Source organism: Parerythrobacter lacustris (assembly GCF_024626475.1).
In the GTDB taxonomy this organism is placed as follows: domain Bacteria; phylum Pseudomonadota; class Alphaproteobacteria; order Sphingomonadales; family Sphingomonadaceae; genus Parerythrobacter_A; species Parerythrobacter_A lacustris.
The window spans coordinates 56289-113157 of record NZ_JANKHH010000008.1; the positions used below are offsets into that span (position 1 = coordinate 56289).

Annotated in this window: 50 protein-coding genes, 2 tRNA genes and 1 pseudogene (2 of these 53 only partly in view); 32 read left to right on the forward strand and 21 right to left on the reverse strand. The window is 64.2% G+C overall.

Annotation, left to right across the window (positions count from 1 at the left end; translation table 11 throughout):
- A protein-coding gene (gene hflK, locus NSO95_RS14825) for a protease modulator HflK (protein WP_257597110.1) crosses the window boundary here: on the reverse strand, positions 1-1078 show its 5' portion. 44 nt of this gene lie to the left of the window's left edge; 1078 of the gene's 1122 nt are visible here — the first part of the coding sequence; it begins with the start codon at positions 1076-1078; its stop codon lies off the left edge, out of view.
- A gap of 311 nt (positions 1079-1389) precedes the next feature.
- On the opposite strand from hflK, the gene NSO95_RS14830 reads away from it, so the two are divergent.
- The 4 genes from NSO95_RS14830 to NSO95_RS14845 are packed head-to-tail and all read left to right on the forward strand — an operon-like array spanning position 1390 to position 6930.
- Positions 1390-2169 carry an Mrp/NBP35 family ATP-binding protein gene (locus tag NSO95_RS14830; RefSeq protein WP_436278049.1) on the forward strand — a complete coding sequence of 260 codons (780 nt, stop codon included), beginning with the start codon at positions 1390-1392 and terminating at the stop codon, positions 2167-2169.
- Positions 2170-2171: 2 nt separating this feature from the next.
- A complete protein-coding gene (locus NSO95_RS14835) occupies positions 2172-4460 on the forward strand; it encodes a molybdopterin cofactor-binding domain-containing protein (protein ID WP_257597112.1) in 2289 nt (762 codons plus the stop codon).
- Entirely contained in the window at positions 4457-5479 is a 1023-nt protein-coding gene (gene hemH / locus NSO95_RS14840) for a ferrochelatase (protein WP_257597113.1), read from the forward strand. The genes NSO95_RS14835 and hemH overlap by 4 nt, the downstream gene beginning before the upstream one ends.
- A 41-nt stretch (positions 5480-5520) precedes the next feature.
- The gene (locus tag NSO95_RS14845; protein ID WP_257597114.1) at positions 5521-6930 is read left to right on the forward strand and encodes a cytochrome P450; all 1410 of its coding nucleotides are present in this window, start codon (positions 5521-5523) and stop codon (positions 6928-6930) included.
- A 73-nt stretch (positions 6931-7003) separates the two neighbouring features.
- On the opposite strand, the gene NSO95_RS14850 is transcribed toward NSO95_RS14845, so the two are convergent.
- Positions 7004-7162: a DUF1674 domain-containing protein gene (locus NSO95_RS14850; RefSeq protein ID WP_257597115.1), complete on the reverse strand. Its 159-nt coding sequence runs from the start codon at positions 7160-7162 to the stop codon at positions 7004-7006.
- Between the two features lie 55 nt (positions 7163-7217).
- On the opposite strand from NSO95_RS14850, the gene NSO95_RS14855 reads away from it, so the two are divergent.
- Positions 7218-8453 carry an RsmB/NOP family class I SAM-dependent RNA methyltransferase gene (locus NSO95_RS14855; RefSeq protein ID WP_257597116.1) on the forward strand — a complete coding sequence of 412 codons (1236 nt, stop codon included), beginning with the start codon at positions 7218-7220 and terminating at the stop codon, positions 8451-8453.
- 170 nt (positions 8454-8623) lie between these two features.
- Positions 8624-9829: a hypothetical protein gene (locus NSO95_RS14860; protein ID WP_257597117.1), complete on the forward strand. Its 1206-nt coding sequence runs from the start codon at positions 8624-8626 to the stop codon at positions 9827-9829.
- A gap of 115 nt (positions 9830-9944) precedes the next feature.
- On the opposite strand, the gene NSO95_RS14865 is transcribed toward NSO95_RS14860, so the two are convergent.
- Together NSO95_RS14865 and msrA are read right to left on the reverse strand one after the other, a co-directional pair.
- Entirely contained in the window at positions 9945-10766 is an 822-nt protein-coding gene (locus NSO95_RS14865; RefSeq protein ID WP_257597119.1) for a hypothetical protein, read from the reverse strand.
- A gap of 7 nt (positions 10767-10773) precedes the next feature.
- Positions 10774-11310, reverse strand: coding sequence for a peptide-methionine (S)-S-oxide reductase MsrA (msrA, locus tag NSO95_RS14870; protein WP_257597120.1), 537 nt, complete (start codon positions 11308-11310; stop codon positions 10774-10776).
- A gap of 105 nt (positions 11311-11415) precedes the next feature.
- On the opposite strand from msrA, the gene NSO95_RS14875 reads away from it, so the two are divergent.
- From NSO95_RS14875 to NSO95_RS14905, 7 genes are all read left to right on the forward strand, one after another.
- Complete coding sequence (locus NSO95_RS14875; protein WP_257597121.1) at positions 11416-12306, forward strand: class I SAM-dependent methyltransferase; 891 nt, start codon at positions 11416-11418, stop codon at positions 12304-12306.
- A gap of 146 nt (positions 12307-12452) precedes the next feature.
- Positions 12453-13196, forward strand: a complete 744-nt coding sequence (locus NSO95_RS14880; protein ID WP_257597123.1) for an SIMPL domain-containing protein — start codon at positions 12453-12455, stop codon at positions 13194-13196.
- A 10-nt stretch (positions 13197-13206) separates the two neighbouring features.
- Entirely contained in the window at positions 13207-14070 is an 864-nt protein-coding gene (gene aguB, locus NSO95_RS14885; RefSeq protein ID WP_257597124.1) for an N-carbamoylputrescine amidase, read from the forward strand.
- Positions 14067-14558, forward strand: coding sequence for a 2-amino-4-hydroxy-6-hydroxymethyldihydropteridine diphosphokinase (gene folK / locus NSO95_RS14890; RefSeq protein ID WP_257597193.1), 492 nt, complete (start codon positions 14067-14069; stop codon positions 14556-14558). The genes aguB and folK overlap by 4 nt, the downstream gene beginning before the upstream one ends.
- A gap of 47 nt (positions 14559-14605) precedes the next feature.
- A tRNA-Lys gene (locus NSO95_RS14895) sits at positions 14606-14681 on the forward strand.
- A 251-nt stretch (positions 14682-14932) separates the two neighbouring features.
- Entirely contained in the window at positions 14933-15382 is a 450-nt protein-coding gene (locus NSO95_RS14900; protein WP_257597125.1) for a hypothetical protein, read from the forward strand.
- Between the two features lie 30 nt (positions 15383-15412).
- Positions 15413-15754, forward strand: coding sequence for a hypothetical protein (locus tag NSO95_RS14905; protein WP_257597126.1), 342 nt, complete (start codon positions 15413-15415; stop codon positions 15752-15754).
- Positions 15755-16216: 462 nt separating this feature from the next.
- On the opposite strand, the gene NSO95_RS14910 is transcribed toward NSO95_RS14905, so the two are convergent.
- Positions 16217-16900 (reverse strand): queuosine precursor transporter, encoded by a 684-nt coding sequence (locus NSO95_RS14910; RefSeq protein ID WP_436278048.1) that lies wholly within the window; start codon positions 16898-16900, stop codon positions 16217-16219.
- 143 nt (positions 16901-17043) lie between these two features.
- On the opposite strand from NSO95_RS14910, the gene NSO95_RS14915 reads away from it, so the two are divergent.
- The 8 genes from NSO95_RS14915 (at position 17044) to NSO95_RS14950 (ending at position 28133) form a co-directional block, all read left to right on the forward strand.
- Positions 17044-18357: a NupC/NupG family nucleoside CNT transporter gene (locus NSO95_RS14915; protein ID WP_257597127.1), complete on the forward strand. Its 1314-nt coding sequence runs from the start codon at positions 17044-17046 to the stop codon at positions 18355-18357.
- Positions 18358-18367: 10 nt separating this feature from the next.
- The gene (locus NSO95_RS14920; protein WP_257597128.1) at positions 18368-19285 is read left to right on the forward strand and encodes an isopenicillin N synthase family dioxygenase; all 918 of its coding nucleotides are present in this window, start codon (positions 18368-18370) and stop codon (positions 19283-19285) included.
- A gap of 276 nt (positions 19286-19561) precedes the next feature.
- Positions 19562-23032, forward strand: coding sequence for a TonB-dependent receptor (locus NSO95_RS14925; RefSeq protein WP_257597129.1), 3471 nt, complete (start codon positions 19562-19564; stop codon positions 23030-23032).
- A 177-nt stretch (positions 23033-23209) separates the two neighbouring features.
- Entirely contained in the window at positions 23210-23944 is a 735-nt protein-coding gene (locus NSO95_RS14930; RefSeq protein ID WP_257597130.1) for a hypothetical protein, read from the forward strand.
- 51 nt (positions 23945-23995) lie between these two features.
- The gene (locus NSO95_RS14935) at positions 23996-25030 is read left to right on the forward strand and encodes a mannose-1-phosphate guanylyltransferase (protein WP_257597131.1); all 1035 of its coding nucleotides are present in this window, start codon (positions 23996-23998) and stop codon (positions 25028-25030) included.
- Positions 25027-25821, forward strand: coding sequence for a class I mannose-6-phosphate isomerase (locus NSO95_RS14940; protein ID WP_257597132.1), 795 nt, complete (start codon positions 25027-25029; stop codon positions 25819-25821). The genes NSO95_RS14935 and NSO95_RS14940 overlap by 4 nt, the downstream gene beginning before the upstream one ends.
- A gap of 81 nt (positions 25822-25902) precedes the next feature.
- On the forward strand, positions 25903-26343 hold the full coding sequence (locus tag NSO95_RS14945; RefSeq protein ID WP_257597133.1) for a DUF2721 domain-containing protein: 441 nt from the start codon (positions 25903-25905) through the stop codon (positions 26341-26343).
- An 857-nt stretch (positions 26344-27200) separates the two neighbouring features.
- Complete coding sequence (locus NSO95_RS14950) at positions 27201-28133, forward strand: cobaltochelatase CobT-related protein (protein WP_257597134.1); 933 nt, start codon at positions 27201-27203, stop codon at positions 28131-28133.
- 44 nt (positions 28134-28177) lie between these two features.
- On the opposite strand, the gene NSO95_RS14955 is transcribed toward NSO95_RS14950, so the two are convergent.
- The 3 genes from NSO95_RS14955 to NSO95_RS14965 are packed head-to-tail and all read right to left on the reverse strand — an operon-like array spanning position 28178 to position 30472.
- Positions 28178-28498 (reverse strand): polyhydroxyalkanoic acid system family protein, encoded by a 321-nt coding sequence (locus NSO95_RS14955; protein ID WP_257597135.1) that lies wholly within the window; start codon positions 28496-28498, stop codon positions 28178-28180.
- The gene (locus NSO95_RS14960; protein WP_257597136.1) at positions 28498-29247 is read right to left on the reverse strand and encodes a hypothetical protein; all 750 of its coding nucleotides are present in this window, start codon (positions 29245-29247) and stop codon (positions 28498-28500) included. The genes NSO95_RS14955 and NSO95_RS14960 overlap by 1 nt, the downstream gene beginning before the upstream one ends.
- Before the next feature lie 4 nt (positions 29248-29251).
- Positions 29252-30472, reverse strand: coding sequence for a toxic anion resistance protein (locus tag NSO95_RS14965; protein WP_257597137.1), 1221 nt, complete (start codon positions 30470-30472; stop codon positions 29252-29254).
- A 149-nt stretch (positions 30473-30621) separates the two neighbouring features.
- On the opposite strand from NSO95_RS14965, the gene NSO95_RS14970 reads away from it, so the two are divergent.
- The gene (locus NSO95_RS14970; protein ID WP_257597138.1) at positions 30622-32160 is read left to right on the forward strand and encodes a TIGR00341 family protein; all 1539 of its coding nucleotides are present in this window, start codon (positions 30622-30624) and stop codon (positions 32158-32160) included.
- A 50-nt stretch (positions 32161-32210) separates the two neighbouring features.
- On the opposite strand, the gene NSO95_RS14975 is transcribed toward NSO95_RS14970, so the two are convergent.
- Together NSO95_RS14975 and NSO95_RS14980 are read right to left on the reverse strand one after the other, a co-directional pair.
- Entirely contained in the window at positions 32211-32957 is a 747-nt protein-coding gene (locus NSO95_RS14975; RefSeq protein WP_257597139.1) for a hypothetical protein, read from the reverse strand.
- A gap of 122 nt (positions 32958-33079) precedes the next feature.
- Complete coding sequence (locus tag NSO95_RS14980) at positions 33080-34819, reverse strand: fatty acyl-AMP ligase (protein WP_257597195.1); 1740 nt, start codon at positions 34817-34819, stop codon at positions 33080-33082.
- Between the two features lie 147 nt (positions 34820-34966).
- Here NSO95_RS14980 and NSO95_RS14985 point away from each other — a divergent pair, with 147 nt between their 5' ends.
- The 4 genes and pseudogenes from NSO95_RS14985 to NSO95_RS15000 all read left to right on the forward strand — a co-directional run.
- Complete coding sequence (locus tag NSO95_RS14985; RefSeq protein ID WP_257597140.1) at positions 34967-35536, forward strand: regulatory protein RecX; 570 nt, start codon at positions 34967-34969, stop codon at positions 35534-35536.
- A 4-nt stretch (positions 35537-35540) separates the two neighbouring features.
- On the forward strand, positions 35541-36029 hold the full coding sequence (locus NSO95_RS14990) for a DUF192 domain-containing protein (protein ID WP_257597141.1): 489 nt from the start codon (positions 35541-35543) through the stop codon (positions 36027-36029).
- 62 nt (positions 36030-36091) lie between these two features.
- Entirely contained in the window at positions 36092-36490 is a 399-nt protein-coding gene (locus NSO95_RS14995) for an NADH:ubiquinone oxidoreductase subunit NDUFA12 (RefSeq protein ID WP_257597142.1), read from the forward strand.
- A 233-nt stretch (positions 36491-36723) separates the two neighbouring features.
- Positions 36724-36894, forward strand: a pseudogene (locus NSO95_RS15000) (DUF2155 domain-containing protein); the annotation flags it as partial.
- Between the two features lie 35 nt (positions 36895-36929).
- Here NSO95_RS15000 and aat read toward each other — a convergent pair.
- Complete coding sequence (gene aat, locus NSO95_RS15005; RefSeq protein WP_257597143.1) at positions 36930-37697, reverse strand: leucyl/phenylalanyl-tRNA--protein transferase; 768 nt, start codon at positions 37695-37697, stop codon at positions 36930-36932.
- 115 nt (positions 37698-37812) lie between these two features.
- Here aat and NSO95_RS15010 point away from each other — a divergent pair.
- Positions 37813-37888, forward strand: a tRNA-Trp gene (locus tag NSO95_RS15010).
- A gap of 262 nt (positions 37889-38150) precedes the next feature.
- Here the strand turns inward: NSO95_RS15010 and NSO95_RS15015 are convergent.
- Together NSO95_RS15015 and NSO95_RS15020 are read right to left on the reverse strand one after the other, a co-directional pair.
- Positions 38151-39134 carry an HNH endonuclease gene (locus NSO95_RS15015; protein WP_494546240.1) on the reverse strand — a complete coding sequence of 328 codons (984 nt, stop codon included), beginning with the start codon at positions 39132-39134 and terminating at the stop codon, positions 38151-38153.
- Positions 39135-40205, reverse strand: a complete 1071-nt coding sequence (locus NSO95_RS15020) for a DNA cytosine methyltransferase (protein WP_257597145.1) — start codon at positions 40203-40205, stop codon at positions 39135-39137.
- Positions 40206-40832: 627 nt separating this feature from the next.
- On the opposite strand from NSO95_RS15020, the gene NSO95_RS15025 reads away from it, so the two are divergent.
- The 5 genes from NSO95_RS15025 (at position 40833) to rplA (ending at position 43260) form a co-directional block, all read left to right on the forward strand.
- On the forward strand, positions 40833-40982 hold the full coding sequence (locus NSO95_RS15025) for a hypothetical protein (RefSeq protein WP_257597146.1): 150 nt from the start codon (positions 40833-40835) through the stop codon (positions 40980-40982).
- Positions 40983-41187: 205 nt separating this feature from the next.
- Complete coding sequence (secE, locus tag NSO95_RS15030; RefSeq protein ID WP_257597147.1) at positions 41188-41397, forward strand: preprotein translocase subunit SecE; 210 nt, start codon at positions 41188-41190, stop codon at positions 41395-41397.
- Between the two features lie 40 nt (positions 41398-41437).
- Positions 41438-41974 (forward strand): transcription termination/antitermination protein NusG, encoded by a 537-nt coding sequence (gene nusG, locus NSO95_RS15035; protein WP_257597148.1) that lies wholly within the window; start codon positions 41438-41440, stop codon positions 41972-41974.
- A gap of 157 nt (positions 41975-42131) precedes the next feature.
- Complete coding sequence (gene rplK, locus NSO95_RS15040) at positions 42132-42563, forward strand: 50S ribosomal protein L11 (RefSeq protein ID WP_257597149.1); 432 nt, start codon at positions 42132-42134, stop codon at positions 42561-42563.
- 4 nt (positions 42564-42567) lie between these two features.
- Positions 42568-43260: a 50S ribosomal protein L1 gene (gene rplA / locus NSO95_RS15045; RefSeq protein ID WP_257597150.1), complete on the forward strand. Its 693-nt coding sequence runs from the start codon at positions 42568-42570 to the stop codon at positions 43258-43260.
- Between the two features lie 63 nt (positions 43261-43323).
- On the opposite strand, the gene NSO95_RS15050 is transcribed toward rplA, so the two are convergent.
- From NSO95_RS15050 to NSO95_RS15375, 8 genes are all read right to left on the reverse strand, one after another.
- Complete coding sequence (locus NSO95_RS15050) at positions 43324-44289, reverse strand: GNAT family N-acetyltransferase (RefSeq protein WP_257597151.1); 966 nt, start codon at positions 44287-44289, stop codon at positions 43324-43326.
- A 90-nt stretch (positions 44290-44379) separates the two neighbouring features.
- Positions 44380-45135: a competence/damage-inducible protein A gene (locus tag NSO95_RS15055; protein WP_257597152.1), complete on the reverse strand. Its 756-nt coding sequence runs from the start codon at positions 45133-45135 to the stop codon at positions 44380-44382.
- A 45-nt stretch (positions 45136-45180) separates the two neighbouring features.
- Positions 45181-46683 carry a flavin-containing monooxygenase gene (locus tag NSO95_RS15060; protein WP_257597153.1) on the reverse strand — a complete coding sequence of 501 codons (1503 nt, stop codon included), beginning with the start codon at positions 46681-46683 and terminating at the stop codon, positions 45181-45183.
- Positions 46684-46754: 71 nt separating this feature from the next.
- Positions 46755-47789, reverse strand: coding sequence for an ACP S-malonyltransferase (locus NSO95_RS15065; RefSeq protein WP_257597154.1), 1035 nt, complete (start codon positions 47787-47789; stop codon positions 46755-46757).
- Positions 47786-49975: a thiamine pyrophosphate-dependent enzyme gene (locus tag NSO95_RS15070; protein WP_257597155.1), complete on the reverse strand. Its 2190-nt coding sequence runs from the start codon at positions 49973-49975 to the stop codon at positions 47786-47788. Before NSO95_RS15070 ends, NSO95_RS15065 begins: the two co-directional genes overlap by 4 nt.
- Positions 49976-50241: 266 nt before the next feature.
- Positions 50242-53943: a DUF6519 domain-containing protein gene (locus tag NSO95_RS15075; protein WP_257597156.1), complete on the reverse strand. Its 3702-nt coding sequence runs from the start codon at positions 53941-53943 to the stop codon at positions 50242-50244.
- A gap of 8 nt (positions 53944-53951) precedes the next feature.
- Positions 53952-56156, reverse strand: coding sequence for a phage tail protein (locus NSO95_RS15080; RefSeq protein ID WP_257597157.1), 2205 nt, complete (start codon positions 56154-56156; stop codon positions 53952-53954).
- Positions 56149-56869, reverse strand: partial view of a putative baseplate assembly protein gene (locus NSO95_RS15375; protein ID WP_257597158.1) — the end only. The gene runs 2342 nt beyond the window's last position; the window shows 721 of its 3063 coding nt (coding positions 2343-3063); its start codon lies beyond the right edge, outside the window; its stop codon occupies positions 56149-56151. The genes NSO95_RS15080 and NSO95_RS15375 overlap by 8 nt, the downstream gene beginning before the upstream one ends.

A 56869-nucleotide genomic window follows, 5' to 3' on the forward strand; every position in this document is an offset into this window, starting at 1 on the left:
GCTGTTCCGCCCGCCGCCGCAGTTCGGGCAGCGGCAGATAGGGGGTAACCCCGGTGGCCTCGATGATCGTCTTGTCGTTCTGGCTCAGCACGCGCTCCATGGTTTCGTAATAGAGCCGCTGGCGGGTCACTTCGGGTGCCAGGCGATATTGCTCGTAGACCTTGTCGAAGGCTTCGGCTTCGCCCTCGGCATTGGCGAGCACCTGCTGGGCATAGCCGCGCGCGGTGTTGCGCGCCGCATCGGCATTCTGTTCCGCCACCGAGACGTCGCGGAATGCATCAACCACTTTCTCCGGTGGGTCGGCCTTGGCGATTTCCACCCCGATAACCTGGATCCCGGCCTGGTAGGCGTCGAGGGTGCGCTGCATGCGCTCGCGCACGCGCTGTTCGATTTCGGCGCGGCCCTGGCCCGAGAAAGTCTGGTCGAGCGTCTTTTCCGCCACCGATGCGCGCATCGCGGCTTCGGCCACTTCGTTGACCGTCTCCGCCGGATCGGCGAGCCGGAACATGTAGTCTTCGAGGTCCTTGATGTTCCAGCGGACGATGTAGCTCAGGTCGACCAGATTCTGGTCGCCGGTCAGGATCAGCTTGGCGGTCTCGCCCTCGGCGGGAATGCGCACTGCGCGGACCCCCTGGACGTCGAGCACATCGACCGTCTCGATCGGCCACGGCAGGCTGACCTTGAGGCCGGGCGAAAGCGTGCGGGTATAGTTGCCCAGCGTCTTGACCACCGCCTGTTCCTTGGGGCCGACCAGATGGACCGAGGTCATGAGCAGCCCGACCGAGACCAGCAGCACCAGCACCACCGGGAACCAGCTCTTGCCGCCGGGGCGTTCGGGCAGGCGGAAGTTGCCGCCGCTGCCCCCGCCGCGGCGCGGGCCACCGGGGCCGCGATTGCGGAAAATATCCTCGATATTGGGCGCGCGCCGTTCCCCGTCCCCGCCGCGCGGCGGAAGCCACGGGTTCTTCGGGCCTTTCGACGTATCGGGCGCAGACGTATCATCCCCGCCATCGCCGGGCTCGCCGCCACCTGAGCCACTGCCCCCGGATCCGCCGCCCCACGGGTTCTTGCCAGCCATGGCCAACCCGAATTTCTCTCTCAACGCACGCATTGTGTCCATGGCCCCTGTTATAGGTGTCGATTGCAGGAAAAACAGGGGTTGCGGGCGGGAATTTGCTGCTAGGAACCCCCGCGATGGATGAACAGGGACTTCTTACGCGCCTGCCGGCTTCGATCGCCGGTCGGGTGCAATCGATCAGGCAGGCAGAAGGCACCGTTACGCTGGTGATCGATGCCACCGGGCTCGACGCGGCGACGCGCGAGGCTTTTCAGACCGCCTGCCGCGATATCCTGGGCGAAGCCGAAGGCGTCGAAACCGTGCGGGTCGCGATGATGGCGGACAAGGCCAGGCGGCGGATCATCGCGATCGGATCGGGCAAGGGCGGGGTGGGCAAATCGACCCTGACCGCCAACCTCGCCGCCGCGCTGCACAAGATGGGCCGCAAGGTCGGGCTGGTCGATGCCGATATCTACGGTCCCTCGCAGCCCATGCTTATGTCCACCGGGGGCGCGAAGCCGCAGGCCAAGGACGAACAACTGCTGCCGGTGATCAGCCCGCTTGGCATCCCGATGCTGTCGATGGGGCACCTGGTCGAACCGGGCAAAGCGCTCGCCTGGCGCGGGCCGATGGCGGGCAACGCCTTCGGCCAGCTGGTCGATGCCGACTGGGGCGACACCGAAATCCTGCTGCTCGACCTGCCGCCGGGGACAGGCGACGTGCAGCTCTCGATGCTGCAGAAGCACAAGCCCGACGGCGCGATCATCGTCTCGACCCCGCAGGATCTGGCGCTGATCGATGCGCAGCGTGCGGCCAATCTGTTCGACAGCGGCAAGGTGCCGATCATCGGGCTGGTGGAGAATATGGCGGGCTACGCCTGCCCGCATTGCGGCGAGGTAAGCGATCCGTTCGGCCGGGGCGGGGTCGAAGCGGCAGCGGAAGGCACGGGCATCCCCTTCCTCGGGCGCATCCCGCTCGCGCTGGCGATCCGCGCGGCAAGCGATGCGGGCGAGCCGCCGGCTGCAGGCGATGCGCCGGAGGGCGAAGCCTTCACCGCGATCGCGCGCCAGCTCGCCGAATGGCTCGACACGCCGCAGGGGGCCGGAGCCTGACCATGCGGGTCAGCCGTCGCGGAGTGCTTGCCGGGGGCGCGCTGGGCGGCGGATTGCTGGTCGCATGGTACCTTATGCCGCGCGCATTTGCCGATGCGATGCAGGCGGTCGAAGGTGAATACAAGTTCGGCGCGTGGCTCCGTATCGCCGAGGACGGGGTGGTCACGGTGGCCGTGCCGCAGCTCGAAATGGGGCAGGGGGTGACGACGATCCTGCCGCAAATCGTCGCCTTCGAACTGGGTGCGGACTGGCGGCAGGTCGCGGTCGAGCCGGTGCCGGTCAGCGGGGCCTATGCCAATGTGCCGCTGGCGGCGAAATGGGCCCCGCTGTGGGTGCCGTTCCTGCCCGGAGTGGCCGAGCCGAAGGACAGCCTCATCGCCGAGCGTTTCGCGCAGTCGAACCGCTTTACCGCTACCGCCGACGGCACGACGCTTGCAGCCTATGAGGCCGGGTGCCGCGAGGCCGCCGCCACCGCGCGCGCTATGCTGGCGATGGAAGCGGCAGACCGGTGGGATATTGCGTGGGAAGAATGCTCGGTCGAAAGCGGCCTTGTCTCCCATGGCAAGAAGGTGCTCACCTTTGCCGAGCTTGCCGCTGATGCGGCCGCGCAGGATCCGCCCGATCCGCCGCCGCTGCGCCCCGAATTCGCCGCCGAGCGACCGCTGCCCGGGCAGGCCGACGCACCGATTGTCTGGCCCCGCCTCGACCTGCCGTCGAAAGTCGACGGCAGTCACCTGTTTGCGGGCGATGTGCGGCTGCCCGACATGGTCTATGCCGCGATCAAGCACGGGCCGGTTGCGCGCGAGTGCGAGCTGACCGCGTTCAACCCTGCCGCAGGCTACGCCATCCGCGAGGTGGTGAAGGTGGTGAAAGGCAAGCGCTGGCTCGCCGCCGTGGCGACCGACTGGTGGAGCGCCAATCGCGCGGTCGAGGCGATGGAACCGCGCTTCACCGTCACCGGAGCGGTTGGGGGCCATGCCATCGAGGAGAAGCTGTCGCGCCTGCTGAAGAAGGGCACGACCCACCGCATCGGCGAGATCGGCGAGGTCGGCAATCCGATCGCCAACCCCGAAATCGCGGTGCGATACGATGTTGCGCCCGCGCTCCATGCCACGATCGAGACCGCGACGGTCACCGCGCGGTTTGTCGGCGGCAGGCTGGAACTGTGGATGGCGACCCAGGCACCCGAACAGGCGCGCATCGCGGCAGCGCGTGCGATCGGCATCGCGCTGGGCGACGTGGTGCTCTACCCCTCGCCCGCAGGGGGCAGCTTCGACCGGCGGCTGGAGCACGACCACGCGATCGAGGCCGCGCTGATAGCACGCGAAGTGGGGCAGGATGGCGGACGCCCGGTCCAGCTCGTCTGGTCGCGCTGGCAGGAACATTTGGCCGGCATCCCGCGCCCGCCGGTTGCCGCGATGCTGAGCGCGCGCGTGCCCAAGGGCGGCGGCGGGATCATCGACACGCTCCACGCGCGCATCGCCGCGCCGTCGACCCATTTCGAATTCGGCGCGCGGCTGTTCGACAACGCCACCCGGCTGGCTGCGTTCGATGCCGCAGAGGGCAAGGCCGATGCCATGGTGGTCGAAGGCGCGATGCCGCGCTACGGCATTCCCAACATGGCGGTCGACCACGTCCCGGTCGCTCTGCCACTCGCCACCGGGCGGATGCGCGGCAATGCGCATGGCTACACCGCCTTCTTCATCGAGAGCTTCATCGACGAGATCGCGCACAAGCACAGCCGCGAGCCGCTGTCGTTCCGCATCGGCATGCTGGGCGGCGACCCACGCATGGTCCTGTGCCTGCAACAGGCGGCGCGGCTGGCCGAATGGGACGGCGGGGTCGACCAGAGCGGGCAGGGGATCGCGTGCCACTGGATGGGGCCGGCGGTGGGCGGCGGGCGGATCGCCTGCGTCGCCACCGCGCGGCGCGACAGCGGCGGGGTGCGGGTGACCAAGCTGTCTGCCGCGGTCGATATCGGGCGGATCGTCAATCTCGACATCGCGCGCCAGCAGATCGAGGGCGGGCTGGTCTACGGAATGGGCCTCGCGCTCGGTTCGGGCACAAGCTACTTCGGCGGACTGCCGAGCGCCCAGCGTCTGTCGGACCTCGATTTGCCGCTGCTTGCCGACTGCCCCGAGATCGCGGTCGAGTTCATCGCCGGGGAAGAAGACCCCTTCGATCCGGGCGAGCTGGGCGTCGCGGTCGCCGCGCCCGCCATCGCCAACGCACTTTTTTCCGCGACAGGGCTTCGCTTTCGCCGGCTTCCGCTTATTTCCGAGGGCCTATGACCCTCACGCCGCAAAACCTCCCCGCCGATCATCCGCCCGTGCTCAGCTGCAGGATCGGCGTGCTGCTGGTCAATCTGGGCACGCCCGACGCGCCCGACGCGAAATCGGTCAAGACCTATCTGCGCGAGTTCCTGTCGGACAAACGGGTGGTCGAAATCCCCTCGCTGATCTGGCAGCCGATCCTGCGCGGGATCATCCTCAACACACGGCCCAAGCGCTCGGCCGAAGCCTATGCCAAGGTGTGGGGCGAGAAGGGCTCGCCGCTCGCGGTCATTACCTCGCAGCAAGCGGAGGCATTGCAGGCGCGGCTGGGCGATCAGGCGATTGTGCGATGGGCGATGCGTTACGGCGAGCCTTCGATCGCGCGCGAAATGCAGGCGCTGATGGTAGCCGGCTGCGACCGTATCCTGTTCGCGCCGCTCTATCCGCAATACTCGGGCGCGACCAACGCGACGGCTGTGGACAGGCTTGGGGACTGGCTGCGGGAAACCCGTTGGCAACCCGCCGTCCGCACGCTGCCGCCCTATTACGACGACCCGGTGCATATCGCTGCGCTGGCCGAAGACACCGCGCGCCAGCTCGACGCGCTCGATTTCGATCCCGAAGTGCTGTTGCTGAGCTTCCACGGGATGCCGCTGCGCACGCTCGAACTGGGCGATCCCTACCATTGCCACTGCCGCAAGACCGCGCGGCTGCTCGAGGAAGCGCTTGCCCGGCCCGGCCTGCGGGTGGTGACCAGCTTCCAGTCGCGCTTCGGCCGCGCCAAGTGGCTCGAGCCCGCAACCGACGCGACGATCGAGCTGGAAGCTGCCAACGGAACCAAGCGTATGGCGGTGGCGATGCCGGGCTTTTCCGCCGACTGCCTCGAGACGCTGGAAGAGATCGCGATGGAGGGCCGCGAGACCTTACTTGAGGCGGGTGGCGAGCATTACGCCGCGCTCGCCTGCCTCAATACCGGCGAGCCGGGAATGGCAATGCTCGAACAAATTATCCGCCGCGAATTGTCGGGCTGGATTTGACGTAGGAATTTACTTACACTGGTGTAGGTAAGGAGCATTCCATGGCTACTCTCGCTGAACCCGCACCGCCGATTTCCACTCCCGCACCGACGCATTGGGAGGAGGGCAACCCCACCCCGACGGATCTTTCGCACATCCCCGGCGATGGCGGACTGCCGGTGATCGGCAACACCTTCAAGATGCTGGCCGACCCGCATGCCTTCACCAAGGCGATGGTCGAGAAGTATGGTCCGGTGTACAAGAACCGCGCCTTTGGCGGCTGGGTTATCTCGCTGGTCGGGGCAGAGGCCAACGAGCTGGTGCTGTTCGACCGCGAGAAGATCTTCTCCAGCGAACAGGGCTGGGGGCCGATCCTCGACAAGCTCTTCCCGCGCGGGCTGATGCTGATGGACTTCGACCATCACCGCGCCGATCGCCGGGCGCTGTCGATCGCGTTCAAGCCCGAACCGATGCGTCATTACTCCGGCAGCCTCAACCGCGGCATCGGCGAAACCGTCAAGAACTGGGGCGACAAGCCGATGCAGTTCTATCCGGCGATCAAGCAGCTGACGCTCGACCTCGCGGCGGACAGCTTCATCGGCCTGCCGTGGGGCCCGGAGGCGGACAAGATCAACGAAGCCTTCGTGTATATGGTGCAGGCGGCGGTCGCGCCGATCCGCCAGCCGCTGCCGTTCACCCTGATGCGCAAGGGGGTGAAGGGGCGGGAGTTCCTCGTCGAATATTTCACCGCCGAAACCCATCGCCGTCGTGCCGAAGGCGGCGGGCAGGACATGTTCAGCCAGTTCGCCACCGCGACGCGCGAGGACGGCAGCCTGCTGCCGGTCGACGAGGTGGTCGATCACATGAACTTCCTGATGATGGCGGCACACGACACCATCACCTCCAGCGCAACCTCGCTGATCTACCTGCTCGCCAAAAATCCCGCATGGCAGGAGAAACTGCGGCAGGAGATCGTCGCGGTGACCGGCGGGCTCGATGCGCAGGGGCAGGCACGCCCGCTCGCCTACGAGGACCTCGGCAAGCTCGATTTGTGCGAGATGGCGTTCAAGGAAGCGCTGCGGATGATCCCGCCGGTCCCCTCGACCCCGCGCCGCGCGCTGCGCGAATTCACCTTCGGCGGATACCGCATCCCGATGGGCACCCATGTCGGGATCAACACGCAATATGTACATCACATGGAAGAGCACTGGCCCGAACCCGCAAAGTTCGACCCGATGCGCTTTACCCCGGAAGCGGTGAAGGCGCGGCACAAATATGCCTGGGTTCCGTTCGGCGGCGGCGCGCATATGTGCCTCGGCCTGCACTTCGCCTATATGCAGGTGAAGATCCTGCTGGCGCAAATCCTCCCGCGCTACGAGATCGCGATCGCCGAGGGCTACGATCCCGAATGGCAGGCCTGGCCGATCCCCAAGCCGAAGGACGGGCTGAAGGTCGAATTCCGCAGCTTGTGAGTCCCCGCGAAGGCGGGGACCTCGATAGGGCAGGTGGGACCAAGCGGCCTGAGACCCCCGCCTGCGCGGGGGCTCAAAAATCCACTGCAATCCCGTCTTTCTCCCAGTCGCCGTAGCGGGTGGGGGAGAGCTTTTCGTCCTGCTTGACCGCCTTGGGTGCGGGGGGCGGGTCGTTGGACCAATGCGCCGGTTTGGTGAAACGCTTGGCTGCCGGGGATTTCTCTTTTGTCATCCTCCCAAGGTGCGCGCACTGGCGGGAAGTTTCAACCACCGCTAGGGCAGGCGCCATGGCCCATACCCCCGGACTCCCCGCGCGCCGCGCGGCGCTGCAAATGCTCGACGCCGTGCTCAATCGGGGCGAGACGCTCGAGGTCGCCGGGCGCAATGCCATCCGCAGCATCAGGGACGGGCCGGACAAGGCGCTCGCGCTCGCCATCGCCAACGAGGGCCTGCGCTGGCTGACCGACCTCGATGCGCTGATCGACAGCGCGACGAAGCAGGTCCTCCCGCCGGACGCCAAGGCGCGCAGCGTGCTGCGGCTGATGCTGGCGCAATGGCTGCGGCTCGATACCCCGCCGCACGCGGTGATCGCCACCGGGCTACCTTTGCTTGCCGGCGGCCCGCGGCGGCTGGCGCATGGCGTGTTCTCGACCCTGGTGAAGCGCGAGGCAACTCTCCCCCCTGCGCCGACCTTGCCCGAAGCGGTGCAGACCCGTTGGGGCGAATGCGCCGATGCCATCGCGGCCGGGCTGGTCGAGCCGCCGCCGCTCGACCTCGCTCTGAAGAGCCCTGGCAATACTGCCGAATGGGCCAACCGCCTCGCGGCAGACAGCTACGCCCCCGGCCACCTGCGCCTGCCGCGCGGCGAGGCCGTCGAGAAGATCGAAGGCTACCGGGACGGCGCATGGTGGGTGCAGGACCTCGCCGCCTCGATCCCCGCGCGGCTGCTCGGGGAGGGGGAGGGCCGCCACGCGCTCGACCTGTGCGCCGCACCCGGCGGCAAGACGATGCAGCTCGCGGCGGCGGGGTGGAACGTCACCGCGCTCGACCTCAGCAAGCGGCGGCTCGATGTGCTGCGCGAGAACCTCAAGCGCACCGGCCTCAAGGCGTCGCCCGTGCGCGCCGATGCGCTGGCGTGGGAGCCGAAGCACCGCTTCGATGCGATCCTGCTCGACGCGCCCTGCACCGCCACCGGCACCGCCCGCCGCCATCCCGATGTGCTCCACCGCATCGGCGCGCGCCAGATCGCCGAGATGGCGGAATTGCAGGCGGCGCTGCTGGCTCGCGCGGCAGGCTGGCTCAAGCCCGGCGGGGTGCTGGTCTACGCGGTGTGCTCGCTCGAGCGCGAGGAGGGGGAGGACCAGGCTGCAAGCGTGGCGCTGGAGCCGCTCCCCATTACCGCCGAGGAACTTCCCGCCGGGCTGCTGCCGACTGCCGAAGGCTGGCTCCGCACCGATCCGGGAATGCTGCGTGCAGAAGGCGGGCTGGACGGGTTTTTCGTTTGCAGGGTGAAGGCTTCGTAGTAAAATTCGCATTCGGGATAAGATTAAATCGGCAAAATTCAATGCTTGATCGATTTGCTTCAGCGTTGAGTCGCATTCCTACAAGATCAGAACTCGGCATAAAATAAACCGGCGTACGGCGATTCTTATTTCGCGGAAACAATAATGCCGATTTTCGGCAAGGAGGACGTATGCCTGATCCAATCGATCCATTGGCCAATCTTACGGCGCAGATCTACAATTCCATGACCACGGGTCTCGGGATTTCGCGCGACGATTTCCAGATCGCTCAGGGCGACCTGATCGCGCCGGATACGACGCAGTTGCTGTGGACCATGATGAACCAGATCCCGAACGATTCGATCGCACAGGTCTACGACTCGTCGACCATTTCGAATCTGTCGGGCGAATACGAGACCGTGCTGTCCAACCTGACCGTGGCGGGCAGCGCCGATTTCAAGACTACCCTCGGCGACCAATACAGCATCTGGCTGGCCGACTGGCGGGCGTATGCACACAGGAACCTGACCATTTCCAGCCAGCTTCCGACGGAACAGGCAAAGTTCTTTAACGAGTGGGCGACCATGAACCTCGATCCGGGAACGGCTGCGACGGCAGCAAACGCCCTGTCGCGGATTCTGACGAATCCCGTCGGGATCGCACAGCAACTGATGCTCAACGCACCGCCGGGTGCCACCATTCCGTTCACGGTCACGCATGGGGAAATGTTGAAGCAGCTGAACCACGGTCAGACTCGCGGCTTCAGCATGGATTCGTCGACCGCAAGCGGCGACCTGTCCGGCGCATGGTCGAGCGAAAGCGGTTCCAAGGGCGGAACCTATTTCTACACCACGTCGGAAAGCTCGGAATCGTCCAGCTTCACCAGTACCTTTGCGTCATCGAACGTTACCGTCCAGACAAACTTCGAGAAGGTCGTGACGGTTCCGTTCACCGCACTGGCAACCGGGTCGTTGCAGGATGGCGGACAGACATACCTGCCGTGGTTCTATGGCGCGGCGCTGGTCGAGGCCTATCAGGACGATACGTCGGACCTGTGGTCCGATCCGACCAAATGGACCGAGTTTTTCGGGTCGGACGGGTCGCTCCAGTACGTGACCACAGCGCTGGTCATCGCCGACGGCATCAGCCAAACGACCACCTCCGATGCCAGCTTCAGCTCGGACCAGCAGACCTATGCGCACTCGGAAAGCCATGCTGGCTACGGCTGCTGGCCCTATTATGTGAAGTCGGACAGTTCATCGACGACCTCGACCAATGTGTCGTTCGACTCGAGCGGACACATGACCACCACCGTCTCTTCAGCAACCAACAACCCGATTGTCATTGGGGTGCTGGTTTCGAGCGTGAAGAGCCTTATCCAGAGCCACGCATTTTAGGCTGACGCGCTGCCCCGGGGCGGTGCCGCACAGTGCGCGGCAACGCCCCGGCACTGCCCGCGGGTCATTCCCCAACCTGGAAATGCTATGCGCAGAGAGCGGCCTGTTCGTCGCTCTAAGCGAAGCGCAGCTGTGCCTCGCTGCACTCCCGGTCTGCCTGGCTGAAGCGCAGCCGCAATCCGATGTCGCTCCGCTCGGCGCATACGATGCGGAAGGGCACTTCCATCTCGATGTAACGGTCGAAACGGATTTGGCCCGCGCTGAAGGCCACGCGCGGATCGCCGGTCAGCAAGGCTGCGAACTGGCGGGCGCATTCGCCGATATGGGTTGCGTTGACGTGGTCGCCTGAGCCGGAGAGTTGGCGGCTGGCGGGCGGCATCCCGTTGGCGGCGGTGACCAGTGCCGTAACCGCTTCCCCATCGGGTTCGAGCGGAGAGATCAGCGCAAACTCGCCCGTCGCGACGCCGACCGCCCCCGCTGGCGCGTATTCGAAGTCATGCTCCGGTCTCGCAGGCGCCAGCGCACCTTTCGACTCCGCACGCCAGCCTTCGAAGTTGCGGTTGCGAAACACCACGCCCTTGCCGCGCATGCGATAGACCAGCCGCTCCTGCGCATCGCGCAGCGTAATCGCAAAGCCCGGCGCGCCGCCGATCGCGGTGTCTTCCATGATCCCGTGCGCGCCATGCCCGGCGGCGGGGTCGCCGATTGCCCAGTCGACCCAGGTCAGCGCGGACCATTTGGAGGGGTCGAGCGTCCCGCGCGCCATCGCACCGCCGACGCTGATCCAGAAGCTTTGGGTCATCAGCACCAGCGGATGCTGCGGCGGCAGCTCGAGCCACGGCCACTCGGCGCGGTCGTTCGAGCAGGTGAAAGCGACCGAATTGTCCGCGCCGACGACATGATCCGCAGTATAGGCCTTGTCGATCGGCGCGGGCATCGTGCGGTCAGCTCTTGGCCTTGTCGGCAAAGCTCTTGCGCAGCTTCATGATCTTGGGCGGGATCACCGCGAGGCAGTAGGGGTTGCGCTGGCCTTCGCCGTCCCAGTAGTCCTGGTGGTAATCCTCCGCCGGGTACCACTCGCCGCTTTCGATAGTGGTGACGGCGGCTTCGCCCGGATGGTCGACGTTCCACCGCGCAATCGCAGCTTCGGCTTCGGCGCGCTGTGCATCGTCCAGCGGAAAGATCGCGCTGCGGTACTGCGTGCCGACATCGTTGCCCTGCCGGTTGAGCTGGGTTGGATCATGGGTGCCGAGAAACACGTCGTAGATCTCGGGCAGGGTGATGGTGGCGGGGTCGAAGGTGACGCGGATCCCCTCGGCGTGGCCGGTGGTGCCGCTGCACACCGCCTTGTAGGTCGGATGGGGGACGGTGCCGCCGATATAGCCGCTCTCGACCTCGCTCACCCCGATCACGTCCTTGAACACCGCTTCGGTGCACCAGAAACAGCCGCCGGCGATGATCGCTTGCTGGAATTCGCTCATGTTTGCTCCTTCGTTCGGGAACGGATGTAGGTTGCACGGGTTCGCTTGTCATCGCCCGCTGTTGCCCTAAACACGGGGGCTATCAGTTTACCGGGAGAAAATTCGATGCGTTTCCTGCTTGCCGCCGCCGCTTCCGCCCTTGCCCTTGCCGCCACGCCTGCACTGGCCGACGGCCACATGGATGCCACCAGCGATCATCATCACGGCGAAAAGCATTCGGTGCTCGATACCGCAACCTTCATGAAGCACCACGGCGAGGCGCTGTCAGGGGCGATCAACCACCCGACCCGCAAGGAAGACAGCGCGCGCGACCAGCACCGCCACCCGGCCGAAACGCTCGCCTTCTTCCACGTCGGCCCGCATATGAAGGTTGGCGAATACGCCCCCGGCGGCGGCTGGTACTCGCGCCTGCTTGGCCACTATCTCGGCGGCGAAGGCCAGCTGGTCGGCCTCTACGCCAACCCCATTACCGCAACGCAGGACGAAACGCGCCGCCAGCGCACGCGCGATGCGGCGGCGGGCTTCCCGGCCGAGGTCGCGGGCTTCACCGGGCTCCCGGCGGAGAAATTCGCCGGCATGACGCTCGAGACGATCCCCGACGACCAGAAGGGCACCTTCGACCGCATCCTGGTGATCCGCATGATGCACAACATGATGCGCTCCAACGTCGCCGACAGCGAGTTCACCGCGATGCGCGCGCTGCTCAAGGACGACGGGCTGATCGGTATCGTCCAGCACCGCGCCAAGCCGGATGCGCCCTACAGCTACACCGATGGCAGCAAGGGTTATCTGCGGCAGGACGACGTGGTGAGCTTCATGGAGCTGCAGGGCTTCGAACTGGTCGCCGCGAGCGAGATCAACGCCAACCCGATGGACACCGCCGACCATCCCGAAGGCGTGTGGGAAATGCCCCCGATCCAGCGCACCAAGCGCGCCGACCTCGCCGAAAAGGGCGAGAGCGACCGGATGACATTGTTGTTCAAGAAGCGCCCCTGACGGGCCGCAGGGCTGTCCAAAAAGCGCATGTAAGCCGGGCAGGTCATGGCTAGATGTGATAGTGTATCATTCACCTCGGGTTCACATTGTGGTGAAAATAAGGCAACCCTGAGCGGGGCCACTCTGGCCCTGCCGGGAGAGCCCCTATGAACGCCCGATCGCTTGCCCTTGCCGCCATCCTGCCCCTCGGCCTCGCCGCCTGCGGCGATGCCCCGTTCGACCCGCGCGGGGTCGAGCATGACGAAACCCTGCTCTCGGTCAGCGCCACCGGGGAGGCCGAGACGAAGCCCGACATGGCGGTCTTTCAGGCGGGGATCGAGACCTTCGGTTCCACCGGAAAGGCGGCGAGCACCGCCAATGCCGAGAAGATCGGCGAGCTGGTCGACGCGCTTAAGGCGGCAGGCGTCCCTGCGAAGGACATTCAGACGCGCTCGGTCGGGATCACCAGCATCGATTGGGGACCGCGCAAGGGCCAGTACCAGGCGAACAACATCGTTGCCGTCACCGTGCGCGACATTGCCAAGGCCGATGCCGCCGTCACCGCCGCGACCGAGGCCGGGGCAAATATCATGAGCGGTCCCGAACTGCGCATGTCGGACCCCGAAGCCGCTGCCAACACCGCCTATGGCAACGCCTTCAAGGCCGCCGAGGCGCGCGCCAAGGCCTATGCCGACGCGGCGGGGATGGAGATCAGCCGCGTGCTGACCATTCGCGATGGCGGCGGCGCGCAAGGCGATCGCTACCTGCCGGGTGCGGTGGCCCCGGTCTCGCGCATGCCCTATCCCGAGGAAATGGCCGAAGCCGCGATGGATTCCGCCAGCGTCATTCAGCCCGGCCAGACGCGCAGCACCGTGGCGGTGCAAGTGGACTTCGCGCTGCGGGAGAAGTAAGCGCGCTCGCATGACGAAGATCACCGTTGCCGCCCTCCAGCTCGCCCTCGGCTCAAGCGACGAGGGGGAGAATATCGACGCGGTCGCGCAGCTGGTCGAGCGCGCGGCGGGGGAGGGGGCGCAGATCGTGCTCCCGCCCGAGCTGTTCTCCGGCCCTTATTTCTGCCGCGAGGAAGACGAGGCGCTGTTCGCGCTTGCGCGGCCTACGCTGGAGCATCCCTCGGTGATCGCGATGCGCAAGCTGGCGAAAGGGCTGGAAGTCGCCATCCCGACCAGCTTTTTCGAGCGCGACGGGCACCATTACTACAACACGCTGGCGATGATCGGGCCGGACGGCGAGGTGATGGGCACCTATCGCAAGAGCCATATCCCCGACGGACCGGGCTACGAAGAGAAGTTCTATTTCCGCCCCGGGAATGACGGGTTCAAGGTGTGGAACGTGTGCGGCACAACCATCGGCGTCGGCATCTGCTGGGACCAGTGGTATCCCGAATGTGCGCGGGTGATGGCGCTCAAGGGCGCCGAACTGCTGTTCTACCCCACCGCGATCGGCAGCGAACCCTACGATGCCGATCTCGACACCAGCCGGATGTGGCGGCGCGCGATGCAGGGGCATGCGGTATCGAACTGCATGCCGGTGGTCGCCGCCAACCGCATCGGCCACGAAGGCACGCAGGACGCGGGGCAGAGCTTCTACGGCCACAGCTTCATCGCCAACGAATGGGCCGACCTGGTGTGCGAATACGGCAAAGAGGAGACGGGCGTGCTGGTGGCGACGCTCGACCTCGCGCTCGCGGCCAAGCACCGTGCGGGCATGGGCTTCTTCCGCGACCGCCGCCCGCAGCTCTACGGGCGGATCGCCGAGGATATCTGAGGCAGGCGCGCTACCTTCTGGCGCTCGGTTCGAACATGCGCCACGCCGCGCTCGGCAGCCCGCGCGAGGTGGTGGCGACTGCCATCGCCGCGCTGGCGGAAATCGGCCCGGTCACCGCCCGCTCGCGCATCATCGAGAGTGCGCCGCTCGGCCCCTCGCTGCGGCGCTACGCCAATGCGGCGGCATTGGTGGAGAGCGAGCTCGAACCTGCGCACATGCTCGCGCTGCTCAAGCGGATCGAGCGCCGCTTCGGCCGGCGGCGCGGGCAGCGGTGGAGTGCGCGGGTGCTCGACCTCGATATCGTGCTGTGGAGCGGCGGCGCGTGGAGCAGTCCGGAACTGTCAGTTCCCCACCGCGAATTCCGGCGGCGCAGCTTCGTCCTCGGCCCGGCGGCGCAGATCGCGGGCGACTGGCGCGATCCGCTGAGCGGACTTTCGCTCCGCCAGCTCAATGCCCGCTTGACCAAGCCAAGCCCCCTGCCTAGGTGAGCGCCCGGACTGTGCGGCCCCACGCGGCCCCGCGTCCGACCCCGTGGGGGCCGTTAGCTCAGTCGGTAGAGCAACTGACTTTTAATCAGTAGGTCGCTGGTTCGAACCCAGCACGGCTCACCACACAGTCCCAGATTTCCCTCAAATGCGCAGTCTCTGTCAGATTGGCCAAAATACCCCCGCTTTTCCGGGTCTTTGCCGCAGGTGATTTTGCGAAGCAGAACGGACGAGTTTCTGTCTGGGCGTTTTCGGGAGATTCCGGCCATTCATAACCCGTTCGCTTCGCGGCCCCTTGGGTTAATTTCGATTCCGCTCGTCGATCGCCATATCGGCAACTTCGCCCGCTGAACTGCCTTGGCCAATGGCAGAGCTTCATGGCATGGCCTGCATGCAAGAAGCCTATAGCAGTACCGTTCAAGTATATTGAGTTCTTTACCGATATTTGTTGCCACTGTATCCTCGGCACTCAAGGGGCTGCACGGGCGAGCCTTCACATTCGGCAAAGGAATCTCGTCATCGAAATGTCTTCGCTCCGTGATTCTGTATTCGTAGCCGACAACCTCCTGCCGCAGCAGGATCACGCGGCATTGTGGGAATTCTTCAGCGCGCAAAGCTTCAACCGCGTGCATGACGGCGGACTGACGCGAGTCTACCGCCTGACCGACGGCGAAAGCTGGATTTCGAGCGGCCATTACCTCCGCATTCACGAGGAGCCGGCGTCGGAACCTGTTGCCCTGATTTCCCAGCGGGTAAGGGATGGCTCCGCCAACCGGCAAAGTGCAATTGCTTTGCCAACACTCAGGTGCGAGGAGAATGCGTCGTGAATTCACGAAAGAATGGACGGAGAAATCTGCATGCTATTTGATCTGGAAGCTTACGCAATCAAAAGGGCCGGGTTCCCTCTCGCAGTCTGCGCAAAGGCCGAGCTGAGCAACAGTTGCTACGAAGCCCGCATCGCCGACAAGTTCCCTGGCGGCGATGTGGAATACTCGGCGGATCCGGCGGTGGCGCAGGTGATCATCGAGGTCGTCCGCTATGATCGCCTGTGCTTCCAATCTGTTGTGCCATGGGCAGAGGCGGTGATGATCTGGAACGCCGAGAGGTACGATGCCGTGGATCTGATCCTTCGATTCACGCGCGAAAATGAAGAGGGAGTTGAGGAGGAAACCCTTCGCGTCCCGATCGAACGTATCTAGTGGGACCGAGTGTCCAGCGGGCACGAGCATGATGGTGTCCCTCAATGCCACTTGCGGTTCGGTCCCCGGTTGCCAGTTTCCCGAAGATCAATTTATGGATTTCCCTCGATCTCAGAGTGCTACTACCCGACGCTAGCGTTTTCCCTGTTCCGGCGATCAAATCCCCTGATACCGCCGAAAGATTACCCTGTTACGGCGAAAAAATACCCTGTTCGGGCGAATAGCAGGAAACGCCCTTTTGCGCGATTAAAGTACCGGAATTGTACAGGAATTGCCGAACCGACTGCGCGAATTGGCGCCGAAATTCCCTGTTTCGGGCCTCAAAAAAGGCAGTTTCCCCTGTTGATTCCCTGTTTAGCAGGGAAACTGGAGAGAGACGCGTTAGGTCGGGACTGCGTCATTTACCACCCGCGTGGTATTTCTCAATTTCGTCGACAATACGCGGCTGCTCGCTGATGCTGCTTATGCCCGATCCCGGTCCAGCCAGCGGGCCAGGGCGACGCCACCGGTAATCAGGAACGGCACCAGCACGAAGCTGAGCGCGACCTTGGCCAGCACCTGCCCGATCAGGAGGTCGGTGATGTCGAACTCGCCGTAGAAGGCGAGGGTGATGAAGATCACCGAATCGATCGCCTGGCTGAGCGCCGAGGCGACCGCGCCGCGCAGCATCAGCCCCACCGTGCTGCCCTCTCCGCTCCCGCGCAGCTTGTTGAAGATCCAGATGTTGAGCAGCAGCGAGACGAGATAGGCCGCCGGGCCTGCCAGCCACACCCGCCACAGTTGCGAATGCACCCGCTCGAACGCGGTCAGGTCCTCGGGACGGAACTGGATCATTTCGGGTGAGGCGGGCAGCGCCAGCACCAGCGTCATCAGGAGCGACGACACGCCGAGCGGGACGAAGCCCCAGAACACGATGCGGTTGGCGAGCTGCTGGCCGAACAGCTGGGTCACCGTGCTGGAGATCACCACGAGGATGAGGAAGGCGAAAATGCCCGCCTCCACCGCGAGCTCGGTCGGGTAAAGCTGCACCTGCTTGTAGGCCAGCACGCCCGCCACCACGGTCATCCCGCCATACAGCAGCAACATGAAGAGCAGCGAGCGATGGATGTGCAGGCCCTTGGCCGCGGCGGTTTCGGTTCCGGTCATGCGGCCGGGATTATGGCCTTGCGCGCGAAAAGGGAAGCGCGCGCGATCAACCGTCCTGTGGGCATCGTGTTTGACTGGCGCGCGACAAAAGGCGAAGGCGGGACACGACAGAATCGCCAACCGGAACGGGCGCCGACCGACCTATGCATCCCATTGTTGCCAGCCTGCTCGGCATTCTCGCCATCCTCGCCATCGCCTTCCTGCTGTCTACGGGCAAGAAGCGGATCAGGCTCCGCGTGGTCGGCGCGGCATTCGCGCTGCAGGCGGTGGTCGCTTTGCTGGTGCTGCGCACGCCGTGGGGCGTGAAGGCGATCGAGAGTATGTCCAACGGGGTGATCGCGCTGCTCGACTACTCCAAGATCGGGATCGCTGCGGTGTTCGGCCCGATGGACGCCAACCCGTTCACCAACACCTTCGTCATCGCCGCGCTGCCGGTGATCGTGTTTTTCGCCGCGCTGGTCTCGATCCTCTATCACTGGGGCATCATGCAGCGGCTGGTGCGCTGGGTCGGCGGGGCGATCGGCTGGCTGACCGGGATCAGCCGGGTCGAGGCGCTGGGCAGCGCCGCGAACATCTTCGTCGGCCAGTCGGAAAGCCCGTTGGTGGTCCGGCCCTATCTCGCCGCGCTGCCGCCCGCGCAGCTGTTCACCCTGATGACGGTGGGCATGGCGGGCGTCGCCGGCACGATCCTCGCCGCCTATGCCAGCTTCATCGGAGCCGAAGCGGTGCCGTTCCTGCTCGCCGCCGCCTTCATGTCCGCCCCCGGCGGGATCCTGATGGCGAAGATCATCATGCCCGACGACGGCGACTATGCCGACATCGCCGGCAAGATGGAGCTGCCCGACGCGCGGATCAGTGCCGAGGGGCCTGCCGCCATCACCGAGGGCGGCAAGGCGCACGAGGTCGAGGTGGCCGAGACCTTCGAGGAAGGGCACAAGCCGGCCAATGTGATCGAAGCCGCCGCGCAGGGCGCGCAGACCGGGGTCAAGCTCGCGGTCGCGGTCGGCGCGATGGTGATGGTGTTCGTCGCGCTGGTTGCGCTGGCCAATGGCATTCTCGGCGGGATCGGCGGGCTGTTCGGCTTCCCCGATATCTCGTTCCAGCAGATCCTCGGCTATGTGTTCGCGCCGGTGATGTACTTGATCGGCATCGCCGACTGGAACCAGGCGCAGGTCGCAGGCGGCCTGTTCGGCACCAAGATCGTGCTCAACGAATTCGTCGCCTTCATCGAACTGGGCCAGATCGAGGGGCTGACCGACCGCAGCCGGGCGATCGTCACCTTCGCGCTGTGCGGTTTCGCCAATTTCTCCTCGATCGCCATCCAGATGGCGGTAACCGGCGGGCTTGCGCCAAATCAAAGACCGGTTATCGCCAAACTGGGATTGCGGGCACTCGCCGCCGGCTCGCTCGCCAACCTCATGAGCGCCGCGCTCGCCGGACTGTTCCTGCCGCTGTAAGACAACCGATATGACCGACATCGCATCCGTTTCCATCGCCCGCCCGCTCGCCGATGTCGCCGACGAGCTCGGCCGCAGCTTCTCCGAGTACGGCTTCGCCATCATTCGCGACCACGGCATCCCCGCCGATCTGATTGCGCGTGCCGAGGAAATGTCGAAGCAATTCTTTGCTTTGCCAGACGAGGTGAAGCGCAATTACCACATCCCCGGCGGCGGCGGCGCGCGCGGCTATACCCCGTTCGGGACCGAGAAGGCGAAGGACGCGCGGGTCCACGACCTCAAGGAATTCTGGCACGTCGGGCGCAGCCTGCCCGACGGCCACACCTTGTCCGAATTCATGCAGCCCAATATCTGGCCGGAGGAAATCCCCGGCTTCCGGGAAACCTTCGAAGAGCTTTATGCTGCCTTCGAGCAAGCAGGAGACCGAGTGCTGCGCGCAATCGCGATCCATCTCGGGCTGGCGGAGGACTTCTTCGTCCCGACGGTCGCCGATGGCAATTCGGTGATGCGCCTCCTGCGCTATCCGCCGCTGGAAGGCGCGGAAGCCGAAGGCGCGATCCGCGCGGCGGCGCATGGCGACATCAACACCATCACCCTGCTGCTGGGGGCCGAGGAGGCCGGCCTCGAGCTGCTGACGAAGCAGGGCGAATGGCTGCCGGTAAATCCACCGCCAGGCGCGCTGGCGGTTAACATCGGCGACATGCTCGACCGGCTGACCAACAGCAGGCTGGTGTCGACCACCCACCGGGTGGTCAATCCGCGCGGCGAGGCCGCCTACCGCGCGCGCTATTCGATGCCGTTTTTCCTGCATTTCCGGCCGGATTACGTGATCGAGACGCTGGATTCGTGCGACGACGGAAAGGCGCCGCCGCCGATTTCGAGCCACGAGTTTCTGTTGCAGCGGCTGCGCGAGATCAATCTCGCCTGATTCTCCTGCCGTCGCGACTCCAAGCGGCGATTCCCCGCCAGCTTGCGGCGATTCATCGTAGCGAAAGAATTCGCTCTGCCTGTTGCAACGCAGCAACACAGTTAAGCATCTGATTCGGCAAGAAAAAACCGAATTATCCCAGGCTGTGTAAAAGTTTTGGGCTCGTTGTCATTGCGCGGTCACAAATTCCCCTTTTGCGCGTCACTTATCGCATTTAGCGGGCGGGCCATCCAACCCGCCTATCCGTTTCGATCAGAGAACAGGGACCGTTCACCCATGAAACTCAGATACCTCCTTGCCGCCAGCGCCCTCAGCCTTACGGCCGGCGTCATCCTGCCCGCACCCGTCATGGCGCAGCAGATCACGTCTTCGATCCAGGGCACCGTCCAGAGCGAAGCGGGCGTTCCGCTGAGCGGCGCGACCGTGGTCGTGACTGATACACGGACTGGCGCTTCGCGAACGACGGTGACCGGTGCCGATGGCCGCTTCTCGGCACAGAACCTCGTGGTCGGTGGCCCTTACATGGTTTCGGTCAATGTGGACGGCTACGAAGGTCAGTCGGTCGGCGAACTGTACACCTCGCTGCAGGGCGCAACTGATCTGACCTTCGCCCTGACTTCTGGCGCGGGCGAGATCGTGGTGACCGGCACCCGTGTGCAGGTTACCCAGCTGGCAGTCGGGCCAGGCACCAGCTTTGGCCTGGAAGTGCTTGAAACCGCGCCGAGCTTCAACCGCGACATTCGTGACGTGATCCGCCTCGATCCGCGCGTCAGCCTTGACCGTGAAGACGCCGCGACCGGCGGCTCGGGCGCCGACCGCATCAGCTGCCTTGGCGGCAACGACCGCGGCAATGCTTTCACGGTCGACGGTATCAGTCAGGGCGATATCTTCGGCCTCAACGACACCGGCTTCAGCGCGCGCAGCTCGACCCCGATACCCTATGATGCCGTGCGCGAAACGCAGGTCCAGTTTGCCCCATTCGATGTCGACTATGGCCAGTTCACGGGCTGTGCGATCAACGTTGTCACCAAGTCCGGTACCAATGACTATCAGTTCGGCGGCTTCTTCGAATATTCGGACAACGGCCTGCGCGGCAATAATGTTGTCTCCAAGGGTCGCAGTTCTGCAGTCGCACCGATCGAGGCGGAAAAGCGCTGGGGCGCCTATCTTGGTGGCCCGGTGATCAAGGACCGTCTGTTCCTGTTCGGTGCCTACGAGCATCAGGAAGCCGGCCAGTCGCAGGATTTCGGCCCTGACGGTGCCGGTTTCCCGAACCCGCAAATCGGCATCACCGTCGAGCAGTTCAACGAGGTGCGTCAGGTACTGAACGACGTCTATGGTGTCGATACCGGCGACATCGTAACCAGCCGTCCGTTCGAGAACGACCGCTATTTCCTCCGCGCTGACTTGCAGATCAACGACGATCATCGTCTCGAAGCGACCTATCAGCGACTGGAAGAAGCGACCACGCTGCCTGACGATCTGTTCTCGGGCAACAACCCGCAGGCAGTTGGCCGCAACACCTTCCGGATCAGCGGCACCGAATCGAACTATTATTCGGCCCGCCTGTACTCGCAGTGGAGCGACAATTTCTCGACCGAAGTGCGCTACTCGCGTGCGGATATCCAGGATTTGCAGGATCCGATCGGCGGCGGTGAAGCACAGTCGGATAATCCGATTCCGCGGATCATCGTCGGGATCGACAATCCGACCGGGATTGACGGCACGGTACTGGCCGGCCCCGGCAACTCGCGCTCGGGCAATGATCTCAAGACCGATGTTGACCAGTTCCGGGTCGCTGCAAACCTCGATGCCGGTGCACACCGGATCAAGATCGGTGCCGAGATCAACAGGGTTTCGCTGTTCAACTTGTTCGTCCAGAACGCGACCGGCACGCTCGTCTTCCGCAACATCGATGATCTGCGCGCCGGCCTGCTCTCGCCGGGCAGCACCGGGACAACATCTACCCTACCGAGCAATGTTATTTCGGGCCGTACGGTCGGCGCATTCGGCAATTTCTCTGCCACAGGCGATGTCACCGCTGCGGCGGCGGACTTCACCCGCACCAACTATTCGGTGTTTGCGCAGGACGAATGGGAAATCAACGACCGCCTCGGTGCGGTTCTGGGGCTGCGCGTCGACTGGTTCGATGGCGGGCGACCGACGCAGAACCCCAACTTCGTTGACCGTTACGGCTTCGGCAATGATATCGGCTTCAGCGCGCTTGACCCGATCGTGATGCCGCGCCTTGCGCTGACTTACGACATGGATGATTTCGCCATCTTTTCGCGTCCACAGCTGCGCGGCGGGGTTGGCATCTTCTCAGGTGGTGATCCGCTTGTGTGGTTCAGCAATGCCTTCTCCAATGACGGTCGCGGTTTCGCGCAGGGTACCACGCGCGACGCGCCGTGCCCGGCGGGCCAGATCGATGTTGTGGTCAACGGTCAGTTCACTGGTGTTCCGGATTGCTTCCAGGCGGCCGCTTCGTCCCGTGCGGCGGCTGGCCTGGGTGATACCCAGTCGATCAGTCCGGACATCAAGATGCCCAGCGTGTTGCGTGCCAATATCGGTTTCGCATCGGATGTCGACTTCAGTGAAACCGGCTTCTTCAGCGGTTGGAACCTGGCGCTCGATTACATCTACAGCAAGACCCGCGACCCGTTCACGATTGTCGATCTTTCCCAGACGGTCAATCCGGATATCGGGCTCGATGGCTTCACCATTGATGGCCGCCCGATCTATCGCGCAATCGACCCGTCGGTAGCGGGGTGTACAGCGCAACTGGTCGGACTTGATCCGGCACCGGTCTATCAGGGGGTCAATGCCGCCTGTTTCAACACCGAGCGCGATGACGAACTGATGCTGACCAATGCTGGCAGCTTCGAGAGCCATATCGCCTCGGCGATCCTGTCCAAGCGGTTCGATGGAGGCGTCTTCACCGATGGTGGCTCGGTCGATTTCAACCTCGGTTATGCCTACACCGACTCGCAAGACCGGCGGAACATGCTGAGCTCGACCGCAGGCTCGAACTTTGACTCGACGGCGGCTTTCGACCGACAGAACCCGGAGGCTACGCGGGGCTTCTACGGCTCGCGCCACAACATCACTTCACGCCTGTCGTTCAAGGAAGAATTCTTCCCTGACCTGGCCAGCCGCTTTTCGATGTCGTTCATTGCCCGGTCGGGCCGCCCCTATAGCTTGACCTTCACCGGAGGCGGGGTGTTCAACGACACGCAATCGGGCAACGACAACGCGCTGGTCTATCTGCCGACAGGTATCAGCGATCCGAACGTGTCGCCGTCGTCGACAATCAGTGCCTCGGATATGGCTCTGCTGACCGACTTTGCGAACGGTCTTGGCTGTGCGCGCAAATTCATCGGGCGCTCGGTGACTCGCAACCATTGCGAGAACGACTGGTACTTCGACATGGACCTGTCGATCTCGCAGGAGATCCCCGGTCCGGGTCGTTTGTTCGGACGGGATGACAAGCTTCGCCTCTATGCCACTGTCGACAACTTCCTGAATTTGCTGGACTCAAGCTGGAACGTGCAAACCCGGCGCAATTTCGCCGGCTTGCAGGATATTGCTTCGATCTCAGGCATCGATGCAGAGGGACGCTACATCTTCACCAGTGCCGCCGCACTGCGCCCGAATGCCGAAGGACTGACTTCGTTCGACACGGACAACTTTGTCAACGTCAGCTCGTCGGTCTGGCGGATCAAGGTGGGGGTCAGCTACGACTTCTAGTTTCGATCTGACAATAAGTTGCCTACAGGCGGCGGTCCCTTCGGGGGCCGCCGTTTGTGTTTGGGCCGGTGTTTCGGGCGGTGTTGCTGGCGGAGCGGCAGGCCATCGCCAGACGCGCCGGATTGACCTAGGATCGTGCGCATACACAGCGTTGCGCAGATTGGGAGGCGCGGTTCGATGGCAACGACGCCCGATGGCAGATACTCCGACACCCGCCGCAGGCCGAAGCCGTGGCTCATCGCCCTGATCGTGCTGCTGCACATCGTCGGGCTCTATGGCCTCGCGCGGATATTCAGCCCCGCTGCCGTCGCCGATGTCGAGCAATCGGTGCTCGAAGCCCTCACCGTCACCGTCGCGACCCGAGACTACACGCCCGATCCCGACGATCCGCAGCCGGACGAAGGCGCGTCGGGTGAGCAGGGGCAGAAGGCCGTCCCCAAGCCGGTGACCGCGCCCGACATGCCGATCCCGATGCCCAAGAAAACTCCGGTGCCCAAGGCCTCCTCCACCGGCACCGAAAGCCGCTCCGGCGCACGCGACAGCGGCGAGGGGACCGGCGCCTCGGGCGCAGGCGACGGCACCGGATCGGGCCGCAGCGGGGGCGGGATGGGCAACGGAGTTGCGGTCAAACCCTCCGTCCGCTCGGGCAATCTCGACCAGGCGCGCGATTTCCCGGTGCCCGAAGGCGGGCGGCAGACGCGCTTCGGCAAGTCGGTGACGGTGGTGTTCACGGTGACGACTGACGGGCGGGCGAAGAATTGCTCCGTCGCAAGCACCCAGGTCGATGCGGAGACGACCGCACTGGTCTGCCCGCTGGTGGTGCAGAAGATCCGCTTCAATCCCGCCACCCGTGCCGATGGCACTCCGGTCGAGGCGCGCTATGGCTACCGGGTCGATTTCAGTGGCCGGTAACGCGATATCAAGGCGGCAGCACTATGCCCGCGAGCGAATGAGTATCGCGACATGAGCAGCACTATCCACCCGGTCATCCTGTGCGGCGGCAGCGGCACCCGCCTGTGGCCGCGCAGCCGCGCCGTGCGTCCCAAGCCGTTTCTCCCGCTGGTCGGGCAGAAGACCCTGTTCGAGCAGACGCTGGACCGGGTTGGCGGAGCGGTGTTCGCAGCCCCGACCGTCGTTGCGGGAGCCGCGCACCGCGATCTCGTGGCCGAGCAGGCAAGTGGCGTCGATGGCCTTCGCCGGATCGAGGAACCCGCCGGGCGCAACACGGCACCGGCGATCGCACTGGCGGCGCTGCTGGCGGATGCAGGCGATCTGCTGCTTGTCTGCCCGAGCGATCACCATGTCGCCGAGCCGGTAGCCTTCGCAGCCGCTGCGGAGACGGCGGCGGCGCTGGCAGCGGAAGGCTGGCTGGTCGCCTTCGGGATCGAGGCGACCGCGCCCGAGACCGGCTATGGCTACATCAAACGCGGCGCAGCGCTGGGCGGCGGCAATGCAGTCGAGCGCTTCGTCGAGAAGCCCGACCTTGCGACCGCGCAGGGCTTCCTCGACGACGGGGGCTACAGCTGGAACGGCGGCATCTTCTGCCTGCGCGCGGGAACATATCTCGACGAGCTCGCCCGCCAGCGCCCTGCCATGGCCGAAGCCGCGCGTCTAGCGGTTGAGCGCGGCGCGGAGATCGATGGCATCTTCCATCCTGACGAGGCGAGCTTCCTCGCCATCGAAGGCGAATCGATCGACTATGCCGTGATGGAAGGCACCGACCGCGCGGCAATGGTCCCGGTGGCGATGGGCTGGTCCGACATCGGCAACTGGCAGGCGCTGCACGAGGCGCGGAGCAAGGACGAGGCGGGCAACAGCCTGCGCGGCAGCGCCGAACTGGTCGATTGTCGCAATGTGCTGGTCCAGAGCGACGGGCCGCGCGTCTCGGCCATCGGGCTGGAGAACGTGATCATCGTGATCGACGGCGACGAGGTGCTGGTGACCAGCGCCGACGGCGCGCAGAAGGTCGGCAAGCTCAAGGGCGCGTCGCAGCAGTGAGCGCCCCGTTCCGCCTCCCCACCCGCGAGGTCGCCAAGGTGTGGGGCTGCGACGCGCTGCCCGCGCCCTTCGCTGCGCCCGCAGGGGAGCGGATCGGCGAGATCTGGTTCGAGCCCGCGCTGCCGGTCGCAGGGCTGCTGGCGAAATATCTCTTCACCAGCGAGAAGCTGTCGGTGCAGGTCCACCCGTCGGACGCGCAGGCCCCCGCCGGGATGCGCGGCAAGGAAGAATGCTGGCTGGTGCTCGACGCCGAACCGGGCGCGAGCCTCGCCATCGGCTTCGACCAACCAATCGGCCCCGAGGCGATGCGCGCCGCCGCGCTCGACGGGTCGATCGAGCAGCTGCTGACATGGCATAAGGTGCAGCGCGGCGATGTGTTCTACCTTCCCGCCGGCACGGTCCACGCCATCGGGCCGGGGCTGGCGCTGGTCGAGATCCAGCAGAACAGCGACATCACCTACCGCCTCTACGACTACGGCCGCCCGCGCGAATTGCATCTCGATGCGGCGCTGGCGGTGGCGCAGGGCGCGCCCTACGATCCGGCGCTGCGCGGCCATGTCGACTTCACCCGCAGCCAACGGCTGGTCTCCGGGCCGAAGTTCACCATCGATCTCGTGGTCGGCACGGCGAAGCCTGACGTTCCCGGCCCCTGCCTCGTCATGCCGCTCGAAGGCAAGGCCACCATCGACGGATCGGAACTCGAAGCGGGCGAATGCGCGGCGGTGGCGAGCCTGTCCGGCGTGCAGTTCGCCCCGGCGGGCTGCGCGCTGGTCGCGGCGGAACTGGGCTGAATTCGAATTCACCGCGCTTGCGCTCCGCCCGCTGCATCGCCAATTGTGCAGTTGCAGCAATTTCCCGGAAAGACGCTCCCCATGATCGCCCAGACCATCCAGCTCGCGCTCGCACCGGTGTTCGTGCTGGTGGCGATCGGCAACATCATGAACATCCTCACCAGCCGCCTTGCGCGGGTGGTCGACCGCAGCCGCGAGCTGCGCCGCCAGCACGCCGCGACCGAGGGGGCGGAGCACGACATGGTGGTGCTCGAAATCCGTATCGTCGCGCGCCGCATCCACCTGGTCGGCCGCGCGCTGCGCCTGCTGGTGCTCTCGGGCCTCAGCATCGGGCTGACCGTCGGGCTGCTGTTCGTCGAGGAAATGGCGGGAGCGAGCCTGCAACCCGTGGCCGCCGGGACCTTCATCGTCGCCATCGGCATGCTGATGTGGGCGCTGCTGCTGTTCCTGCGCGAAACCCAGATCGCGGCGGAAAGCCTGCGGATTCCCGAGACTTTCCTGGAGCTGGACCGGAAGCTCTAGGCGCTTCATCGTGCCGTCTCCTCCGCCCGTCATTGCGAGCGGCGAAGCCGCGCGGCAATCCAGGGCGGCAGCGCGATTCATCGCTGGATTGCCGCGTCGCCCCAATTTGGGTTTGGACCTCCTCGCCATGACGATCTTCAGGCTCTGCTTGCCCGCGATCCGACGGGGGTGTGACACAGACCCCGGTGCTTTTCGCAACTTTCGCGTGCTGCCGGTCTTCCCATGCATCCGCCCGCGCCTCGACCGCGTCGGCGCGGCGCAGCAGGCGTATAAGCAAGGGAAATGAATGGCTTGTGTGGATTGCGGTGACCTGGCCGCGATAGACCACCGGCCGGATTCGCCCGGTTTCGACCTGCCATATCAGCGCGTGGAGCGGGACTTTCCGCCAATCGGTGCCGGGGCGCGCGCGGCGGGCCGATCCGGGCGGCTGGAGGATAAAATCCCACGCGCTCGCAAACTCCTCCGCCCCCGCGCGTGCCCGCAAGCGGTAGGCCGAGCGCGCCGCCATCCCCACCCGCCGCGCCGCCGTCCGCACGCAGCCGGTGATATAGAGCTGCCCGAGAAACGCCGCCTGCCGCGCCACGCTCCACCCGTCCTTGCGCCCCTTCAGCGGCACCGGCGCAAAGAACGGCGGCCTGCGCCGCTTGCGATGCGCGTGTTTGTTGCGGTGGTCGGGCGGGGCGGTGCGGGGGGAGGCGCTCATCCGCTAGTGTTGAGCAAATTTGCGGCGTGTAGGAAAATGGTTTGAGGTGGATGTGTTACCGACAGCAATATCTCAGAAGACCAGAATAGCATACAAAGGATACGCCTTTGGTACTACTCAAACGCTTGGGTTTGCGATTGACGGGAGCGCATAGATGTCCGAGATTTTCTCGATGCCCAATGAATCCGACAGGCTTTCGAATCAATATCGGGTCTACACCAGCCGCTATGATCGCATTGTTGACGCTGATGAGCTCGGCACCGTCTTGGAGTCGCTCTCCCACAAGAATCAGCGACTTCTGGACGAGGCATGGGATGAGTTTCAGACGGGACTTCTGCCATGGAAAACCAAACTCACGCTATCGAGTCGTGAACTCTCGGAACGCATAAATCTTGCGATCCCCCGTGATCGACGAGAGAGCACAATTGTATCGCTGCTGTTCGATCAGTCAGGTTCGATGCGTGGGCAGAAGATGCTCTATTCTGCAGCCGCCGCCGATGTAGCTCAGGAATTTTTGGCGACGCTGAAAATTGGCTGTGAGGTCCTCGGTTTTACCACGTCGGCATGGTGCGGCGGCCGGTCACGACGCCTATGGAATTGGCGCCTCAGGCCCCGCAACCCGGGTCGACTAAATGACCTGCTTCATGTCGTTTTTCGCGATGGTCTTGATGATCGCGCTAGTACCGGCAATTGGGCATTTCGCCACATGCTGAGACCCGATTTCCCGAAGGAGAACATCGATGGCGAGGCAATTCAATGGGCGGTGTCCCGCCTTGGTGAAATGGGGCACTCTCGGAAGATACTGATCGTGCTCTCAGACGGAGCACCAGTCGATGATTCAACATTGAGCGAGAACGATGCAAGCTACCTGATTGACCACCTCGAGTTCGTAGTCGAAGAATTGAACCGTACGAAAGTGGTAGAGATGGCCGCATTCGGGATCGGCTGCAAAGCGCACCCGTTTTATCCTCGAAGTCGCCATGTCGATGCTCCGGCCGATATCGGACTTGAACTACTCCGTTTCATTACGGAGATCTTGTGCGATGATAAAGGGGAAGTACTAGATTCGACAGGGCCTAAAGAGTAAGATCCAGTTTCACATGTTGATTGATGGATTGCTGGAGAACCTGACTAATCCGTCTTGCCATCCCCCGGCCCTGCCAGCAGCTTCGTCCCCTGCTCCTTGAAGCCCTTCGCGATCATCGGCTCTACAAAGCCCAGCATCATCGGCAGCTGGACTTCGAACACCATCTGACCGTCCTCGACATCGACGTGGCCCTGGACCGTCTGGCCCATTGCGCCGATCGACAGCGCGAGGCGGTCCTCGTTCACCCAGTCGCTTTCCACCGTCGCGCCGGGGAAGGGGATGTGGTCGATGATCTCGCCGGTGCGTTCGCGCAGGCGGCGGCGGACTTCCTCGCGCGGGAGGTTGTGAGGTACCGCGACGCGCATCAGCTGTTCGCGTCCGGCGCTTCGATCTCGCCGCCGTAGCGGTAGTCGAGATAGCGGTGCTTGATCGCCAGATCGTCGAGCGAGCCTTCGGCCAGTTGCCGCGTCACGCTGTCGATTTCCTTGCTGATCTTGCTCAGGCTGTCGGTCAGCTGCTCGTCGGGCGACGCGCCCGCGCGCTTTTCGGCCCGCAGATGGCGCGGGATCTTCTGGTAGCTGTCGACCGTCTCGGGCAGAACCTCGCCCACCAGCTTGCGCACCTCGCGGGTCGCCGGATGGTCCTGGTCGACCGTTTCGAGCTGGAGGCCGAGCGCATCGAGCTGCACCCCCATATCCTCGACGATGCGCGCGGCGGGGGCGGGCAGGGCGAGGCGCTGGTTCTCCAGCCACAGCTCGGTTCGCCCGACCATAGAGCGCACGTCGCCCTTGTTAAGATCGGCGCGCTTGGGCACTTTCATCTTGGGGAAAATGCCCAGCGTGCCGGTGGCGACGAGGATCGCGATCACGGTGATCAGCAGACCCCAGAAGCCGATCCCGTTGAGGATCATCCCGGCGAAGCTCGCTGCGACGAGGATGGCGAAGGTGGCAAGCAGCACGCGCACCAGCTTGCGCATCAGGTGCTGCGATTTGAGGCTGGCCGAACCCTGCCCGATCGAGCGCGCGCGGCGGTGGCGCCCGCCCTCGCGGTTGTCGCGCAGCACCATGGCGCTGTCCTGCAATATGCGGTCGCTGTCTCGGGTCAGGTCGTTCAAGCGGTCAGCCCTCGATGCTCAGCAGGCTCGATTCGTTGATCTGCTTCGATGCCTGCGCCTGGCCTTCGGCGCGCGCGATATAGCCCTTCGACTTCTCCACCTCACCGGACAATGCCTCGACCGTCTGCTTCATCGAATCGAGCGCGCGCAGCTTGAAGGTGTCGACCTCGTCCATCGTGTCATAGATGTTCTGGAACGCGCGCTGCAGCGTTTCGAGCGGGATGGTGCTGGCGGCGGCCTGCTCGTGGATCTTGCCGGTCTGTTCGCGCAGCATGGTGCTGGTGCTGTCGATGATGCCGGCGGTGGTCTGGTTGAGCGCGGTGATCTGGCCGAGCACGAGCCGCTGGTTGGTCATCGCCTCGCTGACGGTGACCGCGGTGCGCAGTGCGCCGACGGTGGTGGTGCTGGCGCGGTCGACGCCCTTGACCAGCTCGACATTGTTCTTCTTGACCAGGTCGAGCGCGAGATAGCCCTGCACGCTGACCGCCATCTGGGTCAGCAGGTCCTGCGTGCGCTGGCGGACGTAGAACAGCGCGGTCTCGCGCACCGCCTTGGCCTTGGCCGGGTCGGTCGAATCGAGTTCGATCGCCTTTTCTTCCAGCTTGGCGTCGAGCGTCTTGGAGATGTGGATCATCTGCTCAAGGTTGCCCATCGCCTCCCACAGCTTGGCCCGCTCGACATCGATCGCCGCATTGTCCATCAGCAGCTCATCCTTGCCGTTGCCGAGCTTGTTGAGGATTTGCTGGATATGCGTCTGCGCGCTTTGATAGCTGCGGAAGTAGTTGGTCAGCTTGTTGCCGAACGGGATCACGCCGAGAATCTTGCGCGGTCCGGTCAGCTTGCCGCGCCGGCCCGGATCGAGATCCTCGACCACCCGGCGCAGCTCGCCCAGATTGGCGCCGACGCCTTCATCCTGGTCCATCGCCCGCAACGGGCGGTCGAGGAAACGGTTCGAATGCCCCGCCGCCGCCATGATTTCCTTGCGGCCCATATTGGTCAGCTGGTCGACCTTCTTGCCGAATTCGGGCGAATTGGCATCGACCGAGATCAGGTCGGCGACGAAACCGTCGACCTTTTCTTCCAGCTTGCTCTTGATCTCCTCGCCCACGGGGACGAGGCCGGCGGCCTTTTCCGGCGCGACCTGCGGCACCGGATCGGGCGGGGTCAGCTCGAAATCGACGGCGGTGGCGGTGACCGCCGGTTTGGGGGTTTGGGTCGTGCTCATTCCTGCTCTCTGCTCCCGGCGGGCATGCGCCCGTCTGCTTTCGATACTGTATTAGTTATGTAAGACACAAATGACAAGTATCGTGCTGTGATGGCGGGCTGGAAGTCTCCGCTTTTTTCCCGGCTTGGCAAGAGCTAAGGCCGTCTGCGATGGAAGACGCAAACGAGCAACCCAAGAGCAAGGCTGCGGAAGTCAAGGCACAGGCGCGGTGGACTTACCTGCGCGCACTGGTCGGATTGCGCTGGTGGTGGCAGGACGAGGTAATGGCGTCGGTCGATCAGGCCGAGGTGATTGCGCGCCGCCGCGAGGATGGCGCGCTGTCCGCCCGCTATCTGTTCATGACCGCTATGTCGGGCGGGATCGCGATCCTCGGGCTGTTGCAGAGCTCGCCGGCGGTGGTGATCGGCGCGATGCTGCTCTCGCCGCTGATGGGACCGATCATGGGCCTCGGCTTCGCGCTGGCGATCGGCGACTATCACTGGCTGCGCCAGTCGGCGAAGTCGCTCGCCTGGGGCTCGGCAATGGCGATCGCATTGTGCACTGTGATCGTTTTCCTCTCGCCCTTGCAGGAGATCACGCCCGAGGTCGCATCGCGCACCCGGCCCAACCTGTTCGACCTGTTCATCGCCCTGTTCTCCGCGCTTGCGGGGGGCTATGCCGTGATCCGCGGCAAGGAAGGCACGATCGTCGGCGTGGCGATCGCCACCGCACTGATGCCGCCGCTCGCGGTGGTCGGCTTCGGCCTTGCGACCTTCAACTGGACGGTGTTTTCCGGCGCGCTGCTGCTTTTCGTCACCAACCTCATCACCATCGCGCTGACCGCCTGGGCCATGGCCAAGCTCTACGGCTTCAAATCCAACCTCAGCGAGAAGCAGACGCAGTACCAGAACTTCGTCGTCGTCGCGGTGTTCGTGGCGCTTGCGGTGCCGCTCGGCTTCTCGCTCCGGCAGATCGCGTGGGAAACCAATGCCACACGCCAGGTGCGCGCCGAACTGGTCGACAATTTCGGACCGGCCGCGCGCCTGTCGCAGCCCGAGATCGATTTCGACGGCGATCCGATTCGCGTGTCGGCCTTCGTATGGACGACCAGCATCCAGCCGGACGCGCAGGCCACGGCCGCGCGTCACCTCAGCGAGCGGCTCGGTGCACCGGTCGTGGTCGATCTCAAGCAGTTTCTGGTGCGCGACGAGAAGAGCGCCGAGCAGGCGCAACTGTCCTCGGCCAAGGCGCAGGAGGAAGCAGCGGCCAACGAGCGGGTGGCCGAGCTGGGTGCGCGGCTGGGGGTGGTTGCGGGGGTGGAAGAGAGCGACGTGCTGGTCGACCGCCAGCGGCGCAGGGCGCTGGTGCGGGCGAAACCGCTGCCCGGCGCGACGCTCGAAACCTACGCCGCGCTCGAACGGCGCGTCGCGCAGACCGAGCCCGACTGGACGATCGAGCTGGTCCCGCCGGTAGCGCGCCTGCCCGAATTTGCCTTCAGTGGAGAAGAACTCGACACTGCGCAGACCGCGACGCTGCAGCTGGCCGCCTGGGCCTCCGCGCGCAACGGCATGGCGCTGCGCGTCATCGGGCGGGGCGATGCGGCCGACCTGGTGGCCAAGGCGCTGTCCGAAAACCGCGCGAGCGAAGTGCAACGCCGCGAAGCCGCCGGCCCCGTCCGCATCGAATGGGTCGATCCGGCGGGCGAATAGGTTGGCAACTATTGTTAAACGGCATAAATCGAACGAATATCCAACTCCTCTCAGACATATTGCTGTGGAACTCTTGCATTTAAATTTTCCAAAACAATTCGTAGCTCGATATGCGCATCGTATGCTTTTCGATCCTTTGTCAGGACTCCATTAAAATAGGTACCGTATGTTGCGATGACACGATCGATTACGTCGTTGCGGATTCTCTTTGGACTTTGATTTTTTGGACTCCCGCGCCGGACCCAATCCAAGAAATATAGGCTTAGAGAAAGTGAAACACGGACAATGTAAGAGTCGAAATAGGATTTCGGTGATGGCCTTTTGATCTTTATGTGCGGAGATTTCGCGAATCCCTCGCTCAAAACTCTTGTCATCTCCATTATTTTCTCGATTACGGTAAGGGGTAGCCTGCCGCGCTTGCGAATTATCTTAAGTTCGTGTTGAGTGAGGTTTCTTGAGATAGATGTAAATAATTCTGGGAGGTCGCCAGCGGCAGCTATCATGCTACCAAGATGCTGATTTGCTGCTTCTGTGTGGCTTTGAAATGACCTAAATCTCGCGATCGACGAGTCGTCAAAAGTTTCCAAGACCCTGATAGTCCCGTTGAGATCACGCTGCGCCCCCGGCCAAATCATTCGATTACCGAATCCAGCTGGACGAGGGTCGATTCCGGCGATTTCTCTTGCACCTCGTAAGTGTAAGACTTGACTGGGGAAGTCTGCCGCGACCGATAGTGACGCTCTTAAACCATCAATTGATTGCGGCTTGTATATTTCCATCCATACGAAATCTGGCATTAGCAAATAGTGGCTTTCGCACGCAGATAGAAAATCTCTGGCAACGCCGGAACTTAAAGCGTTGGTGTCCGCAACCAATCGAGTGTTCGGTCTAATCGGGCCATCAGCAACTCGACTCAATCCTATGCCGCCTCGAGCACCGGCAGGGGCTGGATTTCGCCCGCGAGATACAGCCGTTTCGCCTTCGCCCGGCTGAGCTTGCCCGAGCTGGTGCGCGGCAGGGTGCGCGGGGGGACCAGTTCGACCACGCAGTTCATGCCGGTGATCGAGCGGACCTTGTCGCGGATCTGTTCGTGAAGGCGGGTGCGCTCTTCCGGATCCGACACGCGGCAATGGACCAGCACGGCGGGGGCTTCCTCGCCGCTTTCGGTCTCGATGCTGAAGGCGGCGATGTCGCCGTGGTTGAAGCCGGGCAGCTGCTCCACCGCCCATTCGATATCCTGCGGCCAGTGGTTCTTGCCGTTGATGATGATCATGTCCTTCGCCCGGCCGACGATGAACAGGTACCCGTCCGCCATGTAGCCCATGTCGCCGGTGTCGAGCCAGCCATCTACCAGGCAGTCGTTGGTCGCTTCCTCGTTGCGGAAGTAGCTGTGCATCACGCTCTTGCCGCGGCACCACACCTTGCCGATCTGGTGATCGCGCTTGGCGGCATCGTTCTCGCCGCGGATTACGACTTCCATCCCGTCGATCGGCTTGCCGCAATTGACAATCGCGCGGTAGCGTGCGGGGCGCGACAGGTCGCCGCGGGTGCCCGACAATCGCTCTTCCTCGACCAGCTCGACCCGGATCCCCTCACCCGGCGGCATCACGGTGACCGCGAGTGTCGCCTCGGCGAGGCCATACGACGGGGTAAAGGCGCTTGCCTTGAAACCGGCATCGGCGAAGGCGTTGACGAAGTTCTGCATCACGTCGGGCCGGATCATGTCCGCCCCGTTGCCCGCGATGCGCCAACGCGACAGATCGAACCGGTCGCTCACGTGGCTCTGGCTGGAGATGCGGCGCGCGCAGATGTCGTAGCCGAAGGTCGGCGAGTAACTCAGCGTGGTGCCTTGATTGCGGCTGATCAGGTCGAGCCAGGCGAGCGGGCGGCGCGCGAAATGCTCGGTCTTGATATAGTCGATCGACGCCTGGTTCGCGATCACCGAGAGGAAGCAGCCGACCAGCCCCATGTCATGGTACCACGGCAGCCAGCTGACCACGCGGTCGTTCTCGCGGAATTTCATCGAGGTCGAATGCCCGCGCAGATTGTGCAGCAACGCCTCGTGGGTCACCGCGACGCCGGTCGGGAAGCGGGTCGAGCCGGAGGAATACTGCAGATAACAGATATCGTCCGGCGATGCCTCGGGCAGAACCACGTCCGCTGCCTCGCGCCGGGCAAAGCTGTCCCAGTCGGTCCCTTCGCAGCCCTGCCGGTCAGCGGCGGCCTGCGCCATTTCGGCGATTTCGGGGGGATAGATGAGGATCTTGGGGTCGGAGCTTTCGAGCTGGACCGCCAGCTGGTCGATATAGCCGTCCTTCCCGCCGAACCCGGTCGGCAGGGGCAGCGGCACCGGCCATGCGCCGGTGTAGATGCAGGCACAGAACAGCGCGGCGAATTCGGGGCAGGTTTCCGCGATCAGCGCGACGCGATCGTTCTTGCCGATGCCCGAGGCGACCATGCGGCGCGCCATGACCAGCGCATCCTCGCGCATCTGGCGGTAGGGGTAGACGCGCTCGAGCGTCCCGCGCATGTCGTGGAAGTTCAGTCCTTTTTCCGACCTGGCGGCGTAGTCGATCGCTTCGCTGAAGGTGGCAAAGTCCGACCGACGGCGCGGCAGGTCGCAGTCATTGGGCGTCGGCACAAGCGTGGCGTCGTTCATGGTGTCTGCGGTCATATTTTCTGGTTCGAAACCCGTCCCTTAAGGGGCACCCCCTGCGCCCGTTTGTCGGTTTGGTGTGCTTCTAGTCGCGTTGCTGCCAATTTCAAACTTTCCCATTTCCCAATGACTGTGGCACGAATATGGCCGATGACCGACAGTGCCATAACAGGAAAGCGCCGGAAGGGGCCTCCCAAACCCCTGAATAGCGAGCGTTTACGCGATCTTGCGCTGTCCTATCTGGCGCGATTTTCCACCAGTGCGGCGAAACTGGAAGCCTATCTGGCGCGCAAATTGCGCGAGCGCGGGTGGGAAGGGGAAGGGCAGCCGGACATCCACGGCCTTGTCGCGCGCTATGTCGAGCTCGGCTATGTCGACGATGCCGCCTATGCCCGGGCGCAAGCCGGGTCGCTGCTGCGGCGCGGTTATGGCGCGCGGCGGGTGGGGCAGGCGCTGCATGCGGCGGGCATCGCCGAGCCGATCCGTGCTGAAGTTGATCCTGCAGAATTCGCCCGGCGCGAGGCCGCGCTGGCATTGGCGCGCAAACGGCGCTTCGGCCCCTTTTTCGACGGGGCGATCGAGCGCGACCGGCGCGAGAAGCAGGTCGCAGCCATACTGCGTGCAGGCCACGTTTACGACCATGCGCGCCGGGTGATCGACGCATCGAGCGAAGCCGAGCTCGAAGAATGGTTGGATGAAGCGCGCGACGGAGTAGATTGAAAGCATGACCAATCCGATCCGATTCGCCGCGCTGTTCGCAGCCTCGCTCGCCCTCTTCGCCTGCTCGCCGCAGCAGGCTGCCGAAGCTGCTCCGGCCGAAGCGAGCGCCAAGGTGCACCCCGTGTCCGGCCTCGAGGTTGTGCCGCTCACCGTAACCAGCGGTTCGAAAGTCCACCGCTTCAGGGTCGAGGTTGCGGCGAGCGGCGCGGAGCAGCGCCAGGGGCTGATGTTCCGCACCGAGCTCGGCCCCGACGAAGGGATGATCTTCCCCTATGCCGCGCCGCAGCAGCTCAGCTTCTGGATGAAGAACACCCCGCTGCCGCTCGACATCATCTTCATCGCCGACGGCCGCATCCTCAACATCGCGGCGCAGACCGAACCCTATTCGCTCGATTCGGTCGCCTCGGTCGGGATGGGCGATCTGGTGCTGGAGATTCCCGGCGGGCGCGCGGCCGAGCTGGGGATCAAGCCGGGCGACACGGTCGACTACTGATCGCTGGCAAAGCACCGCATTGCCGCTTGGCCCGTGCCCGCTAATCGGCTAATCGCGCCGCCATGGGTATCCTCGGAAAGATCTTCACCTGGTGGGATGGTGCCACCATCGGCACGCATCTGTGGAGCTGGCGCAAGGGCGAGCAGGTCGGAACCGATGCGCAGGGCAACACCTACCACCGCAGCCGCAAGCGCGGCGAAGGCGTGCAGGAACGCCGCTGGGTGATCTACAACGGTGCCAACGACGCCAGCCGCGTGCCGGCGGAATGGCATGGCTGGCTGCACGGTTCATTCGGCGATGTGCCGGAAAGCCATCTGCCCCCGCCGCGCATCTGGGAGGTCGACTACACCCCCAACGCGACCGGCACCGCGCAGGCCTATCGACCGATGGGCGCGCTCGAACGCGGCGGCAAGCGCGCGCGGGCCGACGGCGACTACGAAGCCTGGTCGCCCGAAGGCTGACCATGGCGGTTCGGGCGCTCTCGATTTCGGCGGCTGGCATCGCGCTGCTCGCAGGCTGCGGCACCGAAGCGCCGCCCAAGCCCAAGGCGCCCGAGACCGAAATCCCCGACGAACTGCGCACCCAGGCTGCCACGCGCGCCGCGATAGAGGGCGAGATCGGCACCCCGATGGCCGAGCGGGTGGCGACGCTGGGCCTGCTCAACAAGCGCAACAATCTGACGCAGGAGCTGGAGATGAAGCCGGGCGAATCGCGCCGGGTCGGCGACGTGATCGTCCGCCTGTCGGCCTGCGAGCGCACCGCGCCGTGGGAAATGCCGGCCGAAACCGGGGCCTTCGTCCAGGTGCTGGTGCGCGACAAGGCGAGCGAGGAATGGCGCCGCGTCCACTCCGGCTGGCTGTTCAGGAACTCGCCCAGCCTCAATGTGGTCGAGCACCCGATCTACGATGTCTGGGTGAAGGACTGCGCGATGAGCTTCCCGGGCGAGGAAGAGGCTCCGCCCAAACCCGCCGCGTCGGGTTCGCCTGCGTCGCGCCCGTCGCCTTCGCCGTCTCCCACCCCCAGCCCCTCTGCCTCGGCAACCACTGCGCCATAGGCCTCGAGCAGGCGCATCGCCGGCGCACCGCGCGCCGCCGCCAGCCGTTCGAGATATTTCGCCTGCGGCAGTTCGACCGCACCGAGCGAGGCGAGGTGATCGGTCATGAACTGGCAGTCGAGCAGGCGGTAACCGCTGCGCCGCATCAACGCGACGAGCCAAGCCAGCGCCACTTTGGAGGCATTGTCCGCGCGGCTGAACATGCTCTCGCCGCAGAACACCTGATCGAAAGCGACCCCGTAGAGACCGCCGACCAGCTCGCCCCCGTCCCAGCATTCGATCGAATGTGCGTAGCCCGCCTCGTGCAGGCGGAAATAGCTCGCCGCGATACGCTGGCTGATCCAGCTGTCGGGATGGTCCGCGCGCGGCGCGGCGCAGAGGCTCACCACATCGGTAAAGGCGGCGTCGATGGTCACCCGGAACCGGTCGCGGCGGAGCAGCTTGCGCAGCGTCTTCGAACAGCGGAAACCGCCGAGCGGCAGGATCGCGCGCTGCTTCGGCTCGACCCAGAAGATCTCCGGATCGTCGCGCGCGTCGGCCATCGGGAAGATCCCGCTGCGATAGGCGAGCAGCAACGTCTCCGGCGGGATCAGCGGGAAGGCGGGGGCATGCATGGCCGCGCCACCATAGGCGCGCAGCTTGCCAAGCGATAGGCCACCGCGGCGATAGCGCGCGCCTTTCGCGCCTTGCCAAGCACGGCGGGCCGCTCTAAGGGCGGCATCCGCCTGCAGGGGTGTAGCTCAGCTGGTAGAGCATCGGTCTCCAAAACCGAGGGCCACGGGTTCGAATCCTGTCACCCCTGCCATTTCTTTTGAATTGTTATATTTCGCCCCCTTTGAGGGGGAATAGAGCTGCGTCTGTGGGCGAGCCTGTGGGCCAGTTTTGTGCACGGAAATGTAGAGGAGACTCGCTGTGTCGCCTCCATCTCTGAAGACACCTTCGCCGAATTCCTCAATGCAGACAGAAGCAACGGCGCTAATTCCCGCATTGTGGCGGAGCGCAAGTGAGGTGAGTCTGTCCCGTTACACGGGGCAAGTTGGCAGAGAGAGCCCAGCCTGAATTTGCGTCTACTGTGGGAGGTTTGGAGTAAGGTCCAAACGTCCAGCATGAAAATCATCATGGTGCACGTTGCAAAGGGTCAAGAGGTTTGGTGCCTTGTTGCTTCCCCCCTTTACATGTTCCTCGATGTGATGAAGCTCAAGCAGCCTGCGCGGATCGTCTTTATGAGCTTTGTCTCGGGTCCAGCCGCAAACACGGCAAGCGAATTGGTCACGTTCTAGGACTTCTACTCGCACAGCATCAGGAATCTTCCGGTCGTGCTCGTAGGTCTGCCGATCCTCCTCGAGCACGTAACTCCCAATCGGCAGATCAGTACGTCCCTGCTGCATTGTCATGACGGGCCAACCATTCTCAGTGCGAAGTTCGCGGCTCCGTCGGGTCCACTCTCTCTTGTTGTTAGCAAGATATCGAAGTTCTTCACCCGTCACAGGTTGGCCAACGTTGGCGCGGAAGTATTCTAGAAGCTTGTCCTTCACAGAAATCTTCTTCTTACGGATCGAGTTGAGTTGGAGCCATCTGAATGCGGCATCACGGTCCTGTTGCGTCCGCACCAAGGCATACTGGTGCGTCTTGATGGTGCGGGGATCGACGCCAAGCAGCTCTTTTAAAGCCGCGGCTTGTCGAGGATCATCCTCAGAAATCTGTTGGAAGGTGTTTCCGCTGTAAATCCACCAACCATCTTGAACGCGAAGCTCACGAACTCGACGTGCCCACTCGCCTATCCCAGATATTACCATGAGCTCGTCCCCGTCGATCAGGGTCACAGGGTACTTCTGAAAATAGAGTAGGATTCTCGCCCTGGCACCCCTCGCGTCCTTACGGGTCACCAAGGATGAGCCGACGTCCCTTAGTAGGTGAGCGGCCGGAATAAGTGACAGCACCTTCTTCCGTAGATCCGGCTGCGACAGGTTCCGTTCAAATTCGTCAAGAAGCTCTTTGAGCCGATCCAGTCCATTGGGAATGTTCCTAACGAACTTTGGTTGCCGAGACATCTAGGCGGTGGCCTTCAGAGGCTGCAGCATCGAAGCCACCATTTCGCCTAGTTCCCTCGCAAATGGAGGAGGCACAGCGTTACCAATTTGGCGCGCGACCTCGATTTTTGTGCCCTTGAACTTGAAAGTCTTTGGAAAACCCATGAGCAGCGCAGCTTCACAATGGGTGATTGGTCTGTGTTCTTCGGGATGAAGATACCGGCCCTTTTCCGGTTTGAAGAACTCGGTTCTGATTGTCACGGAGGGTCGATCCCACCAGAGGCGCCCGAAAAGGTCTGTTCCCCCCGAGGTCTTCTTGATCCAGCAATTAGGTGTAATCTCTGGCGCGTTCTTTTGGAGATCGAAGCGATTCCCGCCCGGAGGGACGGCGCGATACCTTGCACGGCTTTTGTCGGTGGGCCGCCTCCCGAAGTGAAGGCCCATGACGTCTTGACCAAAAATCTCGGCACCCTTCGGCGGTGGAAGGTGACTGATAGTGTCCTTAACAGTTCGCCAAACCGGGAGGTTCGACGACTTGTCCGGTGCTCGATGGGTCTCCAATGGCGGGAAGACTGGCTTCCCCTCGAAGGCGCCTTCCTTCCAACCTAATACAATCGTCCGTCGCCGTGTTTGAGGCACGCCATAGTTGGCTGTGTTAAGCACCTCCTCGACGGTCTCAAAGCCCATCTCCTTCGCCTTCGCTTTGATATCAAGCAACTCCGGAGATCGGTAAAGTTCGGCGACGTTCTCCATCACAAAGATCGAAGCGCCGGAGAGGCGAACGACTTCCAGAAAGGGCTCCCAAAGTGCTCGTCTTTCATCGCCGACCCTATCGCGGTTTAGCAGGCTAAAGCCTTGACACGGTGGGCCGCCAATGACGACATCGGCCGGAGGGATGTCTCCGGCTTCAAGCCACTCCTCGATGCCCATGTGGATGGCCGGTCCATTCACGTTCGCCTTGTGGGTCTCGATAGAGGCAGCGTCGCTGTCGACTGCTGCGACGCACTCGAAGGCCCCACAGAAGGCTTTGTCGACAAATCCGTAAGACATGCCGCCAGCGCCGCAGAAAAGATCGATCAGCGTCCAACCCATTGGGTCTTAAACTCCGTTTTGGTGCAGCGATGATAGCCACTTGATCCCAGAGAACAATAGTAGAACTCGACTTATCCAGCCGAGAAAGAAGCAGGGGTTCAGGGGCGGAGCCGCTCAGGCTTTGAGAGCCACGTAAACGCTGCTGCAAGCGATGACGAGTTGCTTTGCAATGCTGCTCGCTCCAGCGCCCTGGAGTTCCGGGGACACAATACCTAATTGCGCCGTACCGCCGACCACCACTTCGCCAGCATCGCACACCCGGCACAACAAGCCATTTTCCTACACGCCGCGAGCCTGCTAGCCTCCTTCGGTTCTTTGAAAACCGAATCCCCCCCGCTCGCCCGGACACCGCGTGCAACTTTATTTGTCATGCGCGCACTGTGCAAAGTTAGCCGCTCTGTTCAGCCTCGCCAGCCGAAGTCTGAACATATTGCCACCTCACTCCGGAACTCCCCGCGAATCCCAACTCATGCGCGCTGTAGGTTTTTGGTGTCGCCTTCGTGTCGCCTTTCAGCCTTCTCCGCGACCTCTCCGGTCAGCTCACCCGCCATGCCGTTCAGCTTGCCGCAAGACGAAACGTGCTTTTCTGTCGATCAGTGGAGCAATCCGCGCAACAGGAGGCACATCATGTCGAGCATGAATTTCCGCAGCAGCCGCCCCGATCACTGGGTCTCGCCGCGCCCCTACAGCGATGCGAGCCTGCGCTACATGAAGCATGGCCCGGTGCTGCCGATGGACGAGCCCGGCCTGCTCGCACGGCTGTTCGGCTGGCGCTGACGCAGGCCCGATCCGGCGGGACCGTTGTGCCCGCCGCCCAGCCCCTCCACAACGCGCCCATCGCGCTTGCTTTTGCCGTTTTCCGCGCCTAGATAGCCGCTGTCTTCCGACATCGATGGTGGAAAAGCCCTCCCGGACTTGAACCGGGGCGGCGAAACCCTCATCCCGGAAGACAGGTAATTTTTGCAGGACGGATGCAGCCGCGATGGCCGAAGAAAAGAAGCGCAAGACCTCCCCCGCCGAGTTCGTGAACCAGGTTCGCGCCGAAGGCAGCAAGGTCGTGTGGCCGACGCGGCAGGAAACCGTCACCACGGCGATTTTCGTCGGGATCATGATGCTGGTCCTCTCGCTGTTCTTCCTCGGCGTCGATTCGGCGTTCCAGGCGGTCGTCACCTTCCTGCTTCAGCTTCTCTGATCGCGCGCATCCGCATCCATCCCCAGACAACAGGATCACAATGGCTCGCTGGTACATCATCCACGCCTATTCGGGTTTCGAGAACAAGGTTCGCGATTCGATCATCTCGGAAGCCGAGCGCCTCGGCCTGTCCGAAGCGGTGGAGGACGTGCAGGTCCCGACCGAGACCGTGACCGAAGTGAAGCGCGGCAAGAAGGTGCAGGTCGAACGCAAGTTCATGCCCGGCTATGTCCTCGCCAAGCTCAAGCTGACCGACGACGTCTATCACCTGGTCAAGAACACCCCCAAGGTGACCGGTTTCCTCGGCAACAACAACAAGCCGCAGCCGATTTCCGAACGCGAGGCCGCGCGCTATTTCGGCGGGGTGGCAGAAGCCAAGGCCGCGCCCAAGAAAGACATCAGCGTCGATTACGAGATCGGCGACAACGTCAAGGTGCTCGACGGCCCCTTCGCCAGCTTCAACGGCCTGGTCGAGGAATTGGATTTCGACAAGGCGAAGGTCAAGGTCAGCGTCTCGATCTTCGGCCGCGCGACCCCGGTCGAGCTCGATTTCGAACAGGTCGAACTGGTCAAGTAATTCGGTTGCGTTTTCGGGCGCGTCTCGCTAGACGCGCCGCTTCCCGGGCCCGGCTCGGGAAATTCGCGCGGGAGGCCTGCCGCAAGCAGGCTGTTCGACCGCTTACCATGAGCCGCCGTTCGAAAGAGCGCGGCAACAGTGAGAAAGGAGGCCATTCATGGCCAAGAAGATCGACGGCTATATCAAGCTGCAGGTGCCCGCCGGCACCGCCAACCCGTCGCCCCCGATCGGCCCTGCGCTGGGTCAGCGCGGCGTCAACATCATGGAATTCTGCAAGGCGTTCAACGCCGCGACCGACAGCCTTGAAAAGGGCATGCCGATCCCGACGATCATCACCGTGTTTGCCGACAAGAGCTTTACCTTCGTCACCAAGACCCCGCCGGCCAGCTTCCTGATCAAGAAGGCTGCCAACCTCAAGTCGGGCTCGAAGGAACCGGGCAAGGTTTCGGCCGGAACCATCAAGCGCTCGCAGCTCGCCGAAATCGCCGAAACCAAGTTCGCCGATCTCAACGCGAACGATATCGAACAGGCAACCAAGATCATCGAAGGCAGCGCGCGTTCGATGGGCCTCGACGTGGTGGAGGGCTAAGACCATGGCAAAGCAGACGAAGAAGGAACAGGTCCTCGCCAAGCTGGACTGTGAGAAGCTCTACAGCGTCGAGGAAGCCCTCGCCACGCTGCGCGAGCACAAGAGCAAGTTCGATGAAACCGTCGAAGTCGCGATGAACCTCGGCGTCGATCCGCGCCACGCCGACCAGATGGTCCGCGGCATGGTGTCGCTGCCTTCGGGTACCGGCAAGGACGTCAAGGTCGCGGTCTTCGCGCGCGGCGACAATGCCGACAAGGCGCTCGCCGCAGGGGCCGACAAGGTCGGTGCGGAAGACCTGATGGAAGACATGCAGGCCGGCAACCTCGACTATGACCGCGTGATCGCGACGCCGGACATGATGGGCGTGGTCGGCCGTCTCGGCAAGGTGCTCGGCCCCAAGGGCCTGATGCCGAACCCGAAGCTCGGCACGGTGACGCCGAACGTGGAGCAGGCCGTCAAGGACGCCAAGGGCGGCCAGGTCGAATACCGGGTCGAGAAGCAGGGCATCATCCACAGCGGCATCGGCAAGCTGTCGTTCAAGGACGCCGACCTGATGGCGAACTTCAAGGCGCTGACCGAAGCGGTGGTGAAGTCCAAGCCCTCGGGCGCCAAGGGCAAGTATGTCCGCAAGATCACGCTGACCTCGTCGATGGGCCCCGGCCTCAAGGTCGATCTCGCGGAAGTCGAAGGCGCCTAACGCCTTTCGATATCGCAGACACAGGCAAGGGCCGGGGGAGCGATCCTCCGGCCCTTTCGTTTCTCAGCCCCGCAGCAGACGCCGCGCTGCGGCGATGCCGCCGGTCTTCTCCGCCAACGTCCGGGCAACTGCGACGCTGCCGTCGAACAGCGCGAGCGAGCCGAGCAGCAACCGATTGGGCAGGGCGGGGCGCAGCAGGACGAAGGAGGCGCAGTTCACGCTGTCGGTGCCGAACTTGGCCTTGTGGTCGCCGTCGCCCTCGGTGAAATCGAAGTAGTGGAACCGCCGCTCGGCAAACAGCTGCTCGAGCGCGGCGAGCTGGAGCACCGTTCCGGGCGAGAGCTGGGCGTGCTCTGGCGAATAGCCGAGATAGGAATAGACCAATGTCTGGCCCTCCACCGGCAGATAGAGATAGGCCACCGGCTCGCCGCCGAGAAAGAGGAGGAAAGCGCGTAGCCGGTCGTCTGCCGCCAGCTGCATGGCCTCCCGCTCGGCATTCGACCCTTGGGGTAGCCCGGCATCGAGCAGTCTCGCCTGATAGGTGCGCGCGTCAAGCGGGCGGACCAGGCGCAGGAATTCGGCAATTTCGGCGGGCGTGCGATAGCTGCCGACATCGAGTGTACCGCCCCCGAGTTCCGCGAATTTGCGCGCCTTGCGCCGCAGGGTCGAGCGGGTCTTGCCCGAAAAACACGCGAGGTAATCGTCGAAGCTGCAGCCCATGCGGATGAAATGCCGCGCATAATCCCGCCGCCCGCCGACCAGCCAGTCTTGGTATCGGGAAAGGAGCGAGTCCACCGCTTGGGCCGGGACCGAGCTCAGCTGGTAACCATCGGCGTTGCCGCAGTCGGGCAAGGCGGCGCGCGGGCGGTCGAGCAATTCTTCAAGCGTCCATCCCACCGGGACGAGCTGGCGCGGCACGGCGAACAGCTTCCGGGCCCCGACAATGAAACGGATGTCGTAGCTGGTCGCCTCGGTCATCGAGCCGGCCATGCGAGCGTTTCGGAAAAGCGCACCATCATCGAACTGCATGCCAGCCAGCGCCACCGCGCCGACACACTCCCGCCAATTGCCGATTACGCGACAACTCTTAGCGCATACGGGTTAATGGGGCGTTTGCCGTCAGATCCCCCCGGGGGTGAAATCGAAGCCGAGTTCGCCCAGCCCCTCGCACAGCGTGTGCATGCAGCTCTGCAGCGCGTCCGCATCGGTCGAACGGATAACGAAGTTCGACCCGACCCGCCCTTCGCGGAAGAACGGGTAGCTGCCGATCTGGCAATTGTCGTGCGCCTTCTCGACCTCGCGCAGCAGCACCGCGACTTCACTCTCGGGAATGAACCCGCCGACCGTCTCGCTGAGCAGCCGCGCGCCGCCTTCGAGCGTACCGGTCAGCGCGTCGAGCATGCCGGCGGTGATATGCGGCACGCCCGCCATCAGGTGGACATTGCCGATCTTGATCCCCGGCGCGCCCGACATCCGGTTGGGGATCAGCTCAGCCCCTTCCGGCACACGCGCCATGCGCAGCCGCCCTTCGTTGAGTCCGCCCTTGTCGGCGTAATAGCGCTCGAGAATGGCGCGCGCATCGGGATGGATCACCACCTCGACGCCGAGCGCGGCGGCCACCGCATCGACCGTGATATCGTCATGCGTCGGGCCGATTCCGCCGGTGGTGAAGAGATAGTCGTTGGCCGAGCGCAGTGCATTCACTGCCTCGACGATCCGCTCGATCACATCGGGCACCACGCGCACTTCGGCCAAGCGTATGCCCTGCACTTGCAGCCAGCTCGCGACCTGCGCGATGTTCTTGTCATGCGTGCGGCCGGAGAGAATCTCGTCGCCGATCACGACCAGCCCGGCGGTGTAGATGCGTTCGCCCATGGTGACCGGTTAGGCGAGGTCGGACAGAAGGGAAAGGGCCGAAAGCTACTCCGCCGCTTCGAGCTGTTCTTCCGGCAACCGGACGTTGTCGGATGACTTGCTGAACGCCAGCAAGCCGTCTTCCACCGGGCTGTCATGCAGCACCTTGCGGTCGAACACATATTCCTGATTGAGCCGCCACGGATAGGTCGTCGCGCTCTTGGGCATGATGTGCTTCCCGCGCTGGATGTAGCCGCTGGAGAAATCGAACAGGTCGTCCTCTTCCAGACCGTGGTCGGCAGGCAGCACGGGCGTGACCGTGTCGATGCCCTGTTCGTCCATCCGGTTGAGCACGCGGCAGACGAATTCGGAATTGATGTCCGCCCGCAGCGTCCAGCTGGCGTTGAGATAGCCGAACACCGCCGCAAGATTGGGCAGGTTCGAGAACATGCAGCCCTTGTAATAGAACCGCTGGCTGAAATCGACCGGTGCACCATCATTGCTTACCGCGATCTTGCCGGCGAGCCCCAGTTTGAGCCCGGTCGCGGTCACGATGATGTCGGCGGCGATCACCTGCCCGGTGTCGAGTTCGATCCCGCCCTTGACGAAGCGCTTGATCCGGCCGGTCACGACATCGGCCTTGCCGCGCTTGATGGCGGCGAACAGATCATCGTCGGGGACGAGGCACAGCCGCTGGTCCCACGGGTTGTAGGGCGGGGTGAAGGGCGCAAGGTCGAAATCCTCGCCCATCGATTTGCGGATGCGCTTGTGCAGTCCGTCCTTCACCTTCTGCGGCTTGTTGCGGGCCATCTTGAAGCCGAAATCCTGCATCTTGATGTTCTTCCACCGGGTGATCCGGTAGGCCAGCTTCTCGGGCAGGATCTTGCGCAGGAAGTTGGCCAGCCCGTCCTTCGCCGGGCGCGAGAACATCCAGGTCGGGGTCCGCTGGAGCATGGTGACCTTGGCCGCCTTGTCCGCCATCGAGGGGACGATGGTGACCGCCGTCGCGCCCGATCCGATCACCACGACCTGCTTGCCGCTGTAATCGAGGTCTTCAGGCCAGAACTGCGGGTGGACAACCTGCCCGTCGAAATCGGCGAATTCGAACGCCGGATCGTAGGCCTCGTCGTAATCGTAATAGCCTGATCCGAGATAGAGGAAATTGGCGGTCATCGCCGTCTGCGATCCGTCCGCCTTTTCCATGATAACGTGCCAGCGCGCTTCGTCGCTGCGCCAGTCGGCGGAGACGACCTTGTGCTGGAAATGGATGTGCTGCCGGATGCCGCGCTCGTCGACGATGCGGTCGAGGTAGTCGAGGATGGCAGGGGCATCGGCGATCGACTTCTCGTGCTTCCACGGCTCGAACACGAAGCCCAGCGTGTGCATATCGCTGTCCGACCGGATGCCGGGATAGCGGAACAGGTCCCACGTCCCGCCCAACTTCTCGCGCCGCTCGACGATCGCGTAATTGCGGCCGGGGCAGAGCATTTCCATATGCGCGGCCATGCCGATGCCGGAAATGCCGGCACCGACGATCAGGACGTCGAAATCGGGTGCGGTTGCAAGCATTGGGCCTCTCCTCTTGACGTTAGCGTAAACCATCAAGCGAGGGTTGGCGAGTCCCGATAGCGAATTGCAACCTATCTCGCGGTGACGAGGCTGCGCTGCTCCGCCATCCCCATCGAGGCGAGCAGGGGATCGGTCTCCTGCCGCGCCTTGAAATCGGCCTTGCTGCCCATCCCGCGCCAGTCGGCCAGTACCAGCGACTGCGCCACCGCACCGCCCAGGGTTGTGCCGGGTCCGGTGACGATGAACAGGTCCGGCGCAAACTCGCGCGCGGCAACCGTGATCGCGCGAGTGAAGTCGTAGCTTTCGGTCACCTGGTGGCCCAGCGTGTAATCCCATAGCGCCTGCGGCCCGCTCGCATGCGGCCACCAGATCGCGCCGCGCCCGTCGATCAGCGGAATCGAAGGTTGGCCGAAGAGTGCGGGTGAGAGCGCCACGCGCCCGCGCGCGGCGACCGGCTCCTGAAGCGATGTGTGGAACGCAGCGTGGTTACCCAGCCGCAGCGGGAAGCGACCGTCGATGGGTTCCGCCGCGTTCTCGAACGCCTTGAGTCCGGCCTCGTTGCCTGCCAGCACCAGCATGCCGCCGAGGTCGATCGACAGGCCGAGCGTGTGATCGGCGCGCGCGTCGATCTCCGCCACCAGCGCGAGCAGCGCCGCCTTGCGCGCCGGATCGGGCCGCCAGTCGTCGCCGAGAAACGGATAGACCAGCTGCCCGCCGATCAGCGCTTCCTGCATCAGCGTGCCCATGGTGTTGGCGACCGCGAAACCATCGGCGGGCGACAGCGCGCCGCCGCAGGCGAGCGCCGAATACCAGCCCATCGAATTGCCGGTGACCGCGACGATCTCCACCTGCTCGCGGTCGATCGACAGGAAATCGCCCAGCGTTGCGGCGTAGATCAGGCCCGAGGCATTGTCGCCGCGGGTGTGCCTGGCGAGGCTGAACCGATCGGCCCCGTCGAGCGCCGAGAGGCTTTCCTGCCCCATGCCGATGCGCTGCGCGTCGAACCCGGCGAGGAGCGCCGGATCGGGGAAGTGGCGCGCCAGATAGCCGAGCTCGTCCTTGTTGTAGGTCCCCCGACCTGGGCAGAAGACGACGGCGGTCTTCATGCTGCTTCCCCCGCAAGATCGCGCGCGGCGGCGAGGATGCTGTCGATCCCCGGCATGGTCGCGGCATAGGCCGGGCCGGTGGGGATGAAGCTGTCTTCGGCGGTGTGGCGCGCGACTGGCTTGTCCGTGCGTTCGGTGAGCAGCGTGACCAGCGCTTCGGCCAGCCCGCCGGTGCGGCGCGTTTCGTCAACCACCAGCACCCGCGCCGCATCGCCGACGGCGTCGAGCAGCGCCGCTTCGGGCAGCGGGTTGAGCCAGTGCAGGTCGATCACCCGCGCGGCGATGCCCTCTTCCGCTAGCCTTTTTTGCGCTTGCAGCGACAAATGCATTCCGTTGGCGTAGCTGACGATGGCAAGGTCGATGCCGTCCCCATGGCGCGAGACATCGCCGAAGCCGATCCGCTCGGACGGGTCGGGATATTCGCGCAACCACAGCCCGTCGCCCGGCTCGTGTAGGTCGCGCATCGGGTAGAGCGCGATCGGCTCGAGGAACACCACCAGCCGCTGCTCCTCGCGCGCCAGCCGCACGCATTCGCGCAGCAGCTTCGCGGCATCGGCACCGTTCGAAGGGCAGCACAGGATCAGCCCGGGGATATCGCGCAGCACCGCAAAGCTGTTGTCGTTGTGAAAATGCCCCCCGAACCCCTTCTGGTAGCCCAGCCCGGCAATCCGCACGACCATCGGATTGGTGAACTGGCCACCCGAAAAGAACGGCAGCGTCGCCGCTTCACCGCGCAGCTGGTCTTCGGCATTGTGCAGATAGGCGAGGAACTGGATTTCCGGCACCGGCACGAAGCCGTTGTGCGCCATGCCGATGGCGAGGCCGAGGATCGATTGCTCGTCGAGCAGGGTGTCGATCACCCGCGCGCGGCCGAAGCGCTGGCCGAGCTTCTGGGTCACGCCGTAGACCCCGCCCTTGGCGCAGATATCCTCGCCCATCAGCGCGATCTCGCGGTGTTCGAGCATGAGATCGGTCAGCGCCCAGTTGATGCAGCGGCTCATGATCTGCGGGCTTTCCATCGCCTTGAGATCGCTGCCGAAGGCTGCGGCGCGTGCATCGGTTGATGGCCCGTTGCTCGGTGCATTGCTGCGTTTCGGCGGTATCAGGCTCGCCATCACCTCGCTCGCTGCCTTCAGGCGAGGGCGGGTCACCGCTTCGTTGCGGATACGCTCCACCCGCTCCAGCGTCTGCCGGTAGATCGCCAGCGCCTCGGCAGGATCGAGCGCGCCTGCTTCGCCCAGCAGGCGGACCGTATGCAGCAGCGGATCGTTCGCCTCGTCCGCCTCGACCTGCGCCTTGGGCATATAGGTCGTCTGCACATCGGCCCCGGCATGGCCATAGAGCCGGACGGTGCGGATGTGCAGGAAAGCGGGCTTGCGCCGCTTGCGCACGTACTCCGCCGCTTCCCGCGCCACTCGGAAGCTGTCGTAGATGTCGAGCCCGTCGCAAGCGAAATAGGCGAGGTCCGGCTTGTGCGCGAAATTGGCCGCGATCCATCCGTTGGGCGTCTTGGTCGAGATGCCGATCCCGTTGTCCTCGCACACCCACAGCACCGGCATCGGCACCTTCTGGTAGGCGGTCCAGCAGCTGGTGTTGATTGCGCCCTGCGCGGTCGAGTGGTTGGCGCTGGCATCACCGAAACTGCACATCACGATCGCATCGTCAGGCAGCGCCCGATGCTCCGGCATCACGCGCTTCGCCAGGCCGACAGAATACGCCGCGCCGACCGCCTTGGGCAGGTGGCTGGCGATAGTCGAGGTCTGCGGCGGGATGTTGAGTGCCTTGCTGCCCAATACCTTGTGCCGCCCGCCCGAGATCGGGTCGTCGCTCGAGCAGGTGAAGCTCAGCAGCATGTCCCACGCGATGCTCTGCCCCGGAACCTGGTTGGCGCGCTCGATCTGGAACGCGGCATCGCGGTAGTGGAGGAACGCCATGTCGGTCGGGTGCAGTGCGGCCGCGACCGCTGCCATCCCCTCATGGCCGGAGGAACCGATGGTGTAGAACCCTTCGCCCGCCGCCTGCATCTTCCGGCTGACGATATCCAGCGCGCGGGTCAGGCAGCCCGAACGGTAGAGCTGGACGGCGAGGTCGGCCTGTAGCGGTCCAGACGGCCCAGCGCCTTGCGGCAAGTCACCCTCGGCCACCCGGCGAAGGAAATTCTCATGTACGATTTGCGCACGATCCATCCCAGCGCCCTTAGGCGGCTTCGGTTTCGATTGAAACCATCGCACACCGGCGCGACCAGTTCAAAATCGCGATTTTGCGGATATTTTGGGGGAGATCGAGTGGAGTGGGGCTTTTGGCCATCCCCACTCCTTGGACTCGAACCATTTCACATCGTACCAGACACAGCGATGCTACTTCTTTGGTTTCCGTACTATGTTGCACGGAGACTCGGACATAGCACCAATCGCGTGCTCGGGCAAAGCATTACGATGCCCGTACACAACGGTCAGAAGAGATTGTCGCGCCGCCTGGCGATATCGTCCGGGCTGGTCAGGTCGAGCTGCTGGCCGTTTTTGACGAAATTGTCGGCATAGACCCACAGGTAATTCAGTTTCTCCTCCTTGGGCATCGGCGGTTCCGGCTGGACCAGCTTCTTCACGCGGAAGCCGATCCGTGCCAGCTCGATGTGGTTCTCCTTGAACAGCAACCTGTGACCGAGAAAGCCGTAGACCCACACGCCGAATTCGAACCGGGTGTTGTGATGTCCGGCGGTGCGCATGTGCAACAGCCGGTTGTTGCGCACCAGCAGCCGGTCGACATTGCCGACATATATACCCTGCAACCACTTCACGTCGTTGCCCGGAGTGGTCAGTTCGCACAGATTGTCTTCGATCACCACGTCGCCGATAATAAAGGACTTCCGCTCGAAACTAATCGCAACCCGGATCGCGGTGTTGAACCCGCGGATGATGTTGCCCGACACGCGCGCCGAATCGAGGCGCCTTCCCGCGCAGACGATGGCCTGGAACGCCATCGGATCGCGTTGCTTGGTGTTGGCGGCGAACCAACCGTTGAAATCGCGGAAATTGGTCCGCGCCATCGTTCCGTCGAGCAGCATGCGGCCGGCGTTCGTGACATACTCGGCAAGGTTCTGGCTCTTGTCGAATGGCTTCGTTTCCTCCGCGCGCGCGATGATCCGGCTCCATTCCGTGTCGCGGACGGGCGAATTGAAGGCGACGCTTTGCCCGTCCTTCTCGATCAGCACATTGCGCTCGCCGCGCACGCTCGCGCGGCGTGAAGCGACGCCGATCTCGCGCAGCGTGAGCATTTTGCGGCGGGTTTCCTTCTCCACCCCCACCGGGTTGCCGTTGCCGAGCGCACGCATCCCTTCCTCGAAACTGGGCAGGAGTTCGGGCTTTTCGACCGCCGTATCGAACAACGACTTCACATATTTGCGCAAGCTATCCTCGCTGGTTGCCGCATCGGGAGGAGGCGGTTCCTTTCGGGTCATCCGGTCCCATTCGGATTGTGGCACCGCACTCATGAAGGTGAAGGCGAGATCACCCGCGCGAATCTCGCGCACATCGTTGCCCAGCACCGCGCGGCCCGAGGTGATCCGGGCGACCAGCGTCCCAAGCAACAGATCACGCCGCTTGGGGGGCAGCTTGTCGCTGGCGAGTTCGAAATCGGATCGCAGCGGCTGGACCGTCAGGGTGTTGTCGGCAACCAGACAATCGATCGCGTCGCTGACCAGAATCCCTTCCTGCATGAAGCCCACTTCGCAGCGGCAATTCACGATCCGCACGCGTGCCATCGGCGTGTCCTTCTCGTCGTCGGGCAAGGGCCGGACGGTCAGCGCGGTGCGTCGCGTCTCGTTGTCGGGCGCGCAAGCGAAGTCGCACTCGGCAATGTCGACCAGATCGACGCCGCTCACGGTCAGCGCGCCCAACCGGTGGTCGGATTGCGCTTCGTCCGCCATGTCGCCGCGCAAGGCGAGCGAGCGGACCGACAGGCCGCGCACGACGAGGCTGTTGCACTTTGCGACTTCGAGCGCGCACTCGCTCTTGGTCGCGACGATCCGCACGCCGTCGCCACTACCGTTGATCTTGACGTGGCCGAGGCCGGAGAGCTGCACGGTCGTTTCGGTGGTATAAGTGCCGGGCGCGAAGCAGATGCTGACATCGGTTCCGGCAGGAATGGCGGCGAGCACCTTGGCCCAATCATTCGCCGGGGTGATGACATGCGTCTCGCATCCGCCATGCTGGATGCGCGCAAGCTGCTCGATCGCATCCTGCACCGTAAGCGCACCGGCCAGTTCGGGCGTTGCCGAAGGATCGAAGCTGACATCTCGCGCGCGGGATAGGTTGGCGGCGAATTCGACCTTGGCACCAAAAGTGTTGCCGTCTGCGTCAACCCTGATCGCGGTGACCTTTTGCAGCTCGGTCGCGCCGTCGAGGCTCCAAGCTACGCTTGCGATCCCGTCGGCCTGGGTGGTCGCGACCAGCGTAGTAACATTCCCGGTCAGCCGTCCATTGCCGGCCGTCACAGCGAAACGGACACGCACGCCGGACACCGGCAGCTTGCCGCGCGTGACGGAAACCATCAACGGCTGGCCAAGCGGGACCAGCGATGCCGGAGCGGTCTCGTCCGGCATGGCTTCTTGACCGTCTCCGCTGACATAGTCGAACTGCAGCTGGTCGGTCAGCGGAGCGAAAATCGGCCGGCAATCGCTGAGCACAGCCCAGGCGCCGGATGCGTTGCGTTCGACGATCGCGAGCGGGGCGTATCCCCGGTCGAGTCCGTCGGGGGGCAGGTCGAGCGGTGCACCGGTGACCGCGTGTTGCGGCCATTCGACATCTCCGGTCAGCGAGCGCGCCGGGACGGTCCAGAAGTCGCCATGCAGCATGGCCCCGGGCTGGAAGCGGACCTCGACCCCCAGTTCGAGCTCGACCCAGCCCGCAGCGGGATCGGCCTCGACCGGCAGGCCGCCCTCCCACCGCTGGATCGTGGCGGATGGCGGCAATGCGGCGATGTTGGGCGCGCTCCCTGCGGTTATGACCGACAGATCGGCAGCGCTGCGCAGCTCCGACAGGATCAGCCGCTGGCCGCTGACGTCGCCGATCAGCCCGAAGAAGCCGGCGCCATTGGCCGCCAGCGCGGCGTCGTCGCGGATTTCGATCCAGTCGCCGACCTTAAGTTTGGTGACGTCGTCCCGGCCAAGGCTGTCGGCCACGAGCCCGCCGTCTTCGATCAGCGCGTAGCGGGTGCGATGCATCGCGTTGTCGCGCGACCATTTGTAATGCGGCTTTGCCAGCGCGGATGTGGTGTGAATCTCTACCCGGTAAAGATGGTTTTCGACCGAGCGATAGCCCGAATCGGGCGGCAGGGTGCAGGGCCCGGTCTCGGTCGCGGAAATCGTCGCGCGGGCGGCGAGCTTCGCCCGGGTGCCCTGCAGATCGATCCCCCCCTCGACATCGGCGCAGGTCAGCGGGGCCGAGGCGAGGCCGCGCGCGACCAGCTCTGCCTGCGACACGAACCCGACTTTCCATCGGGCCACGTCGCGGGTCGAGGTATCGGGTCCGTCGAACGCGACTTCGAGCAGCGCGGGATCGTCGATCGCGGTCAGTGCTGCATCCCATGTTTCAAGATAGGCGAGATAGCGCCCCGCGGCTGTCGGCAGCGCCGCGTCCGCCGGGTCGACCGCTTCGACCAGCCATGCCTCCGTGGTCGATTGCGGGGTCAGCGCAGGATCGAGGCGGAATTCGGCTTCGCCATCGGGGTTCGCTTCGCTGTGGGTGACGCGATGCACCGCACCGCTGCCGTCCGCCGCAACCGCGAGAATGTCACCCACCGCAAGGGCAGGCCCCTGCTCGACGATCCAGCGCGTATCGGTGCCGGTGCCCGACTTGCGCCTGATCGCCAGTTCCCGGATCCCGGCGCTGACGACATGCCGCCCCGCGACATAGCCGCTGCCGCCACCGATGACGAAACCGCCGAGCGCGGCGTTGAAGGCGAGCGCAAATCCGGCATCACCTTGCGGGAAGCCGGCCGGTCCGATGATGTCGGTCGCCGCCCGCCGATGGTCGAGCCGCAGCAGGTCGCCCTGTTCGTTAAAATCGGCATCGGACAGCAGTCGCCCCTGCTGCAGCCGCACCAGGCTGAACTGCTTCGCCGGATCGAACGAATTGCGCGAATAGTCACCACTCATGGCCAGCCTCACTCATCAACAAAATGGATGCCGCACGAGAGACCGAAGGGGGAGTATTCCCCTGCTGCATCTCGCAGGTTGGCCAGTCGGGCCGGGACCCGCTGGCGATAACCGACGCCCATTTCCAGGTTGCCGTCCGCCCCTTCGAGGATTTCGCGCGGACAGCCGCGCGAAAGCAGACCGAAGCCCGGATCGGCAAAACGGTCGCCGACGAAGGAGGGACGCAGTTTCATCGAGCTGCCGCCCGATGTTTCGGTCACGCAGCGGAAGCGCCGCGGGACGATCGAATCCGAAGGCAGGTAACTGAAACGGACGCAGCCCTGCTGGCGATGCTCCGCTTCGATCCGCCCGGTCGCGATGCAGTTCTCCATTTCGACGGTGCGCGCGTTCGTGCGCCCGAAGATGGTGGAGCGGGCTATCTCCAGATCGCCCTTCGGGATCGACAGGACGCCTTGCGCCCCGAGCGCCAGATCAGACCCGAAGGCGAGGATGCTGTCGGCGATCGAGAGCGGAGCAGCGACATCGTCGAGCCGGAGACGCCCGACAAGGCTTCGTTCGATGGTGACCCGGAGCGTTTCCTGCCCGTCGAGCCACAGCGCACGCACGAATTCGCCCTTGTCGACGCCCAGCGTGCAATCCAGCACGTCGAGCCGGTCGAGCACTTCGCCTGCCGCAATCCCGATATCCTTCAGCGCAATACCGGACAGCACCAGTCGCGTCGGCACATCGCTGTCGCTGGCGGCGGCCTTGATGCCGAGCCGCGTGGGGACATGGGGCCGTCGCAGTGCGGGCGTCAGGCCGGCTTCGTCGCGCTCAAAGGTTCCATCGGGGGAGCGCACTCCCGGCCAGCCTCCGGCGACAATGACCAGCTGGCAGCCCTTCTTCAGTTCGAGCGCATTTGCCCCGCCGATCGCCTCGGGATAGGTGCCGCTGTCGAGAATTGCGATGATCCCGCGCTGCCCCACGACCGACTCGGCATTCCAGCGCTGGATCGCGCTGCGCAGCGTTCCGACCACCGGTCCGCCCTGCAAGGGGTCGTTGGTCTGGTCCTCGATCCGGCTCGACACGCCGATTCGCCATGGTGCGGGCTCGCCAACGACGAAGATATCGTCCCACCAGCTGTCGAGCGAGGCGCGGCGGTCGTAGGCACCCCCTCCAATGTCGAACGGTTGGGGCGCGGCAAATCCGGTCTCGAGAGATCTGGCCTTGTCGGTATCGTGCAGCGAAAGACGCCCGAGTACCGGATCGAACAGCACGTGGCCCGCCGTGCCGGGCTGGCGGATCGATCCGTCCTTGGCCTCGCCCAAATGGCAGCAGTGGAGCTTATCAGTCGGAACCTCGGCCCCATCGAGCCGGATGCGCAGCACCGGGTTGGCACCGAACCATCGCGGCGTCTCGACATTGCCCGCACGGAGCCCGTCGAGTTCATCCGCAAGCGGCTCGCGGCGCAGCCGTTCGGGTACGTTCAGCGGCGAGACTCGCTCGGCAATCGTCAGGTCGGGCCGGGGCAGGTTCACCAGCGGGAGGTCGCGCCCCAGCGGGTCGAATCGCCGCACGGCTCCGTCGGGGGTCACCAGCGAGGGGACCGGACCGCCGAGGTAGCCGCTCGGTTCGCTGATCAGCGGAAACAGCGGCTGCGCGCCTTGTCGCCAGACGAACAGCCCGAGATTAGGAATGTTGAACCGACCGCTGAAGCCGGTAACCGGCCCGGCAGCAGGGAGGTGGCTCGCGCGCGAGAATGGCCGATGCGCCAGCTGCGGCTCGTCGCTGCGGCGGACGCTGGCGACCACCTGCCGGTTGGGGCGCAAATGGTTGACGTTCTCGCTGGTCGCCAGGTGCTGGAAGAATTCGACCGCGATGATCGGCCAGCCCGAGACATCGCGCGCAACCTGCTCCAGCGCCGCAGCGGTGCCCTTGGCCTGGCGATATTGCAGCACATTGGCGATATAGGCCCGGAGCTGGCCCGCCCCGCTGTCACCGATCTCGCGCATCGGGCGGGCACCGATCAGCTCGGCGATATAGGGCAGGACCCAGGCCTCGCAGGTCTCGACAAACCAGTTGTCGAACAACTGGTCGATATCCCTCTCGACGATCTGGAGCTCTTCGGTCAGGAGCGCCAGCAGCGCTTCGAGCGCGCGCTGTTCCTGCCCGTCGCGCAGGCGGGCGTAGGATGGAATCGCCTCGAACAGGGGGGAGGTTACGCGATCACGCATCGGCAAACTCCATCGTCAGATCGATCGCCGAGGGCAGGACGAGCAGCAGTTCGCTGGCGGCAAAGGAACCCGTCATGCGCTGCCCTGGCCCTTGCGCCGATGCGGCACGCAATACGCTGTCGAGACGGGGCGGAACCGAGCTGTCCACCAAGTCGCCGCCCTCGATCCGTTCGAGCCCGTCGAGGTCGACCATCGTCACCCCGGGCAGCGAGTGGATCAGCGCCAGAATGCCGGCCGACGAAACGGCTTCGCCCAGCGCGCCCGATGCAAAGCTGTAACGGGTCTCGATCGCAAGCCGGACATCGCGCTCGAGATCGGCCAGCAGATAGGCCCGATCGACATAGACTTTCGCCTTCACGCGGAAATAGACCCGGGCGTAGGGCTGGACGATCACTGCGCGCGCCGGATCGCGCACACCCTCGAGCGCATCGGCGAGCTTGGACAGCAGATCGGCATCGCCCGCCAGCTCGATATCTTCCTCCGGCGCGAGCGAGATATGGACGACCTTGTTCCTGCCCGACCAGAGCTGCTCCGCCCGGGCCTTCCCGACTCCGGCAAAGTTGCGCGCAAAGTCTTCGTAGTCCGCCAGCGACACCACGCGGCCCAGCGTCTTGACCGTGTTGGGTGCGGTCACGCGGATATCGTCGAGCGATTCGGGTTCGGCCCCTCCGGTTGCGGGGGAGGGATTGGACACCGAGCGGATGCCGAGCGGC

Bases quoted from the DNA above. Each gene is read 5' to 3' on its own strand.
- NSO95_RS14830 (WP_436278049.1), top strand. From the start codon at position 1,390: ATGATGGCGGACAAGGCCAGGCGGCGGATCATCGCGATCGGATCGGGC.
- NSO95_RS14835 (WP_257597112.1), top strand. From the start codon at position 2,172: ATGCGGGTCAGCCGTCGCGGAGTGCTTGCCGGGGGCGCGCTGGGCGGC.
- hemH (WP_257597113.1), top strand. From the start codon at position 4,457: ATGACCCTCACGCCGCAAAACCTCCCCGCCGATCATCCGCCCGTGCTC.
- NSO95_RS14845 (WP_257597114.1), top strand. From the start codon at position 5,521: ATGGCTACTCTCGCTGAACCCGCACCGCCGATTTCCACTCCCGCACCG.
- NSO95_RS14850 (WP_257597115.1), bottom strand. From the start codon at position 7,162: ATGACAAAAGAGAAATCCCCGGCAGCCAAGCGTTTCACCAAACCGGCG.
- NSO95_RS14855 (WP_257597116.1), top strand. From the start codon at position 7,218: ATGGCCCATACCCCCGGACTCCCCGCGCGCCGCGCGGCGCTGCAAATG.
- NSO95_RS14860 (WP_257597117.1), top strand. From the start codon at position 8,624: ATGCCTGATCCAATCGATCCATTGGCCAATCTTACGGCGCAGATCTAC.
- NSO95_RS14865 (WP_257597119.1), bottom strand. From the start codon at position 10,766: ATGCCCGCGCCGATCGACAAGGCCTATACTGCGGATCATGTCGTCGGC.
- msrA (WP_257597120.1), bottom strand. From the start codon at position 11,310: ATGAGCGAATTCCAGCAAGCGATCATCGCCGGCGGCTGTTTCTGGTGC.
- NSO95_RS14875 (WP_257597121.1), top strand. From the start codon at position 11,416: ATGCGTTTCCTGCTTGCCGCCGCCGCTTCCGCCCTTGCCCTTGCCGCC.
- NSO95_RS14880 (WP_257597123.1), top strand. From the start codon at position 12,453: ATGAACGCCCGATCGCTTGCCCTTGCCGCCATCCTGCCCCTCGGCCTC.
- aguB (WP_257597124.1), top strand. From the start codon at position 13,207: ATGACGAAGATCACCGTTGCCGCCCTCCAGCTCGCCCTCGGCTCAAGC.
- NSO95_RS14900 (WP_257597125.1), top strand. From the start codon at position 14,933: ATGGCATGGCCTGCATGCAAGAAGCCTATAGCAGTACCGTTCAAGTAT.
- NSO95_RS14905 (WP_257597126.1), top strand. From the start codon at position 15,413: ATGCTATTTGATCTGGAAGCTTACGCAATCAAAAGGGCCGGGTTCCCT.
- NSO95_RS14910 (WP_436278048.1), bottom strand. From the start codon at position 16,900: ATGACCGGAACCGAAACCGCCGCGGCCAAGGGCCTGCACATCCATCGC.
- NSO95_RS14915 (WP_257597127.1), top strand. From the start codon at position 17,044: ATGCATCCCATTGTTGCCAGCCTGCTCGGCATTCTCGCCATCCTCGCC.
- NSO95_RS14920 (WP_257597128.1), top strand. From the start codon at position 18,368: ATGACCGACATCGCATCCGTTTCCATCGCCCGCCCGCTCGCCGATGTC.
- NSO95_RS14925 (WP_257597129.1), top strand. From the start codon at position 19,562: ATGAAACTCAGATACCTCCTTGCCGCCAGCGCCCTCAGCCTTACGGCC.
- NSO95_RS14930 (WP_257597130.1), top strand. From the start codon at position 23,210: ATGGCAACGACGCCCGATGGCAGATACTCCGACACCCGCCGCAGGCCG.
- NSO95_RS14935 (WP_257597131.1), top strand. From the start codon at position 23,996: ATGAGCAGCACTATCCACCCGGTCATCCTGTGCGGCGGCAGCGGCACC.
- NSO95_RS14945 (WP_257597133.1), top strand. From the start codon at position 25,903: ATGATCGCCCAGACCATCCAGCTCGCGCTCGCACCGGTGTTCGTGCTG.
- NSO95_RS14950 (WP_257597134.1), top strand. From the start codon at position 27,201: ATGTCCGAGATTTTCTCGATGCCCAATGAATCCGACAGGCTTTCGAAT.
- NSO95_RS14955 (WP_257597135.1), bottom strand. From the start codon at position 28,498: ATGCGCGTCGCGGTACCTCACAACCTCCCGCGCGAGGAAGTCCGCCGC.
- NSO95_RS14965 (WP_257597137.1), bottom strand. From the start codon at position 30,472: ATGAGCACGACCCAAACCCCCAAACCGGCGGTCACCGCCACCGCCGTC.
- NSO95_RS14970 (WP_257597138.1), top strand. From the start codon at position 30,622: ATGGAAGACGCAAACGAGCAACCCAAGAGCAAGGCTGCGGAAGTCAAG.
- NSO95_RS14975 (WP_257597139.1), bottom strand. From the start codon at position 32,957: ATGCCAGATTTCGTATGGATGGAAATATACAAGCCGCAATCAATTGAT.
- NSO95_RS14980 (WP_257597195.1), bottom strand. From the start codon at position 34,819: ATGAACGACGCCACGCTTGTGCCGACGCCCAATGACTGCGACCTGCCG.
- NSO95_RS14985 (WP_257597140.1), top strand. From the start codon at position 34,967: ATGACCGACAGTGCCATAACAGGAAAGCGCCGGAAGGGGCCTCCCAAA.
- NSO95_RS14990 (WP_257597141.1), top strand. From the start codon at position 35,541: ATGACCAATCCGATCCGATTCGCCGCGCTGTTCGCAGCCTCGCTCGCC.
- NSO95_RS14995 (WP_257597142.1), top strand. From the start codon at position 36,092: ATGGGTATCCTCGGAAAGATCTTCACCTGGTGGGATGGTGCCACCATC.
- aat (WP_257597143.1), bottom strand. From the start codon at position 37,697: ATGCATGCCCCCGCCTTCCCGCTGATCCCGCCGGAGACGTTGCTGCTC.
- NSO95_RS15015 (WP_494546240.1), bottom strand. From the start codon at position 39,134: ATGTCTCGGCAACCAAAGTTCGTTAGGAACATTCCCAATGGACTGGAT.
- NSO95_RS15020 (WP_257597145.1), bottom strand. From the start codon at position 40,205: ATGGGTTGGACGCTGATCGATCTTTTCTGCGGCGCTGGCGGCATGTCT.
- NSO95_RS15025 (WP_257597146.1), top strand. From the start codon at position 40,833: ATGTCGAGCATGAATTTCCGCAGCAGCCGCCCCGATCACTGGGTCTCG.
- secE (WP_257597147.1), top strand. From the start codon at position 41,188: ATGGCCGAAGAAAAGAAGCGCAAGACCTCCCCCGCCGAGTTCGTGAAC.
- nusG (WP_257597148.1), top strand. From the start codon at position 41,438: ATGGCTCGCTGGTACATCATCCACGCCTATTCGGGTTTCGAGAACAAG.
- rplK (WP_257597149.1), top strand. From the start codon at position 42,132: ATGGCCAAGAAGATCGACGGCTATATCAAGCTGCAGGTGCCCGCCGGC.
- rplA (WP_257597150.1), top strand. From the start codon at position 42,568: ATGGCAAAGCAGACGAAGAAGGAACAGGTCCTCGCCAAGCTGGACTGT.
- NSO95_RS15050 (WP_257597151.1), bottom strand. From the start codon at position 44,289: ATGCAGTTCGATGATGGTGCGCTTTTCCGAAACGCTCGCATGGCCGGC.
- NSO95_RS15055 (WP_257597152.1), bottom strand. From the start codon at position 45,135: ATGGGCGAACGCATCTACACCGCCGGGCTGGTCGTGATCGGCGACGAG.
- NSO95_RS15060 (WP_257597153.1), bottom strand. From the start codon at position 46,683: ATGCTTGCAACCGCACCCGATTTCGACGTCCTGATCGTCGGTGCCGGC.
- NSO95_RS15065 (WP_257597154.1), bottom strand. From the start codon at position 47,789: ATGAAGACCGCCGTCGTCTTCTGCCCAGGTCGGGGGACCTACAACAAG.
- NSO95_RS15070 (WP_257597155.1), bottom strand. From the start codon at position 49,975: ATGGATCGTGCGCAAATCGTACATGAGAATTTCCTTCGCCGGGTGGCC.
- NSO95_RS15075 (WP_257597156.1), bottom strand. From the start codon at position 53,943: ATGAGTGGTGACTATTCGCGCAATTCGTTCGATCCGGCGAAGCAGTTC.
- NSO95_RS15080 (WP_257597157.1), bottom strand. From the start codon at position 56,156: ATGCGTGATCGCGTAACCTCCCCCCTGTTCGAGGCGATTCCATCCTAC.